The following is a 57,671-nucleotide window of genomic DNA, read 5'->3' as shown; positions in this document are numbered from 1 at the left end:
AGTGATTTTGTATCAATGTCCAGTATTTCCTTATTGGTAACAGATTCTTTAATGGTGATAGCTGTTCCTATAAAGCATAAAGTCAAGATAAGTAGGAGTAATCGAATTTTTATACCAGAATTCACGTTCGTCAATTTACATTATTGTAAATATAAAAAAAAGTCCTTGCTTTCTTAAGGCAAGGACTTTTATATTATTTTCTGAATAGCCTATTTTAATTGGCTAGAAAGAATTTTCAATCGGTTTCTTAAGCTTTGTTAACGCTATCGAAAACACGAAGGATTTTAATTGCTTATTAAGCGTGCGGTTCTTCTTGTCTGAAGATTTTAGCAGTCAAGTACTCACGGTTTAAGCGAGCAATGTTTGTTAATTTGATTCCTACAGGACATTCTGCTTCGCAAGCACCTGTATTGGTACAGTTACCGAAACCTTCAGCATCCATTTGATCTACCATTGCCTGTGCACGTTCGTAACGCTCAGTTTGGCCTTGAGGTAATAAGGCAAATTGAGATACTTTTGCAGACACAAATAACATTGCAGAAGCATTTTTACATGCTGCAACACAAGCACCACAACCGATACATGTAGCCGATTCAAATGCTTCGTCAGCGATACGTTTAGGAATCGGAATAACATTGGCATCAGGAACACCACCTGTATTAACATTTACATATCCACCAGCTTGTTGAATGCGGTCAAAAGCTGTACGGTCTGTTGCAAGGTCTTTCAATACAGGGAATGCAGCAGCTCTCCAAGGTTCAATCACGATAGTCTGTCCATCGTGGAAGCTACGCATGTGCAATTGACATGTTGTTGTACCTTCTTTAGGACCGTGAGGGCGACCGTTGATGACTAATGAACACATCCCGCAGATACCTTCACGACAGTCGTGATCGAAATATACAGGATCTTCTCCTTTACGAGTCAATTCTTCATTGACAATATCAAGCATCTCTAAGAAAGACATATCATCAGCGATATCGTTTGCCTGATAAGTTACAAATTGACCTTTATCTTTATCATTTTTTTGACGCCAAACTTTCAGCGTTAAATTCATATGTTGTGCCATGATAATTTTCCTTCTTATTTATAACTTCTTTGTGTTAACTGAACGTTCTCGAATACCAAGTCTTCCTTGTGTAATTCCTCAGGTACATTGTCTCCTTTGTATTCCCAAGCAGATACATAGGCGAATTCATCATCGTTACGTTTTGCTTCACCTTCTTCAGTTTGGCTTTCTAAACGGAAGTGACCACCACAAGACTCCGCGCGTTGCAATGCATCGACTACCATTAACTCACCTAATTCTAAGAAGTCAGCTACGCGACCAGCTTTTTCTAAAGAAAGATTTAATTCTTCATTCTCTCCAAGGACTCTAACGTTCGTCCAGAATTCTTTTTTCAACTCTTGGATCAAACCTTGTGCTTTTTGTAAGCCTTCAGCAGTACGAGCCATACCACAGTATTCCCACATGATGAGACCTAGTTTTTTGTGGATATCATCAACCGTTTCAGTACCGTTTAAAGACAACAATTTGTTGATTTTGTCTTCAACTTCCTTACGTGTAGATTCGAATGCCGGATGGTTGTGATCTACTGGTGCGAATGAACCTAGTTTAGCTAGGTAATCACCCACAGTGTAAGGAATTACGAAATAACCATCGGCAAGACCTTGCATCAATGCCGAAGCACCTAAGCGGTTTGCGCCGTGGTCAGAGAAGTTACACTCACCCAATGCATACAAACCTGGGATTGTAGTCATCAAGTTGTAATCAACCCATACGCCACCCATTGTATAGTGAACAGCTGGATAGATACGCATTGGTTGTTTGTAAGGGTTCTCGTCCGTGATTTGGTAGTACATGTCAAATAAGTTACCATATTTAGCACGTACAGCATCTTCGCCTAGACGACCGATAGCTTCTTTAAAATCCAAGAATACCGCAAAACCAGTTTTACCAACACCACGACCATCATCAACAGCTTCTTTTGCATTACGAGATGCCACGTCACGTGGTACCAAGTTACCGAATGAAGGGTATTTACGCTCCAAGAAATAATCTCTGTCGTCTTCTTTGATGTCATTGGCTTTGATCTCACCTTTACGCAATCTTTCAGCCATTTCTTGAGTTTTAGGAACCCATACACGGCCGTCATTACGTAGAGACTCTGACATCAATGTCAATTTAGATTGGTGATCACCTGTTACCGGGATACAAGTTGGGTGAATTTGCGTATAACAAGGGTTTGCAAAGTAAGCACCACGTTTGTGCGCTCTCCAAGCTGCTGTAACGTTACATCCCATTGCATTTGTCGACAAGAAGAATACGTTACCGTAACCACCAGTACACATCAATACTGCATGTGCAGCATGCGTTTCGATTTTACCTGAAACCAAGTCACGAGTGACGATACCTTTAGCATGACCATCGATCATAACTAAGTCTAACATCTCATGACGCGTATACGATTTTACTTTCCCTTTTTTGATTTGACGGTTTAACGCTGAATAAGCGCCCAACAACAATTGTTGTCCCGTTTGACCACGTGCATAGAACGTACGGCTAACTTGCGCACCACCGAAAGAACGGTTGTCTAATAGACCTCCGTATTCACGCGCAAAAGGAACACCTTGAGCAACACATTGGTCAATGATGTTGACAGATACCTCAGCCAAACGGTAAACGTTTGCCTCACGTGAGCGGTAGTCACCACCTTTGATTGTATCGTAGAATAAACGGAAAACAGAGTCACCGTCATTTTGGTAGCTCTTTGCTGCATTGATACCACCTTGTGCTGCAATAGAGTGCGCACGACGAGGTGAATCTTGATAACAGAATGTAATTACATTATATCCTAATTCAGCTAAAGACGCTGCTGCAGATGCACCAGCAAGACCTGTACCAACAACAATAACGGTAAATTTACGTTTGTTAGCAGGGTTAACCAACTTAAGATTAAATTTATGATTTGACCACTTTTGGGCTAATGGGCCCGCTGGTACTTTTGAATCTAACATATCTCTTAATTTTATATTAATGAATAGAGCTGCTGCTCTATCTTAAAAGATTCTGAATTATTTAAAGAAGAAAAACAATGGCATTATTGCAAAACCAATTGGAATTAATACCCCAAATACCCAAACACCGATTGCTCTGATGATTCCAATATATCTTCTGTGGTTAAAACCTAAAGTTTGGAACGCAGATTGGAAACCATGAATTAAGTGGAATGCCAAAGCTGCCATCGCAATAACATACAAAGCGACCAATGCAACATTTTTGAATGCAAAGTCAACTTGCTTATACAAATCTCTTGCCTTTAAGATTTGAACGTTGTTTTCTACCGTTTCTTGGTAGTCGTGGAATTCAGAAGCTTGAAGTTCTCTCGCTGTGGTTTGTCCAGTTGCCAAATCAGTACGGTATTCGATGTACGGTACTTCATCATTGTGAAATTTCCACCAAAAATTAGACATGTGCGTAGCTAAGAATACTAAAATGACAGTACCTAAGATACCCATGTTGCGTGAATTCCACTTGCTGTTTGCTTGACCATCATATTTGGCATAACCAATAGGACGAGCGGCCTTGTTTTTCATCGACAATGTAATAGCGTAGATGACGTGAACAATTACCGAAGCATACAATAAGTAAGAAACGACTTTGATTGGTGTAAAGTGAGTCATAAAATAGGCGTACTTGTTGAACGCTAGACCCGCATCATCTTTAAATAATTGCAAGTTACCAACCAAGTGAACAACTAGGAATAAACATAGGAAGATTCCTGTTAAGCTCATGATTAGCTTCTTCCCAATCGAAGAACTGAAAACTGGCTTTGATTTACTCATTATCCTTGTAATTTAATTTGAATTAGGCAAATCTACTATTTGCTATTAAATATGATACCATTTTGACAAGAAAAAGCAATAATTTAGAACGGTTCTAAAGTTTATTGAAATAAAAAGTCCGTTTTGAATAAAAACGGACTTTCTAACGGTATATGAACAGTGTTTAATGAACTATAGAATACTGAATAACCTATAGCCTAAACCGATACTCCACATGTTAATTTTTGGATTAGCCTGGCTCTCGTTGTTGACTTTATTTAAGCCCATTTCGTAACGTAGATCTACACGCAAGCTTGAAATATCAGCGCCTACACCAAAAGCCCACGCGGTACCATTTTTCTTATAGCTGTTTGGATTTAAATTAGCAATTGGACTGTCTTGTTTGTCATCGACTTTAAATGAAAATATTGGGCCAGTTTGAATCCTTGCTCCAATCGGACCCAAGCCAAAGCGTTTGCCCAATAATACTGGAACATCAACTGTTGTAAATTTAACATCTGTAGATTCCCCATTTTCAGCTTTCACTGTTGTGTTTTTACCTGTTAAGTACACCTCAGGTTGAATATGGAATCCCAAAACACCAACACGTCCATAAAGACCAGCTTGGTAGCCTGCTTTCGTGTCGGAATTGAAATATTTGCCATCGCTTTTAAGTTTGGAGAAGTTCAAACCTCCTTTTACACCCACCTCAAAACCCGGCAAAAGCTGCGCCTGTGCCGTTGCTACGCTACCACAAATCAAAAGTAATGCTGGTAAAATCTTTTTCATAATCTTTTATTTATGTATATATTGTATCTTTAAACAAACTTTTACAGTTCAGTAAAGATATACAAATTTTATACCTAAATCTGAGTTATGCTGAAAATTAACGAAGAACAGTGGCAAGTAGCCAAAGAAAAACTCCGTCGCAAGTACAACCACTTAAGTGATGAAGATTTAGCTTTTAAAGCTGGAGAGGAGGATAAACTGATTGATCGATTGTCTTCTCGTTTGGGCCGTAAACCTTCCTATGTTTTATTTACGATAGGTAAAGAGATCCAGGATATTAGTAGCAACCGATTATGAGTGATGCCATTAGTTGGACCGATTTTGAGAAAGTGGATTTACGGGTAGGAACTATTTTAGAAGTAAAGGACTTTCCGAAAGCTAAAAAGCCAGCCTATCAATTGAAACGTGATTTTGGAGATGAAATTGGTATTTTACAAAGTAGTGCCCAGATTACAGTACACTATAACAAAGAAGAGTTGATTGGAAAGCAAGTGGTCGCAGTTGTGAACTTTCCCAAAAAGCAGATCGCTAATTTCTTTTCGGAGTGTCTCGTGACCGGATTTGCCGACGAAAATGGCGATATTATTTTGACATCCGTCGACAAAAAATTACCAAATGGATCTAAACTTAGTTAAGTTTGTACCATGACATTTATAGATTTTGAAGGAACACAACTCATCGATAGTGACGAGTCGTTCATGCGTATGGCATTGAACGAAGCTAAGGTTGCATACGAAGAGGGGGAGGTACCTATTGGAGCAGTTATTGTTCATCGAGGACGTGTTATAGGGAAAGGTCATAATTTGACGCAGCGATTGAATGATGTGACAGCTCATGCTGAGATGCAGGCTTTTACAGCAGCTGCTAATTACCTTGGAGGCAAATACCTGGATGAATGTACATTATACGTTACCATAGAACCTTGTATTATGTGTGCCGGAGCGGCCTATTGGACACATATTGGTAAAATAGTCTATGGCGCCAAAGATGAAAAGCGTGGCTATTCTCATTTTCACGATAAAATATTACATCCCAAAACAGTCATTACACATGGTATTTTGCAGGAAGAATGTGCTGATTTGGTAAAATCATTTTTTCGTCAAAAACGGTAAGGAAATAATGGATTTATTGTAACACATAAAAACATAACCGTGTATATTGTGTTATATTTGTATGTATAAACGAAGTAATAAACATTTAAATTAAAATAGATATGGCATTTGAATTAGAAGCGTTACCATACGCAGCCGACGCATTGGAACCACATATTGACAAAACTACAATGGAAATCCACCATGACAGACACCATCAGGCATATGTGGATAACTTAAATAAAGCAATCGCAGGTACAGACGCTGAGAACTTATCGTTATTGGATATCATTAAAAATGTAAGTAAATATTCTGCAGCAGTACGTAACAACGGTGGTGGTCATTACAATCACTCTTTGTTTTGGAAAGTTTTAGGCCCAAATGCTGGTGGAGCTCCAACAGGTGAATTAGCCGAAGCAATCAATGCAACATTTGGTTCATTTGATGAGTTGAAAAAGCAACTTCAAGCAGCTGGTGCAACTCGTTTTGGTTCAGGATGGGCGTGGTTAATCGTTGGTGCTGATGGTAAATTAGCCGTAACTTCTACACCAAACCAAGACAATCCTTTGATGGATGTTGCTGAAGTAAAAGGAAATCCTATTTTAGGTATCGATGTTTGGGAGCACGCTTATTACTTGAAATTCCAAAATAAGCGTCCGGCGTATTTAGAAGAAATTTTTAATGTTATCAATTGGGATGCCGTAGCACAAAACTATGCTGCAGCAAAATAATTGAACATTTGATAGAACCATAGAAAAGCGACAATACTAATTTATTGTCGCTTTTCTATTTTATAAACAAAACCTCAGTTGTATTTGTTTATAAGACCATAGTAGAACACTACAGTATAATAGTTAACTCCACGATCATACCCGCTACTGATGAAAAATATTTTAATGCTATTAGCAGCACTTTTTATTTTAGGCTCCTGCCAGGGACAGCAGGCAAAAAAAACTGATTTCTCGAAGTTACCGGCAAAAAATACGGCAAGTTTGGATACAGCGACATTTGCGGCAGGTTGTTTTTGGTGTACTGAGGCACAATTCAAAGAGTTAAAGGGGGTTGTACATGTTGTTTCAGGATATACTGGCGGATGGGTAGCAAATCCAAGTTATACGCAGGTTTGTACAGGGAGCACAGGGCATGCGGAAGCAACCAATATTATTTTTGATCCAAAAGTGATCAGCTACGACAAACTATTGGAGGCCTTCTTTGTCGCACATGATCCAACAGAGCTCAATCGCCAGGGGAATGATATCGGCACCCAATATCGCTCGGCTATTTTTGTGCACGATAAAGAGCAGCTTGACAAGACGCAGTATTATCTTTCGGCGTTAGAAAAAGAGCATGTTTTCAATAAACCTATTGTAACCGAAGTAGTTCCGGCAACAGTCTTTTATCCTGCAGAAGACTATCATCAAGATTATTATAGATTAAATGGGAAAGAACCATACTGCCAATTGGTGATTAAACCGAAATTGGAAAAATTTAAACGTATCTTTTCCAAGGTGCTCAAAGAGGGACAGTAACTTTGGGTATTCATAAAATTTGAGGTAATTTTACTTCTATTAACGCTATTTAGTATCATGCTAACAAGTTGAAACCATGGTTTCTTATGCAAATAATGGAACGAACAAACTTGATAGCTTCATGATTCATTGATAGCATTTTTTGGATGAATAATTAATAATTGTAATATGTCTAAAGGATTTTTTACAGTTCCTGTTCCTACCAATGAACCGGTGTATACTTACGCTGTCGGAACGAAAGAACGTAAATTGTTGAAAGCAGCAATTGATGAGGCACGTTCGAAACAAATCGATATCCCAATGTATATTGGTGGTAAAGAAATCACTACTTCTAAAAAAGTAAACCTAGCTCCTCCACATGACCACCAACATATTTTAGGTCAATACAATCAAGGCGATAAATCTCACGTAACAGATGCAATCAATGCTGCTTTGGCGGCAAAAAAGGATTGGGAAAATCTTACTTGGGAGGATCGTGCTGCAATCTTTTTAAAAGCTGCTGAATTAATTTCGGGAAAATACCGTTATGAGTTGAATGCTGCTACAATGTTGGGGCAATCGAAGAACCCCTATCAGGCAGAAATTGATTCGGCATGTGAGATTGTGGATTTCTTGCGTTTCAATGTACAGTACATGAGTGAAATCTATAAGCAACAACCTCCTATATCAGGTAAAGGTGTTTGGAACCGTGTAGAACAACGTCCTCTTGAAGGTTTTGTATTTGCATTGACTCCATTTAATTTTACAGCTATTGCGGGTAATTTACCGTCGTGTGTTGCAATGATGGGTAATGTTGTTGTATGGAAACCATCCAATACCCAAATCTATTCAGCAAATGTATTGATGAAAATTTTCCGTGAAGCTGGTCTTCCGGATGGTGTAATCAACTTGGTGTATGTTTCAGGTCCTGATGCAGGTGATGTGATTTTCCAACACCCAGATTTCGCAGGTATCCATTTCACTGGCTCAACAGGAGTATTCCAAGACATTTGGAAAACGATCGGTAACAATATCCACCGTTATAAAACATATCCACGTATTGTTGGTGAGACTGGTGGTAAGGATTTTATCGTTGTACACCCTTCGGCTGATTTGAAGGTTGCGAATACAGCTTTAGTTCGTGGTGCTTTTGAATACCAAGGCCAGAAATGTTCTGCTGCCTCACGTGCATATATTCCTAAATCATTGTGGCCAGCATTGAAGGAATCTATGACGAATGACGTAAAATCTTTTACAATCGGCGGAACAGAGGATTTCACGAACTTTTTCAATGCTGTCATTGATGAGAAGTCGTTTGATAAATTAGCGAAGTATATCGACAGAGCTAAAGAATCTAATGAAGCAGAAATTGTAGTTGGTGGTACATACGATAAATCTAAAGGATATTTCATCCATCCAACAATCATTGAGGCTTCAAAACCAGATTACGAAACCATGGTTGAGGAATTGTTCGGACCTGTGCTGACGGTATATGTTTACGAGGATGCTAAGTTTGAAGAAACGTTAGCTATTGTTGATACAACATCTATTTATGCCTTGACAGGATCAATCATTGCGCAAGATCGTTATGCCATTAATTTAGCAACAGATAAATTGAGACATGCTGCGGGTAACTTCTATGTGAATGATAAGTGTACAGGTGCTGTCGTAGGTCAACAACCGTTTGGTGGTGCTAGAGGTTCGGGTACAAACGACAAAGCAGGATCAATGATCAATTTGCTTCGTTGGGTATCTCCTCGTACAATTAAAGAGACGTTTAATCCAGATACAGATTATAGATATCCTTTCTTGGAAAAGGGAGAATAAAGAAGCTAGCATAACAGCTTTGTTAAAATAGAAAAAGGCGCTTATAAAGCGCCTTTTCTATTTTTTAAATAATCCCAATTCTGTTCCGTCGTCTCTAGTCATCCGAATATTCAATGACTTGTTGTTCCCGGCCACATCGATGATGGTTCTTTTCCCCGCTTTTGGACCACCACCTATAAAGACAGGGTAATTGTGGTCTTTATCTGCTGGATAGTATCCATATTGATGGGTGTGGCCCGAGATCATGGCATCAATTTTATATTTCTGAAACAGGGGATGGAAACATGCTCTGTTATCCAGGGTGCCATGCCAGTCGTCCGAATGAAAAATTGGAATATGGCTAATGACAACAGTATGTTGAGCACGCTTTCTTTCTTTGGATTGGAGGACCTGTTCCAGCCATTGAGCCTGTTCTTTTCTGTAGTTATCGTAATCGACTGTTCCGGCGTATACCTCATGATTGTCAGGCTTGTCTTCGCCACTGTCTAGCATGATCCAAAAAATAGGCCCTCTTTTAAAGGCTTGGTAATACTTGTTGTCCGGATAACCAAAATATCGTTTGAAATTACGAGCGAAAGATCCCCTTGTCTCATGGTTTCCTCGATTCATGATGAATGGTTTGCTTGTCGCAAAAAATTCAATTGGCTTTAGCAATTTCTCTGTGATATCTTGCTGATTGGTGACATAATGAAATGAGTCTCCATTCATCACAAAGAAATCGTAAGGCGCGATATCCTGATTTGGGATAAGGTCATGATAACTGCTCTTTTCCTCATGTACATCGTTATATACAAGACAGCGAATCTGCTCTTGATCGCTCTTGGCTAATTTAGCCTCAAAAATAGGTGTTTCTATTTCTTGGCCATATACAATTTTATAAGGATCGAATTTTTGGACTTCCTTCGCCTTGATGCGATAGCGAAATGAGCGCGGCGCGTCCTCAATTGTAAAATGAAAAAAGTCAGTATTGGCGTTGATCATCCCATCTTCGGATTGGTAGATTTTTTTATGGACATTTCCTGCGTTATCGAGAATCTCGAGCCAAGCAAAAGCCTCTTTGCTCAAAATTGTAAAAATACTGACGCCTGTTTCCGTTTGATTCTGTAGATAGGCAGGTACGAGAAAACTGAACTCGCCTTCTGCCTCATTTGCTTCTTTTTCTTGCGCGACGCTTATATTCGGTAATGTAATCCCAGCCAGCGCCAGGACTTCTAAAAATCTTCTTCTGTTAAAATTCATATTTAAAGGTCACAAGTGGTTATTTAATATTTATCTCGACATATAATGGACGATGATCACTAGCGTATTTCTCGTCCAAAATTCGATGGTTAGAAAACCTTGCGGCAACTGTTTTATTGATCATGATATAATCAATTTCAGTAGTGGGTTTATCTTGAGGAAACGTAAATCCATTGGCAATACTGCTTTTTGTGAATATTTTGCTAAGTTCAATAATCGCTGGATCATTGGGCTCGGAGTTCAAATCACCGACAAGGATGGTGGGTAACTTTTCGTTTTTGAAGCGATTGGTGATGAATTTTGCCTGTTCGATTTTGTTTTTGTCTTTCAGGTCAAGGTGTGTATTCGCAAATAAGAGTTTCTTTTTGTGAATAGTGACTTCGATTACAGATAAACTACGTGTTTCGCTTTCCACAGGTGAGGGTAGAAGGTGTTTTTCTACACGTTCAATCGGATTTTTTGACAATATGGCGGTGCCATATTCACCTTTATCCAAGTCTATTCCTTTGGAAAATATATAGTGCATGCCTGTTAATTCGGCTAATTTCTTGGCTTGATTTTCAAAATATGATCTACCGAGATTAACATCGATTTCCTGAAGACCTACAATGTCAGCTTTGGAATTTTTAATAATCTTGGCAACCGTGTCAAGATTGATAATAGATTCTTTTTCAGTGGGTGGGTTTCCATGATGGATATTGAACGAGAGTACGCGTATTGTTTGTGCATGTAGATGGAATACTGAGCTTAGCAGTATTAGAAGGAATAGAATTAGTTTACGATTCATTGTTTATATTAAGTTTAGCATTTGGATGTCAGGCGTTTTTAATTCGCCTTTCTAAAATTAATAAAATCTATGAGTACAAATTGAAAACTTTGGACATGTAACAAAATAATCATCTAAGCACTTGAACTTTCGCAAAAAAATAGCCATCCTAAACAGGATGGCTACCTACATTATACTAATTTTTACAGGAACTAGTCTTCGTTTTCCTCGGTGTTAAGCATTGGATCTTCTCCTGTCACTTCAGCGCGGATTTTAGCTTCAAGTTCGTCCATTAAATCTGGATTGTCGAATAATAAGGCTTTAACAGCGTCTCGACCTTGTCCTAATTTGGTCTCACCATAGCTAAACCAGGAGCCTGCTTTTTTAATAATACCATATTCAACACCTAGATCAATGATTTCACCTACTTTAGAGATACCTTCACCAAAGATGATATCAAATTCCGCTATGCGGAACGGAGGGGCTACTTTATTTTTTACAATCTTCACTTTTACGCGGTTACCCGATACTTCATCAGAATCTTTGATTTGTGATGTACGACGGATATCTAAACGTACAGAAGCGTAAAATTTTAAGGCATTACCACCAGTTGTTGTTTCTGGGTTACCAAACATGACACCAATTTTTTCACGCAATTGGTTGATGAAAATACAACAACAGTTTGTTTTTGAAATTGTACCTGTTAACTTACGTAAAGCCTGAGACATCAAACGAGCTTGAAGCCCCATTTTAGAATCGCCCATTTCGCCTTCGATCTCGCCTTTTGGTACCAAAGCCGCAACGGAGTCAATGACAATAACGTCGATTGCACCAGAACGGATTAGGTTATCAGCAATTTCTAAACCTTGCTCACCATTATCCGGTTGAGAAATCAATAAATTTTCTACATCTACGCCTAATTTTTGAGCGTAATATTTATCAAAAGCATGTTCAGCATCAATGATTGCTGCAATACCGCCTTTTTTTTGTGCCTCTGCAACAATGTGAGTTGCTAAGGTAGTTTTACCCGAAGATTCAGGTCCGTATATTTCAATGATACGGCCTTTTGGTACACCGCCAATGCCTAAGGCGATATCCAAGCCTAGAGATCCTGTAGAAATAGCTTCGATCGGCTCAACAGCAGTATCCCCTAACTTCATAATTGAACCTTTTCCAAAGTTCTTCTCCAATTTATCTAACGTCAGCTGTAAAGCCTTTAGTTTATCTGTGTTGCTCATATTTTTAGTATATATTTCTCAAAATTAAAAATTAAAAATCATAAACCAAATATTTTCACTAAAAAAATTAGCTTTTTGTTTCTGATATAGCTGAAACACTTTTTATATGGTGATTTTTTTCAAAGTATTTGCACATATAAGTAATAGGGCATTTCTCACACATTGGTTTTCGGGCCAGACATATGTAACGTCCGTGTAAGATAAGCCAATGATGAGCAATGGCAATTGTATCTTTGGGTAGATTTTTTACCAACTGTTTTTCTACAGCCAATGGCGTTGTCGCACGATAGGTTAGCCCAAGACGATTTGCAACACGAAAAACATGGGTATCTACGGCCATCGCCGGATTATGATAAACAACAGATGAAATGACATTAGCAGTTTTTCGACCTACACCAGGAAGTTTCACAAGATCCTCAATTTTTTCGGGTACAATGTTGTTGAACTTTTCAATCAGTAGTTGAGCCATTCCAACAAGGTGTTTGGCCTTGTTATTTGGATAGCTTACGGATCGTATATAGCTAAACACCTCGTCTACACTAGAAGCTGCCAAACTGTGTGCATCAGGGTAGCGTTCAAACAATTTGGGCGTGACTTGGTTGATCCTTTTATCTGTACATTGTGCAGATAAAATAACAGCGACCAGTAATTCAAACGGATTACTATAGTTGAGTTCTGTCTGTGCGTCAGGACTATTTTTGGAGAAATAATCTACGAAAGCCTTGTATCGTTCTTGTTTTAACATCGGTTCAAAACTAGCCAAAATTTCCATCAAAAAAGAAATTTTGAAACCTACTACATGGTGAATACTCTGATTTTAATGTGCAAAACGGAAGGGAAGTCTCAACTGTTTTGGATCATAGATAAATCAAGACGATATTAAGGTTAAAAAATAAGGCCTAATCTCCCAGATTAGGCCTTTCTTTTTTCCAGTTGTTTCGAATATGCCAGGATATTCTCTACACTTCTTTTGCTTGGATGAAGCAACATTTTTGGTAATTGAAGTTTCAATTCATTTTCTATGTCCTCGTCTGTCATTACCTTCTCGTTTTGGGTTAGCAAATTTTGAACTTCGTTTTCTGATTGGGTAAAGTTTTCTACCATAAGCATCTGTTGTTTTGTCTCTGTAAGTTAAATAATTAAACGGACAAAAGATAGTTTTGGTATAAAAAACGAGAAAATATTTATTTTTTCTTTTTGTTGGTATATTCTTCTGCTTTTATAATGGCGTTATAAGCATTGACGATTCCTCCGGTGACCGAGATGTCCGCTAATCGAACCGTTTTGGTGGCATCTTCACCAACCTTTATCTGTACCAGTTGGTTCGGCTTTTCCACCGATTCCATAATAATCTGTTTGGTTTCCACCGCGCTCAAATTGGGATAATAAGATCGAATCATTGCCGCCAGACCAGCGACAACGGGCGCAGCCATACTCGTGCCCTGTTCTTCTTTATACTTGGAATCTGGTACCGTTGAGTTGATGTGGACGCCAGGAGCAAAAACGTCGACCGTTTTTTTGCCATAATTGGAAAAATCGGCTAATAGTTCATTGTCCAAATGAAGACCGGTTGCGCCTACGGTGATCCATGCATTGGCAACTCCGGTGGTATCACCTTTTCCATCCGTATAATACTTCATTGGAAAATTAGGTTCTATATCGTTATCTTCACTGTCATTTCCTGCGGCATGAACCATCAATACATCTTTGGATTCAGCATATCTGATGGCATCGTCTACGGCCTGCTTATTATGGGCATAACTTTTCCCAAAGCTCATGTTCAGTACTTTGGCTCCGTTGTCTGCAGCGTAGCGAATAGCATTTGCGACGTCTTTGTCACGCTCATCACCATCAGGGACGAGTCTAACCGTGAGTATTTTAACGTTATCCGCTACTCCATTGATACCGATATTATTATTGCGTTTTGCACCGATAATTCCTGCGACATGGCTGCCATGTAATGCATCTGGTCCCTTTACGTCCGCGTTGCCATAATGGCGCTCTGAAGCATCTTCATAATTATCGCCAACAATAGGTCGAGAATCGTATGCTTTGTTTAAATGATAATCAACTTGATTGTTGAAATATTTTGCACCTTCGGTGATATCATCAAAAAATTTGGCAAAGCCGCCGTTGTGGATTTCATCCTTTGCATAGCCCAGTGCGATGCGTTGCGTATTTGTGGTCGCTTTGAAATTGTCTATGTCCTCCTGTGTGATATCCTCGGGCTTTTTACCTATTTCACGTACCACAGCGTCTATGTTGCGTTTGAGCGCATCGTACGAAAATTGACCCATTTTAGCTTCTTCTAGCTTGTTTTTATATTTGGCAAGCATTTTTTGATAACTAGCGAAAGCTTTTCGACCAGCTTCATTGAGTTCTGTTGCCGCTGTGATGTTTGCAAACTTTTCGTCCAGTATCCTAAGCTGTCTTGTCAGTTCAAGGTTGTCAAACTGAACATCTTCTCCATTGGCGTTTCCAATAAAGTTCCAGCCATATTTATCATTGATATAGCCATTGCCATCATTATCTATACCATTTGCAAGACTATCCTTCACATTGATCCACACGACATCTTTGAGGTCCTCGTGATAAACATCCACACCTCCATCCAATACGCCAACGATGACTGGAGTGGATTTTCTCCCTTTCAATAAAGTTTTATACGTTTTTTCGGTACTGATTCCCATCACCCCATCCGTTTTATAGTCCAAATTAAACCAATTTGCTGGAATGGTATCCGATTGTCCGAAAGAGATAAGTGGCAATGAGCCTAAAGCAATTAGATATAGTGATTTTTTTAAATTCATATGTAAATAATTCTTAATGAAGTGTCTGCTTTCAATGATTGCCATGAACGCATTCCACCTGGTTATTCTCTCCTGTGTGTTTTAATTTTTTTTCAAGAGCGTGCCTGCTCATTTATTCCTAACTATAGCAGAATAGCAAAGATAATGCTAATGCTTCTTCTGAACTGTTAATTTTTATTAAAAGTATTTATAATCCATATCTCTTATTAAACTGTTGACGAAATATCTTAAATTCAAATCTTTCTAGGAGGCTCCTGTTTTATGGGATGGTCCGGACAGCAGAATGAGAAAGCGTTTATATTAAATAGCGAATAAGAAAGCGAATGCAACAAAATAAAAAAATAGTTTGGCCTAATGTAATGGCCCCAATGGCAGCAGTTTACCCTCATGTAAGAAACATACATGATGATGCTGTGCGAGATGATTATTATTGGATGATTGATTACTTTAAAAAAGGAGAAAAAGCTCAAGAAGTTATTGACTATCTGGAAAAGGAAAACGATTACACCAGTTTGATGCTTCAGGATACAGTAGACCTACAGGAGGATCTTTTTCACGAATTGAAGTCCCGTATTAAGGAAAAAGACGAGTCGGTACCTTATTTCAAAAATGGCTACTACTATTATAGCCGTACGGAAGAGGGGAAACAGTATTTTAAATTCTGTCGGAAAAAGGGTACGCTTGAGGGCGAAGAAGAAGTGCTATTGGATGTAGATCAGCTTGCCCAAGGGCATGCATATTATACGGCAAAGGGATTTTCGGTTAGTCCGGATAATCGTTTGCTTGCCTTTAGTGTGGATACCGTATCCCGGAGGGAATATACCATATTTATCAAAAATATTGAGACCGGAGAAATTTATCACGACCAGATAAAGAATACAGAGGGGGCAGCGATATGGGGAAATGATAACCTGACGTTGTTTTATACGGCTAAAAATCCTATAACTTTACTTAGCGAGAGGATTATGCGACATACATTGGGCAGCGATACAAAAGCGGATGTGGCCGTGTATGAAGAGAAAGATAATACAAATTATATTGCTGTCGGGAAATCCAAAAATGGAAAATATATCATCATCAATTCTGAAGGGACATTGTCTTCAGAAATTTGGATATTGAATGCTGATTTACCGCAGTCGGAATTTCGCGTTTTTCAGCCAAGGATACACAATGTTCTCTATTCGGTCATTGCATTGGACGATCGCTTTTTAATTCTGACCAATGATGAGGCCATCAATTTTCAAATCATGCAATGTCCCTTAGATCGTACAGAGCGCGGTAACTGGCAGACATTCATCGATCATCGACCGGATGTATTGGTCAGCGATATTAAAGAGTTTAAGGGTTTTCTAGCTATTGCTGAACGAAAAAACGGATTGACTCAATTGGCAATTTATAATTTAAATAGTCAGCAACAGCACTATTTGGATTTTGGAGAAGTTACCTACACGGTATATCCGGCTATTAATGTTGAATACAACAGCGATAAGTTGCGATATGGCTATACTTCTTTAGTAACACCAAGCTCAGTCTATGAATATGACATGGCTAAGCAGGAGAAAGTATTGTTAAAGCAACAGGAGATTTTGGGTGGATATGACCAAGCTGCATATATCAGCGAGCGTGTTTTTGCAACGGCAAGAGATGGTATTCAGGTGCCGATCTCTATTGTTTATAAAAAAGGAACCAAACTTGATGGTTCAGCTCCATTGTTGCAATATGCCTATGGATCTTACGGGGCATCGATGGACCCCACTTTTTCGAGCAATCGACTGAGTTTGTTGGATCGTGGATTTATCTACGCTTTGGCACATATCAGAGGTGGAGAGGAAATGGGGCGGCAGTGGTATGAAGATGGGAAAATGATGCATAAGATGAATACCTTTTATGATTTTGTGGATTGTGGTAAATACCTGATTGATCGACATTATTGTACACCCGAACATCTTTATGCACAGGGGGGAAGTGCAGGAGGTTTGCTGATGGGCGTAGTCGCTAATATTGCGCCCGAGCTATATCATGGCATAATAGCTCAGGTACCGTTTGTGGATGTAGTGAATACCATGTTGGACGATACTATACCGTTGACTACAAATGAATATGATGAATGGGGCAATCCCAATGAAAAGGAAGCTTATAGTTATATGAAGGCCTATTCTCCATATGAAAACATTGAAGCAAAAGAATACCCCAATTTATTGGTCACAACTGGGCTTCACGACAGTCAGGTGCAGTATTTTGAACCAGCAAAATGGGTGGCTAAACTTAGGGCAACTAAAACCGGAGGTACGGTTTTACTTTTAAAGACAGATATGGATTATGGCCACGGTGGGGCATCTGGTCGATTTGACTACTTAAAGGAAATTGCATTGGAATATGCTTTTCTCTTTAAATTAGAAGGTCTTATTTGAAATTATACAAACGAACAATAAAAAAGCGGCATTCGCCGCTTTTTTATTGTTGAGCATGATTAATGCTATCCTGTTGTTTTTGTAAACGCTCTTCCCGCTCGATCTCTCTCGAGTCGATCTGATGCTGTTGATAATTGTCCATGGCCACTTTACTGGCTTTCTGCGATACGTAAATCGCTAATAGGGCAACAATAGTAATGATTGCTATTCCCCAGGCATATTTATGTTTGTCCTGTTTGACGAGCCAATACATAAAGATAATGTAAGGGACAGCAAAAATAAGATAGAAAATTAAACTCGGTGACATACTATTCTCCATTAAATGATCCCTACAAAAGTATTGTTTTTGACTAAAAATAACGAACCGATAGGAAAAACAACAATTTTAATTGATAAAGCCTTAAACCTTTATACGTTTTGTTGTCAAATTAATATCGCTAATGTGCGCGGTCTATTGCCGGCTTATTGCGGATTAATTGCTTGAAAATGAAGCTTACAACGCGGTTTTGATGGTAGATTGTAAATTTTTGATTTTTGCAAAAAATCAATTAGAATATTGTGGAAAAGAAAAAAATATTTTTATACATTTGCATCGTCAGAAACAATTGACAGCGCATTAAAAAATGAAACAGAACAAAAAGAACGATTATTCTTATACTCAAGCTTTTGAGAAGTTTATGAGGAAGGTCTTCTGTGCTTTCATTTTTGTAGAAATACCTGTTTTACGCCTCCGACGACCTATACTACCTCGGGCTTGATTTGAGGTAGTGAATCTTTCCAAGCAAGACCATGATTGTCCGATGGTTTTGAATCCATTATTTTAATTTATTTAGTAACAAAACACGACAGTAGTTGTTGTTTTATTATTAGGGTCGTAAGTCAATGACTATATCAGATTTTTTAATTATCCCGGCTAAACCTGAGCATGCACATTATGCAGAGGTTATTTGCGACGAAATGTTCGAGTCTGCAAAGGCTCGTGGTACTGGTATTGCGCGTCGTAAACCAGAATACGTTGCCAACAAGATGAATGAAGGTAAAGCAGTGATTGCTTTACATAGAGATGGCCGATGGGCAGGTTTTTGTTATATAGAAACTTGGGGGCATGGTGATTATGTTGCGAACTCAGGTTTGATTGTCAATCCCGAATTCAGAAAAGTCGGTTTGGCAAAAGCGATCAAAAAAAGAGTCTTCGAACTTTCCCGTGAGAAATACCCTAAAGCGAAGATCTTTGGTTTGACAACCGGGTTTGCCGTGATGAAAATCAACTCAGAACTAGGCTATGAACCGGTTCCATATTCCGAATTGACCTCCGATGATGAATTTTGGAAGGGTTGTCAAAGTTGCGTGAATTATGAAATTCTGATGAGCAAAGACCGTAAAAACTGTATGTGTACAGCCATGCTTTGGGACCCCGAAGAGAAAGAACGTGAATTGCGAGAGAAGATCCAGCGCAAGCATGAAGCGAAAGAACGCTTGGAAAGAATTACACAAAAACAGTCTCTGCTAAAGCGTATACAGGCGAAGTTTTGGAAATCGGCCAATAAATTTATTGCCGTCAATTTTCCGAAGCATAACAAAGTAGCAAAAGGATATTAAGCTAAAGCTGATCGATTATATTGAAAATAGATGTAACAGGTAACTGAAGACGTTCATAATAACAAGATCAGTTCAAGGTTCTCTCAACATAATAATAAAAAACCGAGTGAAACGAGCTTAAGTCAGCCGTTGAAAACAAACACTCATAAAATAACATTCTAATGAAAAAAGTAGTTTTAGCATTTAGTGGCGGATTAGATACTTCATTCTGTTGTATTTATCTTACACAAGATTTAGGTTTAGAAGTTCATTCCGTAGTTGTAAATACAGGTGGTTTTTCGGATGAAGAATTAAAAAATATTGAAGAACGTGCTTATGCTTTAGGTGTGAAATCACATACAGCTATAGACGAAACGGCAGACTATTACCGCGAAACTATTAAATTTTTGATTTTTGGCAATGTGTTAAAAAATGCGACTTATCCATTGTCAGTATCTGCTGAGCGTGTATGCCAAGCAACCGCAATTGCAAACTACGCAAAGAAAATTGGTGCTGAATGTGTTGCTCATGGATCTACCGGTGCAGGAAACGACCAAGTACGTTTCGATATGATTTTCCAGACCCTGATTCCAGGAGTGGAAATTATCACCCCAATCCGTGATCTGCAATTGTCGCGTGAAGCCGAAATTGAGTATTTGAATAAGCATGGTGTAGAGTATTCTGCTGAAAAAGCAAAATACTCCATCAATAAAGGACTTTGGGGTACTTCTGTTGGTGGAGCAGAAACATTGACATCCAACCAATATTTGCCTGAATCGGCATGGCCTACTCCAGTGACTTCTTCAGAGCCACAACAAATTACAATCGATTTTGAAAAAGGAGAACCTGTGGCCTTAAATGGTGAGAAAATGGCTTCTGTTAAAGTGATTCAAGAATTACAGGCAATCGCTCAACCATACGGTATTGGCCGTGATATCCACGTGGGTGATACCATCATTGGTATCAAAGGTCGTGTGGGTTTTGAAGCTGCTGCTTCTGTCATTTTAATTAAGGCACACCATGCCTTAGAAAAACATACCTTGACCAAATGGCAATTGTCTTGGAAAGACCAAATCGCTGCTTTCTATGGAAATTATATGCACGAAGGCCAAATGCACGATCCCGTTATGCGTGATATTGAAGCATTCTTGCAATCTTCACAAGAAACAGTGACTGGCCGAGTGATTGTTGAACTTCACCCATACCGTTTTGTCGTCATTGGTGTCGAGTCTGAACACGATTTGATGTCCAATAAATTCGGTAGCTATGGTGAGATGAATAAGGGCTATACAGGTGACGATGTGAAAGGTTTCTCCAAAATTTTTGGAAATCAAACCATCATTTGGCACAAAGTGAATAAAAAATAAACCGTGTTTTGTGCCCTGTATTTTTTCTTAACGTAAAATTGATAAGAAAAAATACAGGGCATAATGGGGGACAACACATCCCTAAATTCTAAATTCAAAAAAATGATAAGAGTAGGAATAATTGGTTCGGCAGGATATACTGGTGGTGAATTATTACGTGTATTGATTTATCATCCTGAGGTGGAAATCGTATTTGCTAATAGTGCTTCCAATGCAGGAAATAAGTTATATGAAGTTCACAATGATTTATTTGGCGATACTGAATTGACCTTCTCTTCCGACTATCACTCCGCGATTGATGTCTTGTTTTTATGTGTGGGCCATGGAGATGCACGCAAATTTTTAGATGCAAATCCGATCGATGCATCCGTGAAGATTATTGATCTTTCACAAGATTATCGTCTTCGTGCGAATACAGCTTTCCAAGGGCACCAATTTGTGTATGGGCTTCCAGAACTAAACAAAGAAGCAATCAAAACAGCGCAGTATATTGCAAACCCAGGATGCTTTGCTACAAACATACAATTGGCTTTATTGCCATTAGCGAGTAAAGGCTTATTACCGGATCAAATCCATGTTAATGCAACGACTGGATCAACAGGAGCGGGGCAAAAACCGGGTGCAACCACGCATTTTTCCTGGCGTAACAATAATCTTTCTGCTTACAAATCTTTTGAACACCAGCATTTACAGGAAATTTCAGAATCTTTGGATCAGCTGCAAGCGGGATTTTTACCGGTGTCAGCAGGATCGTTGTTGGAACGTGCTGCAGCAAAAATTAATTTTGTTCCACAACGTGGAGATTTTGCCCGGGGAATTTTCTCGGCTATTTATGTAGACACCGATTTGTCTGAAGAGCAGGCCTACGCATTGTATGAGAGCTATTATGCCGCTCACCCTTTTACGCATATCAGCAAAAAAAATATCGACCTTAAGCAGGTTGTCAATACAAATAAAAGTATTATCCACCTCGAAAAGCACGGAAATAAGCTCCTTATTTTAAATGCGACTGATAATTTGCTTAAAGGAGCATCCGGTCAAGCTGTACAAAATATGAACTTAATGTTCGGTTTAGACGAGCGTACAGGATTAAACTTGAAAAGCGTTGGTTTTTAACCCTTTTTAGGATATTAAACAGCAATATTAACAAGTTGTGAATAACTTGGGAGTTCGTCCTGAAAGCGAAATAAGGTTTTCAACATTTTATTAATATCGTGTGGAAAAGTGAAGGGTAGCCCCTTCACTTTTTTTATGAATCGGTCTTTCGAAACGTACATTATCCAGTTATGAACAATGATATGTCGTTTTTCAAAAAAACGGACTCTTATGTCGACAGCCTATTGAATCAGAGTGAATTGATAGGTTGGACTTTGATGATGGATATTATTTTTAGAAACTCAAAACTACCAAAAGGCCAGTTGCTGATAAAAATTCGATGTCCAAATTGTTTGAATATGGTAGATAAAGACCATCAAATGGATAAAGGATGCGTTCTTCAATTTCAAAATTACCATCTAACGTAAATGCAAATACGTTTTTGTGGTCTGGGCCAGTTTGTAATTCAAAATCATGTTTTCCAGCAAATGCACCGAAGTAGAACTGAAAATCAGTAGCTAAATCGGTGCCTACAGGATACATCTTGTTTTTCTCAAATGAAGATGTAAATGGAAGATCCACGATATGAGGTAGTGTAGGAGTGTGTATTGTCGAATTAAGTCCAAATTCTTGAAAGGTCACTGGGCCTTCAGTTTCGGACGATGCCCTTATATGAATTGCCGTACTATTTCCAGGATTGCATATTAAGATTGTCCCAACGGGTACCGTGTAGGTTTGGCCATTCATTGTTACAAGTAGATCCCCAATCAAAGGAATCAAAAGCGAGACCGTACCTTTATTGGTCGGGAGATCCAAAGTGCCTTGAGGCGCAACTTCCCAGTTATTGACCTGTTGAAGTCGACCAATAGCTTCCCGGTGAGGAGCAGCAAAGGAGCCATAATTGAGGGTGCTCCTGACTAAATGTGTTCCGGTAGATGTTTCCCCTCGCTGTTCCGCGATATAGATTCTAATATCCTGCATGATCAGGCTGTTAAGCATTAACATGAATCGTCATTTTCATTTGGAAACCTTCAGATAAGGATCCTGTGACCGTAGACATTTCTTTGGTAACACCATCGCTGAATACGTTGTCATTGGCATTATAGGTATATCCTGAAACACCTTTTTTGTAACCATAAGATGAACCTGTATTATTGACTTCAAGACACAGGCTATCTTGAAAAGCGATTTGTGTCACTAATAGCGATTTACCGGTAGCATCATATACATGGACGTGAATATGTGTTGCTCGGCCTTGATACCAGCCCGGAAAGATGGTTTGGAAAGAAACAAGTCCATTGGCATTGGTAACTTGTCTACCACGATACCAATTGACAGACTGATAGTTGCTGGATTGCATTTGTGTTCCACCATATTGCGAGTAATTACCTTCCACATCACAATGCCATATATCCACTAAGGCACCTTCTAGTGCCGCACAGTTATTATTTGTATTGACAATAGTAATTAAACCGAGCATATTAGCCCCAATACCATCACCTTTGCGTATATCTGAGCGGACATAACTTGAAGGTGTTTTTGTCGGAAAGGGCCCTTCGGTTTCAGATGGTGTCACACTACAGCTTGAATCGACATTGACGTCAGTGCCCTCGTCCGTGGTTGATGCGGTATCGTCTTTCTTGCAGGCTGCCCAGACCATTGGACCTGTAAATGCCAGCAATGATAAGGTTTTTATAAAATTTTTGCGTTCCATATCTCTTCTTTTTTATGAATGGAAGCAAGGTAGTGGACGGAGATGTAAAATAATGTTAAGTGTCGATAAAGAGGCTTATTGCATCGACGAATCACGTAAACATTTGATCACTTCATTATAGTACCCATCGCCGACTTTCAATGTGAAGTTGGGTAATTGTATTTTACGTTGTGAAAACGTAATGATGTGTTTGACCGCGATAACAAAACTGCGATGAATGCGGATAAACTGATTTGGCGGTAAACGATCCAACATGGCTTTCATCGTCGACAAAGTCAATATTGTTTTTCCTTGTATGAGATGAATTTTGATATAATCTTGCATGCTTTCCAAACACTCAATTTCATCAAGGTAGATTTTGATGCGTTGATATTCCACATTAACGATTAAGAAAGGGCGATGGCTCTGTGAAGCTGAACGTGTCATTGCCTTATCGATAGCCCGTTCAAAACGAGTGAAGTCAAATGGTTTGAGAAGATAGTCTACTGAATCAAGTTCAAATCCATCTATCGCATATTCTTTATGTGCCGTAGTGAAAATCAATAAGGGTCTTGGATTTAAGTTTTTTGCAAAATCAATACCGTTGATTTCGAGCATATCAATATCCAAAAAAATCAAATCAACACTGTTATTGGCGAGATACAACTTCGCTTCATGGGGGTTATTGAAGGTTCCAGCAAGCTGTATAGCGGGATGCTTTGCTGTGAACGTAGAAATAACACGAAGAGCCAATGGTTCATCGTCAAGAGCTATGCAAGTTAACATCGATTAAATTAAGATAGACTGCTTTATGTATACATAATCGTATAGCCTAATATAAAAACAATTTATGGAGAAATATAGAGGATAAGCTGAACAAAAAAAGAATGATCCTCCTGTTGGATCGTCAGGCGGTGCCTGTCGGCATAAAAATGTTCCAATAGACGTTGAACATTTTTAAGGCCTGTTCCTGTGCGGTGTTGTTCGGTTGACTGTGTAGCAATGCTATTCTTTACATTTAATGTGCAGGATGTTGGCGTTAGAATGACCTCAAAACTTAATTGGCAGGGCTCTATGGTGCTTAATCCATATTTGAACGCATTTTCAACAAAAGGAAGCAGCACAAATGCGTGTATCGTTTTAGGGTGTTCGAGCCCCGTATAGTGTTCACTGATCGAACAATTCGGGCCAATGCGTAGCTTTTGGAGATTGATAAAATCTTGTATAGCCTGGATTTCGATCTTGATGTCAATCGTATCACTGTGCCGTTCATCCATGTAATAACGCATTAATTGCGAAAGACGATGAATACTACTTGCGACGGCATCATCATTGGTCAGTGCCAATGCGTAAATATTATTTAAGGTATTAAACAAGAAGTGGGGGTGGACTTGCGCTTTTAAAAAGGAAAGTTCGGCCTTCATACGGTCTTGTTCGACCAATTGCATTTTTTGCTGCGTTTCCATCCAATAGGTTACGATTCTATAGAGCGCGGCAAGGCTAATAGTTAACAGGAAAATATACACAGAAGCGATATCGATAGGTTGTGGCCGTTGTCCCGGGGATTGCCCTGGACCTCGGTATGGGAAATGCCTAGCAGATGGTGGCGGTGGAAAATCAGGATGATGCCTAGGTGAAAATTCTCTGTCCCCAGGGGTCGGTAATTGTTGACGTCCAATACGCATCAGCCGGTCAAAGGGCTGAAGATAGCAAGCTAGTAACAAACCTGTCAAAATAATGGAGATTCCGTAACTGATAAATTTTCGATGCTTTATGCTGTATGGAATCAGTACATAGGCATTGACATAAAATAGGATTAAAAAACAGCCTGTGAAAATCCAAAATGCCGGTGCAAAAAGTATTTCCTTAATTTCCAATTGACCGTTGTTAAAAAATAGTACTGGAAAGGATAAGAAAATAAGCCAGGCGAGTCCATGGATCAATATGGAGATTTGTTTTTGTCCTAAGATACGTTTTGATGTGCTATAAGCAGATTTGTCCATGGAGCTTGCTATTTTAGCTTTTATAAAAGGGGACTCTGATCCTAAAAATACACAAAAAGATTAGATCGTATTTTTAAAATGTTAAAATATACATCTCATTTTATAATAGTTCATTTAAATGGAAAGGAATGGTGGTCAATTATTGCCGTTTTTTTACACAATCGATTGATATACATTTCCTTTCTTTTTCTGTAAATCTAAGCCTTATCTTCATCAAATAATCCAGTTTCACAAACCGATACCATCTTTATTCAATAGTAAAGTGCAGCATAAAGGTAGCTGATAAATTGAATTTCGGAACTAATAAAGTAGTCGGTTTCGCGAAGTATTAGAATGTAATAGCATCTCGAGTTTATGACGAATATGAATAACCGCAGGTAGTATAACTAGCTTAAGGTTGATATATAAATTGATAAAAAAAATAAAGTATGAAAAGAAAACACTTTATCCAGTATCTCTTTCTGGGAGCTTTATCCTGTCTTTCGATAAGCGGTATCGCACAGACAGCAGGGAAGACGTATGCCGTTCCTCTAGCCGGGAACGCTTTCATCACCGCAGGGCAAGCCGGTGATGCGGAAATTTCCGGTCGTAATGGCCTCGTAAAATGGTCAAGCAATCAGGAAGTGGCATCGGTTTATTTTCGGGCTCAGAAAGCAGGGAAATTGACATTAAAGCTGAAAGCGAAAAATGATGCTGGGAAATCTAAAATAGAAATTGACGCACTAGGGAAAAAAGCCGTTGTAGATGTTGAAGGAAATGAACTTGCCGAAACAGCTCCGCTGTCCATTGAAATAAAGGCTCCCGGTTATGTTCGGGTCGACTTAAAAGGAGTCAGTAAATCGGGCAGTAATTTTGCTAATGTGACAGAACTACTTGTTAGCGGTGAAGCCGCGTCAGAAGGACTTATCTATTCTGATAACCCCGACTATTACTACTGGTCCCGAAGAGGACCTTCCTGTCATCTTAATTATACCGTTCCTACGGAGGGCAACGTGAGTTACTATTATAATGAAGTTACCGTCCCTCAAGGCGAAGATAAAGTTGGTTCCTATTTTATGGCGAATGGTTTTGGCGAAGGCTACTTTGGTATACAGGTTAATTCAGAAACCGAGCGACGTATCTTATTTTCCGTATGGAGTCCATTCCATACAGATGATCCGAAAAGTATTCCAGATGAGCAAAAAATCCATCTACTAAAAAAAGGAAAGGATGTGCATTCGGGCGAGTTTGGAAATGAAGGGTCAGGCGGGCAGAGTTACCGCAAGTACTTTTGGAAAGCAGGTATAACCTATAAGTTTCTCTTGAAAGGTGTGCCCGATGGAAGAGGAAATACCGACTATACCGCCTGGTTTTTTGTACCTGAAGAGAATGCATGGAATGTGATCGCAAGCTTCAAACGTCCGCAGACAAATACCTACCTGAAACGATTCCATAGTTTCTTGGAGAACTTTAGTCCGAATCAAGGCTACCTGGGTAGAAAGGTTGAGTTTGGCAATCAATGGGTCTATGATGGGCAATGGAAAGCTGTACAAGCGGCTTCTTTCAGTGTGGATAATACCTATCGTGCAAATCAGCGCATTGATGCAATCGGCGGCATCAACAAAAACGGATACTTTCTTAGAAATGGTGGTTTCTTTAGTGACGTTGTTAAGCAAGGAAGTAAGTTTGAATTCCGGAATAAAAATAATGCACCAGAAATTGATTTTGACAAACTACCTTAATCAAAAAGGAATAAAGACGATGCCTTATTGTTGCTCAAAGTTTATCCTAAACAAAAAAGAGTCGCATTTCAATGCGACTCTTTTTTGTTTTGTACAGCTCTGGATTTATTTTTCAGACAGTTTGATATCACGTTCTACCGAAACATTATCTCCGGTAACAGCATTACCATCCTTATCTACTAGAGTCAATTTTACTTTATTGTTGCCCATTGGCAGGCCTTTTATCTCATATGGGCCCCATTTGTCCAATGTAAATGTCTGGCCATTGATATCTGCAATTACCTTGTTGCCATCTGGAGCAAGTTTGGTATTGATTACGTAAAAATCTAACAGGAGATTTTTTGTTTCATCTCCTTTATACTCACCTTTAGGTCGAGAATAGAAAAGTGATGATTCCTTTGGTGTTGCATCCGTCGTCAATTTACCCGTTGCATCAATCTTAAATTTTACCAATTTAGAAGCTTCAGTGGTTTTTATGGATTCATGATAGGATCTTGATAAAAATGAGAGCAGGTAATGTTCCGAATTTAACGGTACTGTTACAGAGTTCTCGGGCTTGTAGAGAGCCGTGTAAGGTTTATTGTCTAAAATAAAATGAATATGTTGCCCATCATGCGAATTTGCCATATGGGCAGCATGGGCATCATCGGTCATCTCCGTTAATTTGAAATTCTTAATCGCATATTTTACAGTTACTTTTGCGGAGTCTGTTCCTACCTTTTCTGCAGTGATCGAGGCGATCTGCAGATCAGCTCCAGGAAATTCTTTCGAGTCTGCAATAGGACTAACGGTGATTGAGTCCATTTTCTGTGCAGTATTTGTGTCCATACTGCTGCTTGAGTCAGCTCCACCTGTACTTTTCGTAGATGAGTTGTTACACCCGATAGCGCCTACCATGAGCGCTACTGCAGCAGTAATACCGATAATTCTGTAATACTTCATAATTTTTTTGTTTAATTTTTTAATCATTCAGCATCTTAAGTAACAGTCTATGTTCCTATTTTGTTTGTAATAAGGTTAAAAATAGGCCGTTTGGGCTACTCATTGAAGTTTAATACACAGTGAATTAAATATTTTTAAAAAAATAGTCATATTAGATGTAATAAATCGATAAGCTGAAATGTCTTGATAATATAAAAGGCACAGGTGATACGGAGATGGGGCAAAAGCCGATTAGAAGATTAAAATAGCGTAAGTCTCAATATTGACGATAACATGAACCAAGAGCAATTTAAAAATACCGTTTTCATCCATAAGGATAAGCTATTTCGCTTTGCGAAACGGATCTTGGTTGATGATGATGAGGCTTTTGATGCGGTACAAAATGTGATGATGCGGTTGTGGCAATTAAAAGATCAGCTGCTTCAATATAAAAATATGGAAGCCTTCTGCATGCAGAGTGTTAAAAATGAAGCGCTCAATCGTCTAAAAAAAGATAAGGTCAGGGCAGACTTTGTTGAGCAGCATCAGGTTGTTACCATGACGGAACATACTGTTGGGAATACGAAAGAAATTATCCTTGAAATGATCAATTCCCTTCCCGAAAAACAACGGCTTGTTATGCATCTGCGCGATGTTGAGGATTATGACATCGATGAAATCGGTGAAGTATTGGAGATGGGCGAGTCTGCGGTAAGAGTTAATCTGATGCGTGCTAGACAGAAGGTAAAAGAACAATTGACAAAATTATTCGATTATGAAACCATGAGGATTTATTCTGATAAGAAATAAACCCGATTGTTTCATCGTCTTTGAAAATAAGATGAACAGTGATGAAAGATAAGAAATTAAAAGAATTGGAAGAGAAGTACTTTAATGGCCAGTCGTCATTAGAGGAAGAAAGAGCATTGAAAAGCTCGGATGATGCTTTTTTTCAATCATTGAATCAGGAAAAGAATAGGACAATGGATTGGTCCTTTGAGGACTTCCAAAGTGAGATCAATGATGATAAGAAACGTATTATCTGGTGGAATAATAGCTGGATAAAATATGCAGCAGCAGCCATGTTGTTAATGGCTATTGGAATTGCACTATTCCTAAATCAGGAACCAACAACGCGAGTACCTGTACTTGCCGAAAAGGAAATGAAAGAGCTAAAATCCGCGGACAAGAAGCTGATCGAACAACAAAATGAAGAAACGGTAGTTTCCAATGCTAATGATGGGACCCCTTCGGTGGAAAGCGGTAAGACGTTACAGATCGCAGAAACGCTCAAACATTCTAAAGTTAAAAAACGAGCGAAGGCATGGACTGAAAAGAAGAAAATAGTTGCTGAAAGTCTGCAATCAGTCGAAAGTGAACCCTATCAGGCAGATTATGTGGTTTTGAATGGGAAACCTGTCGCGAACGAACAGGAAGCTGTTGAACTGACCCTAAAATCTTTAGGCTTACTGGCAAATAATCTGGAAAATGGTGTAGATAAAGCAATGAATATAAAACAAATGTCAATAACGATTAACTAAAATAAAATGAAAGGTTTTTTAATAGCTTGCCTTCTACTTGTAGCAAGTATGGCAAATGCACAAATTTCAAAATTGGATAAACTTTTTGAACAATATCAAGGAAAGAAAGGTGTGACAACACTCAAAATCGGGGCGCCGATGTTCAAGCTATTGGGTAATTTGAAAATAGACGATGAGGATATGCAGACAATTACACCACTACTTAAGAATGTTAAATCGTTGCGGATGCTGATTGTTGAAGATGGGGAGGATAAAGCCTTAACAGGTATTATTCAAGGGGCAGTTTCAAATTTAAAGTATGAAGAACTCATGTCGCTCAATAATGAAGGTCAGGATATCCGGTTCATGGTCGAAAATATGTCTGCAAATGCCGACATCTTAAACAATCTGTTACTAACGATCAACGGAGATGGGCAAAATCTATTTATGATCCTTGACGGGGCTATACCGTTGAAAGACGTGACTAGCTTGGTCAACGAAGGGAACAATAAAGTGAGTAAGAATAAAGGTGATAACAACAAAAAGTAGAAGATTATGAAAAGATTACTAACCTTGTTGTGCCTAGTTGGCGTTCTTTTCTCCATGCAGTCATGCATGATAAAAAAAGCCTCCAATATGGATTTCGTCAGCCGGTCTAATGTATCGGACGACGCTGAGATTGTTGCCATTAATTTACCGATGTGGTTAACAAAACCCTTTATGAAAAAAGCCTTAAAGGACGATAATGATGAAGAGTCTCGTGCAATGGCTGAAATTGTAAAGAAATTAAAGAAGTTCAGAATGCTGACACTTTCAAATAATGACAAAACGAAGAATGCACGGATTTTGGACGATTACCATAAGTTTTTGAAGAAGAACAAATTTGAGGAATTACTGGTTATTAACACGGATGGACAGGAGATTTCGCTGAATGCGCGTATTGATAAGAATAATGTTATTCAGCGGGTTTCTCTACTCGTTCATGATAACGAAGATGAAAGTGTTTTTATGGATATCAAAGGTAAGTTTTCATTGGATGAACTTATTGCCGGACTAAATAAGATGAAATCTAAAGATAAGAAGCTGGCAAACAAACTCTAATAAGCACGTTGATTCGAGCCTATACTTCCACTAACCTATAAAAAAAGCCCTCTAGTAATATACTGGAGGGCTTTTTTATAGTAGTTTGATTTTATGCACTAAAGACAATGTCTAAAGCATCGAAAATATGTTTTTTTGCCTGGTCAAGATCCGCTGCTGTATGTGCATCAGAAACAAAGCCTACTTCATAGCCTGAAGGACCAAAATATACGCCACGATTTAACAATTCGCGGTGCATAATTTTATAAGATTCCATCGATTTAGGATCGATTTCACTCGCTTTTTTAATTTCGTGCTGTTCTGTGAAGGCAAACCAAAAAATAGAAGCCACATGGAAAAGTTGAACTTTATATCCTTTCTCCGCAATATAAGTACGCATATCATTGACGAAAGCTTCTGTTTTGGCATTTAAATTTGTGTAGAAATCCTTTTGTGCCAAGATACCTAATGCGGCAATGCCGGCAGCCATAGCAACTGGATTTCCGGATAAAGTTCCGGCTTGGTAAACTGCACCATCAGGAGATATACAGGCCATCAATTCTTTTGAGGCTCCATAGGCACCAACAGGCATTCCGCCACCAATAATTTTGCCGTAGGTAATAATATCTGGTTGTACGTCATAGTAAGCCGAAGCACCTTCAAAACCAATACGGAATCCCGTGATCACTTCATCCATAATCAACATTGCACCATGTTCTTTGGTGATATTACGTAAGAAGTGAACATATTCCTTAGATTGCAACAATAAGCCATTGTTTGCAGGTATACCCTCAATAATAACTGCGGCAATCTGATCTTTAAATTCTGCAAAAGCAGCTTCTAAAGCTTGCTTATCGTTTAATTCGATAACAATGGTTTCGTCTGCAAATGCTTTAGGTACACCAGCCGATGATGTCTCACCAAAAGTGACCAAACCAGAACCCGCTTTAACCAAAAGAGAATCGGAGTGGCCATGATAACAGCCATCAAATTTGATGATCTTATCACGTTTCGTGTAGCCTCTAGCCAAACGGATTGCAGACATTACGGCCTCAGTTCCGGAACTGACAAAGCGAATTTTCTCAATAAACCTATTGTTTTCGATAATCAACTCAGCCAGTTGGTTCTCCAACGCAGTGGGAGCGCCAAAACTTAAGCCTTTCCCGAGTTGTGCCGCTACAGCTTCACGAACTTGATCATTATTGTGCCCTAAAATTAAGGGGCCCCATGAACAACAAAAATCGATGAATTCATTTCCGTCAGCATCCCACAGGTGTGCTTTATCGCCACGCTCAATAAATAATGGGGTACCATATACGGATTTGAAAGCCCTAACAGGAGAGTTTACGCCTCCAGGGAAATATTGTTTTGCTTTTTCAAATAGCTCAGCAGATTTTGCTCTTGAAATATCAGGTGCTTGCATAGTCTATGTATTTGAATGCGAAGTTATCTTTTTTTAAGAAGATAAGTCTCATAGAAACGTAAGGAATCCATAATAGCCTGATATTAGCTATTTAAATTGAGTAACAGCTTCTTTTTTTAGCAATTTTATTTCCTGTTTATTGACAAACAGGATAATCTCATTTGCTGACTTAATTTCAATCTCAAAAGCCGTCTTGTTATCACTATATTTTCCAAAAAGATTTGGACTAAAAAAGTAGCCACTAAATTTTCTGCGATTTAATATAGCAATGCTATCTACTTTCTGATGAATTGAGGTCTGGGGACCCTGAGGGTTTGAATTTGAAAAGGTAAATAAGGCGTCACCATTCTTATTAAATGTGATTGATTTCAGCTTAGCGTTGTCCGCAATCCAATTGCCTTCCAAAAAGAAGTAAAAGGTAGTTTAATGTATGGAGGGAGCCAATAAAAGGAAACTGCTGATTATGATACTTTTTAACATAATAAGGCGCATTATAATTTTCTGTTTGACCGCAATGTCGTAAAAAGGTTTAAATAATATTTTAAAAAAACAGAAGCTCGAAAATGAATTCCCGAGCTTTTGTTAGTTAAATTCCGATTATCGAAGATAATCTGGAAGTTGTTAAATAAAACCTTTCTCCAATACTTCTTTGGAGTGGTAGGATAAGATTGCTGTAGCGCCAGCACGTCTGAAGCTCAATAACGTTTCTAGGATGACACGTTCGTCTAACCAGCCGTTTTGAATTGCCGCCTTTAACATCGCATATTCTCCACTGACATTATATACTGCAATTGGTAGATCGAAGTTGTCTGCAAGAAGTTTAACGATATCTAAGTAGGGAAGTCCTGGTTTCACCATCAGAAAATCCGCTCCTTCCTGTGCGTCGAGCTGTGCTTCAATAAGCGCCTCTTTTGCATTGGCAGGATTCATCTGGTAGGTCTTTTTATCGCCATGCTTGGGTGCTGAGCCTAAGGCATCTCTAAAAGGACCATAATAGGCCGAAGCATATTTTGCCGTATACGACATCAAAGAAACGTTAGTAAAACCATTATGGTCCAATAGCTCACGGATGTAACCGATGCGGCCATCCATCATATCTGATGGTGCAATGATATCTGCACCTGATTGTGCATGTGCCAAGGCCATTTTGCCCAATACCTCTAATGTCTCATCGTTTAGGATCTCACCGTTTTCGACAATTCCATCGTGCCCGTCACTGCTGTAAGGGTCCATGGCAACATCCGTTACGATACAAGCCTCCGGAAAATTTTTCTTTACCGCAGCAATTGCACGTAAGTATAAACTTCCATCACGGTAGCTTTCTGTAGCATATTTGTCTTTTAATGACTCTTCAATGTTAGGGAAAAGATCAAATGAACGTAAGCCCAACTTCAGGCAACTTTCCACTTCCTTCAATAGATTGTCTATTGAATAGCGATAGATGCCTGGCATCGATTTAACCTCAGTTTTTTGATTTTGCCCATCGACGATAAAAAGTGGGAAAATCAAATTTGACGCGTCTAAACGTGTCTCTTGAATCATGTCGCGAATCACGGCAGATTTACGATTTCTTCTCGGACGTTGTAACATTATATTAAGATTATATATGATCTATGTTGTTTATTTCAAAGTCAGTGGAATCGTTTACCGACGTTGAAATACAAACTACTTTATACGATTCTAATACTCCAATCCAAAAACGGCTTCAGAAAGACCTATTTCATCTGGAGAATAAGGAAGTGCATAAGGGACATTCATCTCATCAAACTTTGCACCGGTAGAGCGGCCAATACAGATTACTTTTTGGCCTGGTTCCAGTAGGTTGTCTGCAAAATATGCTTCCACATTGCTCGGACTGGTAAAGACCAATACCTCCGCATTGGATGGATCTACATTTTCTTCTAAGACCGTTTCATATACCGGTATATTGATAATTTTTGTCTCCGGGCTTAATGCTTTTTGGATCGTCTCCAAAGATTCCTTCGCACGTGGTATAAGCACGGTACCACCATTGGCCAATTCAGCAAATTTCTTCGCAATTTCCTCCATATTGATGCCCTCACTGTCGCCAGAGAAATCAGCAACGCGGTCATATTTGCGCAAAATCTCTTCCGAGCCACGGCCAATGACACCAATCTTGGTCTTTTTGCTCAAACGTGGCTCTAAATTGAAAAAGTGCTCAATACCATTCTTGCTTGAAAATATAATCCAATCCACGTGTTTTAGGATAAAAGGATCCAATTTGTTGATGATGGGGAATATTTTGATCAAAGAGCGGCCCTCAATAGTAATATTGTGCTTGGCCATTGCTCTTGCGAAATAGGAATTTTCGTCTACCTCCCGGGAAATAAATACAGATTGTGGCAATTTTCTATCCTTTGCATATTTGCTGAAAATACGCTCCGCTAACCGCGTCGCATCGGTATCTCTAAGGTAAACACGGTCAGGAAAATCTTCGCTTGTGTCAGCAATAGAGGCCCAAGCTTCGTATTCATCACCGCTTTTACGGCAATAACAGCCTAATGGCGCATGACATCCCGCGTCAAATTTATTTAATACCAAACGTTCTACGGAGATTGTTTTTGCTACTTCTTCATTGTTTAAGGGCTGTAAAGCGTCAAAAAGTTCCTTGTCAACTTCACGGATCTGAATAGCAAGTACTCCTTGCGCCGGTGCCGGGATAATTTCAACAGGAGGAATCTCTTCCACATGAAAATCTGTAATATCCATTTCAATACGGCTAATACCTGCCTTTGCAAGTACGATAGCATCGTATTGCTCATCACGTAGCTTCTGGATTCTTGTCTGTAAATTACCACGGAGATCGTCAAATTCTAGATCCGGACGTAGCGCCGAGATCTGCGCTTTTCTACGGTTGGATGATGTCCCAACAGTCGCATTGTGTTTTAATGAAAGACGTTTTTTGATATCCACACAATCTTTGTGGATAATCAATAATTCAGCGGGATCTTCACGCTCAGAAACCGCTGCAATGATCAATCCCGGAGGGTTGACCGTAGGTAAATCTTTGTGTGAGTGTACAGCTAAATCAATGGTCCCGCTTAAAAGCTCCTCTTCAAGCTCTTTGGTGAAAAATCCTTTGCCTTCTAATTTATCCAAACGAAGGTGTTGAATGATATCCCCTTGTGTTTTAATGACTTTTAATTCTGCTTCAATTCCGATTTCTGCCAATCGATCTTTTACAAAATTTGCCTGCCACATGGCAAGAACACTTCCCCGGGTACCAATAATTAGTTTTCTATTCACGTTAATTTTACTTTACCTATTAAAACAATCACAAAATGTTCCCCCAGTAGCGACGTATTCAACTAGCACAGCATGTGTTTTAATTCAATTGAGCCCCGGAAATAAACAATTTCGGAAAAATGTGTTTAATACCATTAATCAGAGCAAAAATAAATAAATAGAAGGAATATGTTGACACGTTACTGTCATTATATGTCAGGAAATAATTGACAAACCGAAATTTAAAGAAACAGTCAAAGGATAGCTCCGGGTGACGGGCACAGATTCATTCCGCTAATAGGCATTGGTACAAAACCTAGGGAAGCAACAAAAAGTAATAGAATATAACGCTGTTCGAAGAGGAAGCTTAGTATTAGTTTTTTTCCGTTTCTGGAGTTTTAACCAAAATTTCTTTCGCCATAACCATTGGAACCTTGATGTATTTCTTTTCCATGTAGTTGATGACTTTTTCCAATACTTCTCTCGCTTCAGGGGTTAGGGCTTGAACCTCTTGAGCAAAAACCTCATTTAGCGCAAATGATTTAATTTCTTTAATCTTTTCAGGAACCTCACGCATAGCAACCTCTACACGTCGCTGTTTGATTAAAGGTAAAAATTCTTGGATATTGTCCTGTATAATCTTTTCGGCACTCTCCAATTCGTTATAACGCTCTTGGATGTTTTTCTCCGCAATAGCTTGTAAGCTGCTTACTTCGATATAATGAATCGGATTGTTTTGGAGAACTTCAGCATCAATATCATTCGGAACGGCTAAGTCAATGATTATTTTCTTATCCGTTTCTCCGTTTAATAAGGATTGATAAAGTGTGTTGTCAATAATGGAGGTCGGAGCACCTGTGCAAGTAATTAAAATATCAAAGCCTTCTTTGTACTGATCAATATCAGCTAGGGGATAAGCTTCAGCATTTAATTCTTCGGCTAAGGCCTTTGCGTTCTCTATTGTGCGGTTGAAAATAACGAACTTAGCTTTTTGGTTCTTTTGGAAATATTTCGCTAAGTTCTGATTGGTTTCTCCAGAACCGATAATGACGATTCTAGGGTTTTCAACCAGTTTTAGTTCGCGCAATTTGCGATAGGCAAGCGAGACAACGGAAATTGGGTTTCTGGAAATTTTAGTATAGGTGTATACTTCTTTAGCCGTTTTTACGAGACGATCCATCATCAGACGTAGAAAATCTCCAGTAAAACCAGCTTCTCTACAACGATCATAGGCCCGACGTACCTGTGCCAAAATTTCTTTTTCACCAACAACAAGACTTTCAAGTGAACATGACATCCGAAGCAGGTGGTTTAAAGCATCCATACCCTCGTATTTGTTGACCTGTCCTAAATAACATTGTAGTCTCTCCTGAGGAACACAGAAGTTCAATTTTCCCATAAAATCAGCAATGAATTCATGGGTCAATTCGTGAGCACCATAAAATACAAACTCTACTCGGTTACAAGTACCAATATAAAAGATCTCTGGAATGTCTAGGCTATGCTTTAGATTGATGAGGCGACTTTCTAAATCCTCATTGCAGATCACTAGATTACCTAGATCTTTTAGTTCGACATGTTTATGAGTAAACGCTAATACTTTAAGATTTTTCAAAGCTCTAATCCCTCGCTTATATTTAACGGTACAAATGTAGCTTAAAAGCTTTGTGCTTGTGTCAAAAATCTGTCAAAGGGATTAATTTAGAAAGATTTTAAATAGCTGATTTTGATGGTTATATGTCTGTAATTCAGGTGTTTGTTTTGCGTATCAATATCGAATGATTTTCGTCACGATCTGTCGTGACGAAAATTTTAAGCGATAAAATACGATAAACTACTCTTTAATACCTGTATTTGTAGTTGCAGAGTCGATGGTGACATCTTGCAATTCTTCCACATAAGGCTCCTCTTCAGAAGTGGTAGCTTCCTGAATTTCACTATCACTGTATTGGTAATAGCTGTCGAAGGTCTTGCTGCTTTTATTGTAAATTAATGCGTACTTGGAATTTTTATTCTTGACAATAATTCCATCAGCAGGAGCAGGTACTAACTTCATCTCATCCATAAAAATTTTTTGTCCCTTTTTGAAGCTGTTGATGAGTGGCAGTTCGCTTGAATATTCCTTCCAGAATAAAATATCGCCTTTTGCTGAAATGATCCAGATGGCACTGCTCTGGTAGTCGTTCTTTTCTACCAAAAAAGCCATTTCTTTATTCCAACTGTCTGAATCGTTGCGATCGGTAAAGTTACCATAACAGAAAACAGATTTAGCACGATCTTTTATGCGTGTAAACTTGTATATAGGTTTATCATCTACAGGTTCAAGGTAGTTATTACCCATGAATATCTTTGTAATACCCCTTCTATAGCGTAACGGGATATTATCGTATTCGGGAATCGTGAAGATTGCATTGTTCCAGTGTTGATAGTCTTCCAGTGAACTCCAACCATCAGCATCTTCCAGATCTTTGGGATCTGCATTGTCAAACCCTACAACAGCTGTCGCGGTACTATCCACCTGCAGGCCGTCGATAGCTTGTCGATGGCTATAGTTGTAATATCCGCCACCCGCTAGGACAACCAATAGCACGACGCCAATAATGATATAGATCTTTTTCTTTTTATTAGGCTGTGCAGGTTGTTCTGCTGCGATTTCTTCAACTTCTCTTTTCATGTTTATTATTCGGCTTAAATGCTAAAAATTATATTCATCTCTTTTAAACAAGTGAAAACCAGATTTAAATGATTGATGATCTTTGGATTAGTCTTGTTTTTTATTTGTTCTAAGCGTTAATTGCGCTTAAAAATAGAATAATTTTTCAAAAAGTGAAATACAAGTTATATATGTGTCAATATTCAACTTATATTCGTAGCAGTTTTAAAGGAATTTGAACCATGATTATTATCAAAAAATACTTTGCCATTGTTGGACTAGTCATTTCTTTTTTGTCCAGCATGACACCATTCTTAAAAGTGCCTATTAAGGGAAATTGGAACTTATATCAGGTAGATGCCTACTTGTTCTTTATTACATTACTTATACTCGGGGTGACTGCCCTCTTGTTTTTTGTCCGTGCGGTTCGAGCTTATCAGTGGATGACCCGAGTGGCCGCCTGTTGGTATCTGTTGAGTATAACAGCGGTCTGGTTTAAGATCAATAATTATTTCGGCTGGGGATTTGCCGATAAATTGCTTTCTAAATCCCTGCACATGCGCTGGGGCTGGATTGTCTATTTGGTTGGCATCGTACTATTATTGTTGAGCACCAAGAAGGTTTCTGCGACAGCTGAATAAAATAAAGCCGTTTGGTATATAAAAAATAAGCTAGATGAAATTCATCTAGCTTATTTTTTATTTGGACGATGTGGTATGAAATGATTTTTCAACTTGTCCAGTCCTAAATCCTCTTCAATCTTATCCAGTTCGTAGGACCATATTTTTTCATCCAAAATTTCGTTCAGGACTTTTGGATTAGTTAGATCTACAGGACGTACACGCTGTTCTCTGTTGATTGGTGATGTCAGTTCCTGCAAACTAGCACTATGCCGTATGATCTGAAAACGGAAGGTAGGCCATTTCCCAACATTTGCAAAGTTGCCTGTATAAAACTGCATCGAATCGTGTGGCGGTATTTTATTGCTGAAAATACCTTTTACTTTATTCGCTGTAGCTTCAGCTACGGACACTAGGAGCTCAAAACTCGTTTCATTGATGATATGTAATTTGGCAAGTCCATCTTTGTGGTCTCCCGAAATTGCCAAAAGTATTCCTTTTTCGATAAATCGATGTGGTGTCAGTGGTGTCGCATGCTGGTCAAGTTCATCATCTGCTCGACGCATATTACCGAAGACAAGAGTGATTTTATCCATTGGCACCGGAATCTCAAAACCAGTGTCATCTGTAACGCCTACAATATCGTTGGGCTGCATGGATGTGATATGCCCCTCAATGGGCTCATCGACAAACCGTACTAAGTCGCCTATTCTAAATTTCATGTTTACTTTACTTTTGTGTCGATAATATATAATAGCTTCTCAAGATCCGAGTGATCATTGTATAAATGAAATCCAACACGGATCCCCGATCCTCGGGGAAAGCATTTTATGCCCTCATCCAGGAGAGTCTGATAATTTTCGGGGTTGATCTGAATATTGAAAATATTGCTCTGTGGACGTCTATTGATGATGCTGTCCAATAACAGTTTCCGGTCGGCAAGTTCAGCGCGGGCATCTGCAATTAACTTTTGGGTATAGGCCACTGTTTCGGAAAATCCCCATTCCTCCAATTGAAGAAGGGACTGCTGTAGCGTTCCGTGCGACAGGGTGTCCAGATGCCCTGGTTCAAAACAAAGTTGTACCACAGATTTATTCATCCATTGGTTGTTGAGGAAGCTGTAATTTTTTTGGATATCCGCATAAAGTATCGCTTTGAGTCTGTCACTTAAGAGAACAAAACCATTGCCGAAGCCAGCCATAAGCCATTTGTATCCACTGGATAATACGGCGTCAAAGCCCGAAAGCGTAAAATCAAAAAGATCTGTTCCCAAGAACTGGGTGCCGTCGCCTACAATCAACAAGTCGGGATGCTGATGCTTCAATTCCTGTATGAAAGATAGGTCTATTTTTAATCCCGAAATATATTGAACAATGGAAAGAATAAGGACATCTGGTTTAAATGTTGCTATTGTGTCCAATAAATTCGTTTCCAGCTGTTCGTCCATCCTGACAAATTGATGTTCAAAACCGCTTATAATTGTAGGAAAATTAACCGAAGGATAATCATTGTCCAATAGCAGCACTTTCGATTGTTTCGGTAAACCTGCCAATAGCGCATTGAAGGCAAAGGAAAAACAACTTGATAAGAACACATTTTGGGAAGGGCAATTAAAGAATTTACCGAGCGTATCCCGACAGGCATCTAAAGTTGCACCTTGCTGTTCGCGTAAGGTACTGTTCGCGTCAAAGAAATCTTGGTCTCTTTTGGAGCGCCAAGCCTTTGTTTCACGTGAAAGTAAGCCGGATCCTGGTGTCGTGAGGTAAGTTACGGCTGAAGCGATGTCAAAATGTTTACGATAGGGACTACTCATGTCTTTGGTCTTTTGTTAGTATTGCTAAATAATCTGTCAAGGAAAGGTATTCACCGCCCATGCTTTCCAAATGATCCGTGTGAAATTGGCAATCAATTAAACGTAGTTCAATTTCTTGGGCGAGATAAATCAGGGCCGCTTTCGAAGCGTTGGGGACTTTTGAAAACATGCTTTCTCCACAAAAGACACCATTGATTAACACGCCATAAAGCCCGCCAACGAGTATACCACCTTGCCATACTTCCACCGAATGTGCATAACCTAGCTCCGCAAGTTTACTATATGCTTGGATCATGCCCTGGGTTATCCAGGTTCCAGCCTGATCTTTTCTATTGATAGTCGCGCAAAGCTGAATGACTTCTTTAAAGCTGCGGTCTATCGATAAGGAAAATGTTTTTTTCCGGAGTACACTCGCCATGCTTTTGCTGATCTTGACCTTGGAGGGATCGATCACAAATCTGGGGTCTGGGGCATACCAAAGTATAGGGCTGTCATCACTGAACCAGGGGAAAATTCCGTTACTATAGGCCAGTAGCAAACGATCTGGCGAAAGATCTCCACCTACGGCGAGTAAACCATCTTCTTCTGCATAACTTGGGTGTGGAAACTCCAGTCTGTTCGTATCCAGTTCAAATACCATGGTTGTTTAACAGGCTGCGATAGATAGCATTATTCTGGCTGACGCGGTTCTTTGCCGATCTCGTCAAATAGTTTGTCCATGTGTTCAACATATTCGTTGGTATCATCGAGGAAGAACTCCAATTGAGGAACAATCTTTACCTGGTTCTTAATTTTTGCTCCCAGTTTGTAGCGTATTTCAGATGTTTTGGAACGAATGGACTTCATATTTTCCTGTGCCGTTTTTGTGTTCAAAAAGCTTATGTAAACACGGGCAATTGCCAAATCAGGTGTAACACGAACCCGTGTAACCGTGATAAACGCTCCAGGAGCCCATGAATTACCTTCGCGTTGAAATAATGCTGCTAAATCCTGTTGAATCACCCCAGCAAAACGTTGCTGTCTCTTGCTTTCTGTTCCCATCGTATACGTTTTATGTTGAATATTCTCAATTATGTTAAACAAAAATAGCCAAAATTTCAATTAAAAGAGAAACTTGACTCGACATAAGAAAAAAGGCACATCTTGGTTTGACGTGCCTTTAAATTTCGATTCACAATTGGTTAGGTAATTTCTTTCAAGTTTTAAGACTTTGGGGTCTATCATATTTGGTTTGAAATTTCGGTGTATTTAAAGCGGTAAGTATTTACTAACCTTACCATCTTCTATTTTTTCATCTCCCTTACACTACAAACATAGGAATACTTAAAAAACTGACAAAATAACTTTTAAAAATAAAGTGAGTGGTTACTTATAATGTGTGTTTATCGCGATTTAACAAACTTTTAACATTTTATTTTTTTTGTAACAGTCTTTTTTTTCCACCTGATTTTTTGTTTTTCATCCAATTTTCTGAGCAAAATGTATGCAATCTTTGCATTGATATAACCATTTGCAATTGGTATTTTTGTAAAAATTGTATGTGATAGAATTATCAGAAGCTTCAATCAACACTAAACCGACCAAAGGCTTTTGAAAATAACAGGATCAAAAAGAAATTATACGAATGAAAATCTGGCAAAAAAATATAGATGTCGATTCTTTTGTAGAATCGTTTACAGTGGGCAATGACCGCGTAATGGACCTGCAACTTGCTGCTGCGGATGTTTTGGGTTCATTGGCCCATACACGCATGTTGAATAGCATAAACCTGATGACCGATGAGGATCTAGCGCTTGTACAAAAAGAACTGAAAAATATCTATAAAGAAATTTTAGCCGGTGACTTTCGTATTGAAGACTCGGTAGAAGATGTGCATTCGCAGGTTGAAATGTTGCTTACACAGCGTATTGGAGAGGCTGGTAAAAAAATTCACTCCGGCAGATCCCGTAACGACCAGGTTTTGGTCGATCTAAAATTATACTTCCGCTCAGAGATTCAGCATATCATCCAGAATACGGAGGCTCTTTTTAATGAATTGATCCAACTCAGCGAGCGGTATAAGCATATTCTGATCCCTGGATACACGCACTTGCAGATTGCCATGCCTTCATCGTTTGGATTATGGTTTGGTGCTTACGCCGAAAGTCTTGTGGATGATCTGGAGATGATGCGTGCAGCATGGAAGGTTTGTAATAAGAATCCTTTAGGATCTGCTGCAGGGTATGGATCATCCTTTCCATTGAATAGAACGATGACGACGCAATTGTTAGGATTTGAAGACCTCAATTACAATGTGGTTTATGCTCAGATGGGTAGAGGTAAAACCGAACGTATCTTGGCCCAGGGCATGAGTTCCATCGCGGCGACGTTGGCCAAGTTTGCAATGGATGTATGTCTATATATCAACCAAAATTTTGGCTTTATCTCTTTTCCGGCACATTTGACTACGGGATCGAGCATCATGCCACACAAGAAAAATCCCGATGTCTTTGAGTTGATCCGTTCACGTTGTAATAAGATACAGGCCTTGCCAAATGAAATTGCGCTGATGACGACCAACCTGCCATCTGGTTACCATAGAGATCTTCAGTTGTTAAAGGAAAATTTATTCCCGGCGTTTAAATCGCTCAATGAATGTCTTGAAATCGCAACTTTCATGTTGGAAAACATTTCTGTTAAAGACAATATCCTGGACGATCCAAAATACGATTATTTGTTCTCTGTTGAAGTCGTGAACAATGAAGTTCTGAAAGGAGTTCCTTTCCGCGAGGCTTACAGGACTATCGGGATTGATATTGATGAAGGGCGCTTCAAGCCATCAAAAGAGGTAAATCATACCCATGAAGGAAGTATTGGAAATCTCTGCAATGATCAGATTCAACGGATGTTCGGTGAGGTCAAAGCAACTTTTGGTTTTGAAAAAGTCGAATCAGCATTGGATGACCTTTTAAAATAAAAAATATGCTGTAGCCCTACAGAGGAAATAGCACATCAACATAAAACGGCCGGTAAGCATGTGCTTATCGGCCGTTTTATATTCTTATTTTTTTATGGAGAACTTAAAATGTGTCTCGGAGTCGAATGATTCGCCTGCTTTTAACAAAGTTGAAGGAAATTCCGCTTGATTGGGTGTATCCGGAAAATGCTGAGTTTCCAGACAGAATCCGGCATAAGGAAGATACTTGTAACCTCTTTTGCCAAAATCATTTCCGGTCATCCAGTTTGCTGTATAGAGTTGTACGCCCGGCTCCGTTGTAAAGACATCCAGCTGAATGCCCGTGTTTTTAGAATAGACTGTTGCACAAGGCTGCGAAATAGGCTGGTTGTTGACATAACAATGATCATATCCTTTGGCAGCGATCAATTGTTCGTTATTTGCGGTAATATCTTGCACAATAGGTTTTGGTATGCGGAAGTCGAAGGCGGTGCCCTCCACAGGTACTATTGCATTGGGTATCTGGTTGTCGTCTACAAATAAGACCTCATCTGAATTGATTTGAAGGATCTGCTGCAATACGTCGCCACTGCCTTCCCCATCCAGATTGAAGTACGTATGATTGGTCAGGTTGACGTGCGTATCGGCATCCGATTGCGCATGATATTTGATAATAATCTCGTTATTTCTGGTTAGGGTATAAGAAACCATAACTTTTAGATTCCCTGGAAATCCTTCTTCACCATCTTGGGAAACATAATAAAATTCGACGTGCGATTGATAAGTGACCCTTCTGTCCCAAACCTTATCATGAAAGCCCGAAATACCACCATGAAGACAATTATTGCCATTGTTTTGCGGAAGCGTATAGTGTTTTCCGTTTATTTCAAATTTGCCTTCAGCAATGCGATTGGCGAAACGCCCCGCTGTGCAGCCATGGTATTTCTCATCAGAATCCAGGTAGGCCTGAATGGAATCGAAGCCCAGTGCAACATCCACCAAATTTCCCTTGTTATCAGGTACCAAAATGCTGACAATACGCGCACCGTAGTCCGTTAAGAGTACTTGCATGCCCCCTTCGTTTTTTAATAAGAGCAAATGCGTGTTTTTGCCGTCAATTGTACCTTCAAAATGTTTTGGAATAAGTGTTTGATATTTCGTCATGATGAATCCCTATTGGTATTTAGGTTAAAGATACAGAATATAACCAGTATAAAAATGACTTTGACAACAGCTGTTTGTAAAATTTGTCATTTTGAAATGCAATCCAGGATACTGTTGCAAAAATGACTCCTGGACAGGTAAATAATAGCAGTAAAATATAGGGATATGTGCACAGTCATTCGGGGAATTTCTGAGCCGGTCTCCTATGATTATAATTGTATTTAAAGGCAAATTTATCTAAGTTTGCGCTATGTCTGAAAAAATGAATTGGAAAGATTTGCTCTCTGCAAAGCGCTGGGGTTACGAAGATCGGAGCGTAGATAGTTACCTGGTGGCCCGGTCGGAATTTCAACGGGATTATGATCGTTTGATCTTTTCATCCCCATTTCGGAGATTACAGAATAAAACGCAGGTTTTTCCACTTCCTGGCGCTGTATTCGTGCACAATAGGTTGACACATAGTTTAGAAGTTGCCAGTGTAGGACGCTCTTTGGGACGTATGTTTTATGCACAGTTGAAAGAGGAAAATCCAAACCTGGATAATGATTACCCTTTTTTGCAAGAAGTAGGAAATATTATCTCTGCGGCATGTTTGTCACATGACCTGGGCAACCCGGCCTTTGGTCACTCTGGTGAATCCGCTATTTCCACATATTTCACAGATGGCGATGGACGTAAATACCAAGAGCAGGTAACAGCCGAAGAATGGGCCGATCTGACCCACTTTGAAGGAAATGCCAATGCGCTACGGATTCTGACACATGCCTTTCAAGGAAAGGATCCCAAAGGTTTTGCATTGACCTATACTTCCCTGGCTTCCATTGTAAAATACCCCTGTCTGGCAATTGATGGCCACCTCAAGAAAAGCCATCATCGCAAGAAATATGGCTTTTTTACGGAAGAACAAAAAGCATTTGAGAAGGTTGCTAATGAATTGGGATTATTAAAAGATCCTTCCAATTCAAAGGGCTACCTAAGACATCCTTTGGTTTATCTCGTGGAGGCTGCGGATGATATTTGTTACAATATTATTGACTTGGAAGATGCACATCATCTTAAGATATTGTCCTATCAAGAAGTGGAAGAATTACTATTGCCGCTCTGTGGCAAAGAAAATCTTCGCGACAGGCTCGATGGATTGCTGGATACCCCAAGCCGTGTAGCATTGTTGCGTGCTAAAGCGATCAATACCTTGATTAAAGGATGTGTTGATGTCTTTGTACGTGAGCAGGACAAATTTCTGTCAGGAACTTTCGGATCAGCGTTAATGGATGCTTTAGATGAGGACATTGTTACACAAATGAAAAAAATCTCGAAGATTTCCATTGCAAAAATCTATAATGCGCCCACGGTTGTGCAAATTGAGATTGCTGGTTACCGGGTGATGGATGCCCTATTAAAAGAATTTGTTCCGGCATACCTAAAGAAGAACAAGAACAATTACGATAAAAAGCTGGTCGCATTAATTCCTGAACAATTTTATACGGACAAACAAGATTCGTATTCCAAAATCCGTTGTGTATTGGATTTTGTTTCAGGTATGACTGACGTTTATGCCATAGAGCTGTACCGTAAAATCAAGGGAATAACAATACCATCCATAGAATAGAGACGTTTCAGGTAAAAGGTTAAAACATCAATATTAAATTGAGACAAGCTGTAATATCCGCGTGTATTATCCTAAAGTCTCGGATCGAAAATCTAACATCTCATATCTAAAATGAAGGTTGTAATTGCTGAAAAGCCCTCCGTGGCGCGTGATCTGGCTCGAGTGATGGGGGCGAAGGAAGTCAAAGACGGTTATATCGCCGGCAATGGCTATGCTTTTACGTATGCTTTTGGCCATTTGGTTCAACTCTGTACGCCACAGGCTTACGGATACAATTCGTGGACAATTTCAAATTTGCCGATCATTCCATCCACATTTAAGCTAGAATCGAAGAAAGTGAAGCGTGATGGCAAGCAGATGGATGATACCGGAGCAGTTAAGCAACTCAACACCATAAAATCCCTGTTGGAACAGGCCGAAGAAATCATTGTGGCTACCGATGCGGGACGGGAGGGTGAATTGATCTTTCGTAATATATACTATTTTTTAGGTTCTAAAGTACCTTTTAAACGCCTTTGGATATCGAGCCAAACGGATAAAGCCATTAAAGAAGGTTTTGCCAATTTGAAAGCAGGTACGGAATACGATAGCCTGTACATGTCTGCCCGTTCACGTTCGGAATCGGACTGGCTAATCGGTATCAATGCGACGCAGGCCATCACCTTGGCGGCCGGGAATAAAGGATTACTTTCTTTGGGACGCGTTCAGACGCCAACCTTGGCCATGATCTGTTCGCGCTATCTGGAAAATAAAGACTTTAAACCCCAGGCATTCTATAAAATTCAGGCCGGTTTTGAAAAAGATAATATCAGTTTTAAGGCAACCTCCAATAAGATCGATAAAAAGGATGTCGCCGAGCAAACCATTGCGCGATTGACCGTTGGTTCCAATGCCCGCGTGGCAAAGGTGGAAGCCAAAGAAACAAAAGAGCAACCGCCCTTGCTATTTGATTTGACATCGCTGCAACAGGATGCAAATAAGAAGTATGGTTATTCGGCCGATCAGACACTGAGTATTGCGCAAACACTTTACGAAAAGAAGGTCATCACTTATCCGCGTACGGGTTCCCGTTACATCGGTGAGGATGTTTTTGAAGAAATTGGCGCACTTTTTCAACATTTGTCGGATACCGCAGATGAATCCATCTCGTCGATCGCAAAAAATCTGATCGGTGCAAAATTGAACAAACGTTCTGTCGATGACAAAAAGGTAACCGATCACCACGCCCTATTGGTGACGGATGAAAAGCCGGGTCCCATGCTCAAAGAGCAACAGAATGTTTACAATATGATCGCCAAGCGCATGGTGGAAAGTTTCTCGGAAGTATGTATAAAAGATATTACCACCGTGACAATTGATGCGCAGGGGGTTGAACTTATCGCCAAAGGTACTGTAATCAAGCAATACGGCTGGCGTCTTTCCGCGGAGCAGATCGAAGCGCCCGATGAAGATAAAAACAATGACGATCAGGATAATGAAAATGCGCAGTTACCGAAGCTGTTAGCTGAGGAATTATTGCAGATTCTGACCCTCGAACTTGCCGAACGTTTTACCAAAGCAAGACCCATACATACCGAAGCCTCCTTATTGAAGGCCATGGAAACTTCGGGAAAGGAAATTGAAGACGATGAAATGCGGCAGGCTATGAAGGACTGTGGACTTGGTACACCTGCTACACGAGCCGCAACTATCGAAACACTTTTCCAGCGGGATTATATTAAGCGCGACAAGAAAAAACTGATCCCAACGGAAAAAGGACTTGCGGTATACAATCTTGTAAAAGATCGTTCCATTGCCAAGGTAACCTTGACCGGTAAATGGGAGCAGAAGCTGGAGGAAATGCGAGCCAATAAAGTGTCCTATGATGTTTTTATGAAACATATTAAGGATTATACGGCCAAAATTACAAAAGAACTGTTGACGCTGCGGATTTCTCTCGCGCAAGAGGAAGTTAAACCTCAACAAAAAGGAAAGATAAAATGTCCGAAATGTGAGCAGGGATTGATTTTGCTCTACGATAAAGTAGCCCAATGCGACCATTATGCCCGGGGATGTGATTTTAAGATCTGGCGGACATTGAATGGTATCTTTCTCGACGAAAAAGAGATGAAGAACCTGTTGGAGAAAGGAAAAACCTCCGAGTTTAAAGGGGTAAAAAATAATGAGGGTGCTATTGTCACTGCGCCGCTTGTATTTGAAAATTTTAAGGTTAACGTGGGNNCCCACGTTAACCTTAAAATTTTATTCCCGCTGCAGAATATCCTGTAAAGCACTTGAAATCGATGGAAACCTGAACGTAAATCCACTATTCTCCAGCTTTTCAGGTAATACCCAACGGCTTTTTAAAAGCAGCTCTGTCTCCGTGCCAATAAAAGCAGCACCTATTTCCAGCAGCCATTTGGGAGATGGTAGACCAATTTTACAGTTCATTACTTGTCGAAAAGTCACCATAAAAGTTTTATTCGTAACGGGGTGGGGGGCCGCACAATTGACGACACCATCCATATCCGCATGATCTTTTAAGAACAAAATAATTTGAAAAAGATCTTCAATATGGATCCAGCTAAAATATTGCTGGCCATTTCCTTGTATGCCCCCTAGTCCAGCCCGGACAAGATTTTTAAAAGGCAGGATAACACCTCCATCCGCACCCAAAACAATCGCCATCCGAAGTGCCACCTGTCTTGTCTTTTCCAATTTGAAGTCGAAAAAAGTCTTTTCCCATAATTTGGCAACATCAACAGAAAAACCTGTTCCGATCTCCCCCGAACTTTCGGTCATCGGACGATCTTCGGCGTGCCTATAAATGGTTGCTGTACTGGAGTTGAGCCACAATTTTGGTGGATTGGTACAGCCTGCGATCAGCTCACCAAGAATCGTTGTGGTCTTTGTTCTTGAAGAAAATATTTCGGCCTTATTTTTTTCGTTATATCGACAGTTGACAGACTTTCCGGCTAGATTGATTAGCATATCCGCATTTTCCAGTGCATCGGAAATGCCGGATCGATCGGTCCAAAGGATATTGCCCTGCCGACGGCCAATGACGATAACCTGGTAACCCAATGTTTGAAATCGCTCGGAAAGATATTGTCCAACAAAACCTGTTCCTCCAGCGATGACTATTTTACGCATGGCAAGTGTGTTTACAGTCCAGTTCATGATGCTACATCATTAATTTGATCAATTTAATTAATAAATCTCCACCGCTAGTATTGAAAATCTTGTTGGCAATAGTTTCGAGTTGATCCGTCAGATTTTGGATGTCCTTGACCGTTTTATGGAATTCCTTACCTTCTGCCGTCTGATCCTTCTCTGTATTTCGGCTGATATCCTTTAGAATATCCATAACGGGGTCAAGTTCTTTTTGCTTACGCATTACCGCAATTTTCATGGCCCATTTTAAGACTTCTTTCTCGGCAACAAAATATTCTTTTCTGTCGCCAGCAATATGCTTTTTGTAGACGATGCCATAATCGATCAATTGTCGGATACTCATATTGGCATTGCCGCGCGAGATCACCAACTTGTCCATAATCTCGTCTGTAGACATGGGATTGCTTGCCGAGAGGAGTAAGGCATGAACTTGCGCAACGGACTTGTTGATTCCCCATTCAGAACCTAATGCCCCCCAGGTGTCTATAAATTGCTGTTTTGCTTCTTGTAATTCCATCGTGCTTTTATTTTGCCAATACCTCAATTTGTTTTTATCGGACTATTGAACCGATCGGCTTTCTCGTTCTTTTTATGAATTGCTTATATTAAAGTTATTCAAAGTTTTTGAACTTTCAAAAATTTCTGAAAATAAAATAAGTTTAAATAGACAAGTCACCATATCGTAATAAGAATTTGCTTTTCTTGCGGACTTTTCGATTTGTTTTAACTTTGCCTGCATTATGGCGGCAACTTTGTATAATCCATTCAAACAATTTCAGTTTGATTCAGATATTTGTTTTTTAACAGGAAATAAACTCCAATCGGAAGAAGAATCCATTCAGGTGTTTCCTGCATGGATGATGAAATCTTTTCAATTGGAAGATAAACCTTTTAAAATGCTGGATGAGAATCTGGTGACTTATAAATCGTTGAAGCTCCCCTGTTCCATAACTGCAGCTGAAGCGATCGAACAAATGGAACGTGTGGTAGAACAGTCGTTTGAACAAGGTTATGAAGCCGTCAAACAGTTGGATCCCTTATTATTGTTTCAATGGATGACAAAAATCATCTATGGGGTGGTCTTTAATGAAATTCTTGCGGGAATTCGGCAGCAAAAAGCTTCTGGCGAAGATATGAACTTTTCTCAGGCCCTTGCACAGCGTTTTACAAATCTCCATGCGATGTTGCAGTCGCTGGTTGTACCGATGGAGTTTGAAAATACCTTCCCATTTTCATTGGTTGTTGTACCGGTTAAGAATGCACCCGATACATTTATGTATCGTGATGAAATCAATACCTTGATCTTTTCTATCCGCATGAAGGACTTTGCTGTAATCGCCTGTCTTCAAGATAATGCCACAAACAATATTTATCACGAAGATATCCTCAAGGTTATTGCGGGCAAAACATTGCATCCCATTCAGTTTGAAGAATTGTGTGCACGCTATTTTTATTCAGCCTACTTATTTAATCGTTTACCAGATTATACCTATTTAAATACCCCGCAAAAAGTCTATGTTGAACCGATGCCATTAGCAGATATGTCGATGAAACCTATCTTTGATCATTGGCAAAACAAGACCTATGGCCAAGTTTTGGAAAATTTTTGGAAACCTTGGGGTTTGACCTTGTTCGAGATTATTAAAAATCCAGAGCATCCGATTAGTTTTCTTGTTGACGAAGCAGGAGAGTTTGTTACTGATATTGCTAGGCCGCTCAATTAGTCCAAAAGAATTAAAGTAATAAATTATCTTAATAAGCGTTAAATGGTACGGTTATGGATAGGATAGGGTATGTATTTAACAGGATTCAAGACTCTTTTTTCAGTTTTACTTTTTATGGTATGGTGTACTTCCGCAAGTGCACAAGTGATTGCTAAGCGGGATATCCCTGCAGACAGTATCGCACAGCATGTTGATGATTTTCCCTATTTCAAGGGCGGGGTGGTGGCCTGGTCCAAATTTATACAAAATAATCTGGATCTGTCCGGAACAGTCCGGGCAATGGACAGTGTGGCCTATGCAAAATACGGATCTCGGCAAACGGCAATTCTGAAATTTATTGTTTGCGAGGATGGGGCGATCTGCAATATTGAAATCGAGAATCCCGATAAGATAAGCCCCGAGTTTGCAAAGGCTGTGTTGTCTGCTATGCGCCGGTCGCCACAATGGATGCCTGGTCAGGTCAAGGGAAAACCGGTTAAAACAAGATTCAGGCAACCTGTCGTTGCTGTGATCGAATAAATTGATAAGAAAAGAATAGCTTAAATTTTCACCATTTATAAGATAATATGTCATTTTGGGATAAAGTCAAAAAGATTATGAGTAGCGGAGCGGAGGAATCTTCGCCTGATAAAAAAGATACAGAAATTACTGCCGGAGGTTCTACGGTCTACCGTTATGAAGATCAATCTGATGATAAGGATCCAAAAAACTTATTTCCGGAGGTACAATGTGTTTATCTGGATGAGATTGAGGAGCATTTGACCAAATATATTGCCGAACCCGATATGGTGTTCCATGAGATAATCTCTGAGCTTGTTCATATCGATGTTCATTGGATTAAACCAAGTGCAAATTATCCATACCATATCTTGGTTACTTCGGGCATGAGTGACCTGGCTATGCATGTTCCAGATGAAGTGGAAAACAAAGAGTCTTATGAGCGCGCAGAGCTAATGGTTGTGCTGCCCGCTGATTGGAAGATCGGAGAAGAGGAATTTCAGGATGACAATAATTATTGGCCGGTCTACTTTTTGAAAAGATTAGCGCGGTTTCCACATGAGTACAAAACCTGGCTGGGCTATGGGCATACCATTCCCAATGGCATGGAAGCCGAAGATATTGCAAATACAGGTTTCGGTTGTATGTTGCTGCTTCCGCCTATGTTAAGTTTTGATGAGGAATTTTTGGAGTTAAAGACCAAAGATGGTAATCTGATCAATTTTTATGCAATGATTCCCGTGTATAAAGAAGAGATGGATTACAAACTGGAAGAGGGCACAGATGCACTCTTAGACTTGTTTGATGAATATGGAATTTCCGAGCTGGTCGATATCGACCGTCCCAATGTCTGTAAAGATAGATAGTTTATAAAAAATATGCAATGCGATGGGCTATTTTAGAGCTTTTAGCATTGCATATCTTTTTAGGAAATACTTTTTTCTATAATTGCTATCGTTTTATCGATATCCGCATAGCTCACATTGAGGTGCGGTCTAAAACGGATACTTTTCTCTCCACAGCCTAACATAATCAGTTTATTGGCGTAGGCTTTCTTGATAAATTCATTCCGTGCAGCTTCCGATTCGAAATCCACTGCAACGAATAAACCCTCACCCCGTAAATTGGACAGCTGCGGTTTTTTCGCTAGCAGTTCCTGGAGCTTATCTTGTAGATAGCGCCCTTTTTCTGCCGCATTTTGAATCAGGTTTTCTTGCTCTATGACTTCAAGAATTAATTTAAAGCGGAGCATATCCATAAAATCGCCACCAAATGTCGAATTGATACGACTGGATTCTTGAAAGACATGATGTTCCACCTGATCAAATTTTTCCTTGCTCGCCAGTATACCGCAGACTTGTGCTTTTTTGCCGAAGGCAATGATATCGGGAATGACGTTATAATGTTGGTAAGCCCACATTTTTCCCGTAATACCCAATCCCGTCTGTACCTCGTCAAAAATTAAGAGGATCTGATTTTCATCACATATTTGACGAAGCTGTACGAAAAATTCCTTTCGAAAATGGTTGTCGCCACCTTCACCCTGTATCGGTTCAATAATAATGCAGGCAATATCGTTGGGGTTAGCCGTGATCGCCTGACGTATTTCTGAGACAGCTTTTTCCTCCAAAGCAATCGTCTGGCCGATATGTTCGTTTGTTAAAGGATAGCTCAATTTAGGATTGGTAATGCGTGGCCAGTTGAACTTTGGAAAATAAAGGTATTTTCTGGGGTCTTGTGTATTCGTTAATGACAAGGTATAGCCCGATCTACCATGAAAAGCCTGTCTAAAGTGAATGACCTGGCTGGCTTCCTTTTGTATTCCCTGTGAAAAATTAAGCCTTGTCTTCCAGTCGAAGGCAGCTTTTAATGCATTTTCCACGGCGAGTGTTCCCCCCGAGATGAAAAAGGCATAGGGGAGTTCTTTCGGTATGGCTACGCGATCAAAAGTGTCGACAAAATCAGCAAACTCTTTGGGGTAAATATCTGACATGGCTGGCTTATTGACGGCCATTTTACCCAGGAAGTCACGTTGTTTGACCAAATGTGGATGATTGTAACCCACGGCCATGGAGGCAAACATACTGAACATATCGAGGTATTCATCCCCATTTTCATCCACGACATAAGAACCATGGGATTTCTCCATATCCATAACCAAAGGGAATCCATCGGCTAATATATGTTTGCTTAATCTTTCATGTACGCTGCTCATAGTTTTGTGTGTAAATGGTTTATAAATCAAATTTGATACCTTGTGCCAAGGGAAGGTCAGTTGTATAATTGATGGTATTTGTCTGGCGGCGCATATAAGCTTTCCAGGCATCTGATCCAGACTCCCGGCCTCCGCCAGTCTCCTTTTCGCCCCCAAAAGCACCTCCGATTTCGGCGCCCGATGTGCCGATATTGACGTTGGCAATACCACAATCAGAGCCAGCAGGACTGAGAAATAGCTCGGCTTCCCGTAGGTTGTTGGTCATAACGGCAGAAGACAATCCCTGGGCGACGCTGTTTTGAAGTGCTATGGCCGCACTGATATCCCCTTTGTATTTGATTAAGTAAAGAATAGGGGCAAAGGTCTCATGCTGTACGATTTCATAATGATTTTCAACTTCGGCAATGACAGGCTGCACATAACAGCCACTTTCATACCCTTTGCCTTCAAGGACCTTTCCCTTGATCAGCATTTTTCCCCCTTGTGTTTTAATTTTGTCCAGTGCGTTTAAGTATGATTTTACGGCGGCTTTGTCGATCAATGGTCCCACATGATTTTTCGTGTCCAAAGGGTCACCAATTTTTAATTGACCATAAGCTTTTGTCAGTTGTTTTTTGACGTTGTCATAAATGTCCTCATGGATAATAAGTCTTCGGGTACTTGTACAGCGTTGTCCGGCTGTACCTACGGCACCAAATACAGCACCGATAATGGTCATTTTTAAGTCGGCGTCTGGAGTAACGATGATCGCATTGTTTCCACCGAGCTCCAAAAGTGTTTTACCAAGGCGTTGTGCTACGGTAACGGCGACTTCTTTTCCCATTCGGGTAGATCCTGTTGCAGAAATCAAGGCGATGCGGTTGTCTGCCGAAAGCCACTCGCCAACTTCCCTGTCGCCCATAATGAGGTTGGATATTCCCTCGGGCAGCCCGTTGTTGTGTAAGATTTCTGCAAGTAATTTTTGGCAGGCTATGGCACATAACGGTGTTTTTTCGCTGGGTTTCCAGACGACAGTGTTGCCGCAGACCAAGGCGAGGGCGGTGTTCCATGCCCATACCGCCACTGGAAAGTTAAATGCTGTAATAATACCGACGACACCCAAAGGATGATATTGATCGTACATGCGGTGCCCAGGACGTTCCGAATGGATGGTATTACCATACAATTGACGGGATAGGCCCAAGGCGAAGTCACAGATATCGATCATCTCTTGGACTTCACCCATGCCTTCTTGGTAAGATTTTCCCATTTCATAGGAAACTAATTTTCCGAGAGTAGGTTTAAGCTCACGTAGCTTGTCTCCCAACTGGCGAACGATGTCTCCTCTTTTTGGAGCAGGCAGTAGGCGCCAGTGTAAAAATGCATCTCCGGCCTGCTTAATGACTGCTTCATAGTCTTTACGATTGCTACTTTTTATGTTTGCGATGAGTTTTCCATCGACAGGTGAAAAGGATTCGAATTCTTTACCTTCGGAAAACCATTGCTGTCCAGTTGATGATCCTAAATTCTGGGAAGATATTCCAAGTGTTTTAAGCGCTGATTTTATCATAATGGTTTATTTTATTCGTGGAATAGTTTAAATATATGAAATAAATTTTTTTTTGACAATTTTTTTCTGAATATTGTTCAGTGAAAAATAATCGTTATCTTAGATAAGCTAATGTAGACTATATCATGATCAAACAGATTAATACCGATTATTACCAGGTGGACGATTTATTGTCCGAAGAACATAAACTGATACGGCAGTCTGTCCGTGATTTTGTGAAAACAGAGATAAAGCCTTTCATTGAAGATGCGGCGCAGGAGCACCGTGCTATTGCGGGTTTGATGCCTAAATTGGGGGCAATTGGAGCCTTGGGACCTTATATTCCTGTCGAATATGGTGGGGCAGGGTTGGATCAGATTTCCTATGGCTTAATTATGCAGGAATTGGAAGCAGGCGACTCGGCAATTCGTTCGGCAGCATCGGTGCAATCCTCTTTAGTGATGTTTCCGATTTATACCTTTGGTAGTGAGGAGCAACGTCGTAAATATTTACCGCGGTTGGCATCGGGGGAGTTGGTCGGTTCTTTTGGGCTTACTGAGCCTAATCATGGTTCTGATCCGGGTGGAATGGAAACGAAATTGACGGCAAAAGGAGCTGGTTTTTTATTAAATGGAGCAAAGATGTGGATTACAAATTCGCCTATCTGTGATATTGCCGTCGTTTGGGCGCGAGATGAGGCCGGGAAAGTACGGGGAGTTATTGTTGAGCGCGGAATGGCTGGTTTTGAAACTCCGGAGACCATGCATAAGTGGTCGTTGCGCGCTTCCAAAACAGGTGAATTGGTTTTTCATGATGTTTATATCCCTGCCGAAAATATACTTCCTGCTGTAAATTCAATGCGTGGCCCACTTTCCTGTTTGAATTCGGCCCGCTATGGAATTTCATGGGGCGTGATCGGAGCAGCAATAGACTGTTATGAAACTGCGGTTCAATATGCGTTGGAGCGACATCAGTTTGAAAAGCCAATTGCCGGTTTTCAATTGCAGCAAAAGAAGCTGGCGGAATTTCTGACAGAAATTACCAAGGCGCAGTTGCTGTCGTGGCGTTTAGGAGTACTCAAGAATGAGGGGCGTGCTACTCCTCAGCAAATCTCCATGGCAAAGCGGAACAATGTGAATATGGCGCTGCAGATAGCGCGTGAATCTAGGCAGATTCTTGGCGGAATGGGGATTGTCGGTGACTTCCCAATAATGCGACATATGATGAACCTAGAGTCTGTAGTTACCTATGAAGGGACGCATGATATTCATTTATTGATCACAGGACAAGATATTACGGGGCTGAACGCTTTTTCTTAATCTTTTTCTTCGTACGAACACGCTTTATACAGTAATAAACGATGCTATGATTTATTGAATTTTTAGTCAATAAGAGGTGGCATCGTTTGTGTATATTTTGCTGCATTAGTGTGGATTCGTGGATGCTTCTACATCATGTTAATGCCTATGTAATTTTATTACTTATATAATTTTGTTAGCGCTAATACTTATATAATTATGTGGTGTTAATACTTATTATGTAATAAGGATTCAATAGACCTCATTTGTCCCTGTAGGTATATTCTATCGTTCTCTTTTGGTCATTCCATGTGAGCGCTATGATCAGTCGCCGTTCAAGCCGATAACAGGCTAACTTCTTCATAAGCATTGTATTTAATTCCGATGCTTGAAATCAGTATGGCAAATCAGTACCGCGAAATGGTTTTTTCCTTCGTTATAGCGTGTTTTTCCGAGTTGTTTTCGTGTTGCAGCGTCGCTGCGGAGTTTTTCGGCTGCGGTTCGGATTGGCGTTGGTCTTTTTTAGGGGCATCCGGGGGATATGGTCGCGTTCGGAGCGTCATTTGCCCGTGTTGGCAGCGGGGTGAGTGCGGGCTTAGACTCGGACTCAACACGGACTCAACACGGTTGCAGGGCAAATCTGCCCCGAGCATGGTACGAAGCAGGTGGAGATGGGAGCCGAAGGTTCCCGCAAGCCCTGCGCAGCAGCCGGAGCCCTGTCCACGAGGCGGAACCCTAGTTTGCCCTAAATGAGCCATGCTTCCCCAATAAATAAAGAAAAGTTGAGGGCTTCTTATTCCTTAGGTTAGCTTTTGTTTATATTTAGCTTAGCAATAAGTTAGGTTTTGTTTAGCTCTAACCTATACTATACCTAAACAAAACCTAACTAAAACATAAACTAAACCTAAGTAAACAGGTAGGAAAGTATAGCTGCAAAAGAAGGTATTCCGGAGCGCTGAGTTCTGCGATCTTTTACGCTTGTTCCCGTCCATCTGCTGCGCCTGTGCGCACCGTCTTCAATTGGGCATTGAGGCGAGCGGGCTACCATAGTGATCCCGAGCTTAAGCAGATCGAGCAATACACTGTCCATCCATGTTTCCGCTGCATAGCCTGTATCAAGTCCCGGTTCCGCGGATGTCCGTGGTGCGATCCAATTTTCAGGATCATCCATGTTTCCCCCGCAATGTCCAGGTTAGATCCCGGTTCCCGTCCCCATTCTGTCCCGGAGCCGACGTTCCCAGCCTTCCGATCACCTGTTTTACAAAAAGAATCTCGCACCGTTACAGGTAGTTAAGGGGAAAATGAAATAA

55 protein-coding genes (1 of these 55 running past the window's edge) are annotated in these 57,671 nt (G+C 39.9%); 23 read left to right on the top strand and 32 right to left on the bottom strand.

The window, feature by feature from the left end:
* From B2O97_RS09670 to B2O97_RS09650, 5 genes are all read right to left on the bottom strand, one after another.
* A protein-coding gene (locus tag B2O97_RS09670) for a HAMP domain-containing sensor histidine kinase (protein ID WP_286767317.1) crosses the window boundary here: on the bottom strand, nt 1-125 show its beginning. 3,622 nt of this gene lie to the left of the window's left edge; 125 of the gene's 3,747 nt are visible here — the first part of the coding sequence; the start codon lies at nt 123-125; its stop codon lies off the left edge, out of view.
* A 170-nt stretch (nt 126-295) separates the two neighbouring features.
* Entirely contained in the window at nt 296-1,069 is a 774-nt protein-coding gene (locus B2O97_RS09665; protein ID WP_172462311.1) for a succinate dehydrogenase/fumarate reductase iron-sulfur subunit, read from the bottom strand.
* Between the two features lie 14 nt (nt 1,070-1,083).
* A complete protein-coding gene (locus B2O97_RS09660; protein WP_070561950.1) occupies nt 1,084-3,018 on the bottom strand; it encodes a fumarate reductase/succinate dehydrogenase flavoprotein subunit in 1,935 nt (644 codons plus the stop codon).
* A gap of 57 nt (nt 3,019-3,075) precedes the next feature.
* Complete coding sequence (locus tag B2O97_RS09655) at nt 3,076-3,846, bottom strand: succinate dehydrogenase cytochrome b subunit (RefSeq protein WP_046674909.1); 771 nt, start codon at nt 3,844-3,846, stop codon at nt 3,076-3,078.
* Between the two features lie 171 nt (nt 3,847-4,017).
* Nucleotides 4,018-4,614, bottom strand: coding sequence for a porin family protein (locus tag B2O97_RS09650; RefSeq protein ID WP_286767316.1), 597 nt, complete (start codon nt 4,612-4,614; stop codon nt 4,018-4,020).
* A gap of 87 nt (nt 4,615-4,701) precedes the next feature.
* On the opposite strand from B2O97_RS09650, the gene B2O97_RS09645 reads away from it, so the two are divergent.
* The 6 genes from B2O97_RS09645 to pruA all read left to right on the top strand — a co-directional run bounded on the left by B2O97_RS09645 (nt 4,702) and on the right by pruA (nt 9,040).
* Complete coding sequence (locus B2O97_RS09645; RefSeq protein WP_112373906.1) at nt 4,702-4,911, top strand: hypothetical protein; 210 nt, start codon at nt 4,702-4,704, stop codon at nt 4,909-4,911.
* Nucleotides 4,908-5,249, top strand: coding sequence for a tRNA-binding protein (locus B2O97_RS09640; RefSeq protein WP_286767315.1), 342 nt, complete (start codon nt 4,908-4,910; stop codon nt 5,247-5,249). The genes B2O97_RS09645 and B2O97_RS09640 overlap by 4 nt, the downstream gene beginning before the upstream one ends.
* A gap of 9 nt (nt 5,250-5,258) precedes the next feature.
* Nucleotides 5,259-5,726, top strand: a complete 468-nt coding sequence (locus B2O97_RS09635; RefSeq protein WP_286754821.1) for a nucleoside deaminase — start codon at nt 5,259-5,261, stop codon at nt 5,724-5,726.
* A 101-nt stretch (nt 5,727-5,827) separates the two neighbouring features.
* Nucleotides 5,828-6,436: a superoxide dismutase gene (locus B2O97_RS09630; RefSeq protein WP_070561962.1), complete on the top strand. Its 609-nt coding sequence runs from the start codon at nt 5,828-5,830 to the stop codon at nt 6,434-6,436.
* Between the two features lie 150 nt (nt 6,437-6,586).
* Nucleotides 6,587-7,234, top strand: a complete 648-nt coding sequence (msrA, locus tag B2O97_RS09625) for a peptide-methionine (S)-S-oxide reductase MsrA (RefSeq protein WP_070561964.1) — start codon at nt 6,587-6,589, stop codon at nt 7,232-7,234.
* A gap of 168 nt (nt 7,235-7,402) precedes the next feature.
* Entirely contained in the window at nt 7,403-9,040 is a 1,638-nt protein-coding gene (pruA, locus tag B2O97_RS09620; protein WP_070561966.1) for an L-glutamate gamma-semialdehyde dehydrogenase, read from the top strand.
* A gap of 57 nt (nt 9,041-9,097) precedes the next feature.
* Here pruA and B2O97_RS09615 read toward each other — a convergent pair whose 3' ends face one another.
* From B2O97_RS09615 to B2O97_RS09590, 6 genes are all read right to left on the bottom strand, one after another.
* On the bottom strand, nt 9,098-10,279 hold the full coding sequence (locus B2O97_RS09615; protein ID WP_070561968.1) for a metallophosphoesterase family protein: 1,182 nt from the start codon (nt 10,277-10,279) through the stop codon (nt 9,098-9,100).
* Between the two features lie 19 nt (nt 10,280-10,298).
* Nucleotides 10,299-11,066 (bottom strand): endonuclease/exonuclease/phosphatase family protein, encoded by a 768-nt coding sequence (locus B2O97_RS09610; RefSeq protein WP_286710089.1) that lies wholly within the window; start codon nt 11,064-11,066, stop codon nt 10,299-10,301.
* A gap of 191 nt (nt 11,067-11,257) precedes the next feature.
* Complete coding sequence (recA, locus tag B2O97_RS09605; RefSeq protein WP_070561972.1) at nt 11,258-12,283, bottom strand: recombinase RecA; 1,026 nt, start codon at nt 12,281-12,283, stop codon at nt 11,258-11,260.
* Between the two features lie 67 nt (nt 12,284-12,350).
* A complete protein-coding gene (nth, locus tag B2O97_RS09600; RefSeq protein WP_070562044.1) occupies nt 12,351-13,028 on the bottom strand; it encodes an endonuclease III in 678 nt (225 codons plus the stop codon).
* A gap of 167 nt (nt 13,029-13,195) precedes the next feature.
* Complete coding sequence (locus B2O97_RS09595; RefSeq protein WP_139144906.1) at nt 13,196-13,387, bottom strand: hypothetical protein; 192 nt, start codon at nt 13,385-13,387, stop codon at nt 13,196-13,198.
* 80 nt (nt 13,388-13,467) lie between these two features.
* On the bottom strand, nt 13,468-15,093 hold the full coding sequence (locus tag B2O97_RS09590; RefSeq protein ID WP_286754825.1) for a S8 family serine peptidase: 1,626 nt from the start codon (nt 15,091-15,093) through the stop codon (nt 13,468-13,470).
* A gap of 368 nt (nt 15,094-15,461) precedes the next feature.
* Between B2O97_RS09590 and B2O97_RS09585 the strand changes: the two genes are divergently transcribed.
* Nucleotides 15,462-17,504, top strand: a complete 2,043-nt coding sequence (locus B2O97_RS09585) for a S9 family peptidase (RefSeq protein ID WP_254667650.1) — start codon at nt 15,462-15,464, stop codon at nt 17,502-17,504.
* A 43-nt stretch (nt 17,505-17,547) separates the two neighbouring features.
* Here the strand turns inward: B2O97_RS09585 and B2O97_RS09580 are convergent, their stop codons facing one another.
* Nucleotides 17,548-17,811 carry a hypothetical protein gene (locus tag B2O97_RS09580; protein WP_046674987.1) on the bottom strand — a complete coding sequence of 88 codons (264 nt, stop codon included), beginning with the start codon at nt 17,809-17,811 and terminating at the stop codon, nt 17,548-17,550.
* Between the two features lie 575 nt (nt 17,812-18,386).
* Here B2O97_RS09580 and B2O97_RS09575 point away from each other — a divergent pair.
* From B2O97_RS09575 to argC, 3 genes are all read left to right on the top strand, one after another.
* Nucleotides 18,387-19,103: a GNAT family N-acetyltransferase gene (locus B2O97_RS09575; RefSeq protein ID WP_070561978.1), complete on the top strand. Its 717-nt coding sequence runs from the start codon at nt 18,387-18,389 to the stop codon at nt 19,101-19,103.
* A gap of 161 nt (nt 19,104-19,264) precedes the next feature.
* Complete coding sequence (gene argG / locus B2O97_RS09570; protein ID WP_070561980.1) at nt 19,265-20,449, top strand: argininosuccinate synthase; 1,185 nt, start codon at nt 19,265-19,267, stop codon at nt 20,447-20,449.
* Nucleotides 20,450-20,551: 102 nt separating this feature from the next.
* Nucleotides 20,552-21,565: an N-acetyl-gamma-glutamyl-phosphate reductase gene (gene argC, locus B2O97_RS09565; RefSeq protein WP_139144907.1), complete on the top strand. Its 1,014-nt coding sequence runs from the start codon at nt 20,552-20,554 to the stop codon at nt 21,563-21,565.
* Between the two features lie 273 nt (nt 21,566-21,838).
* Here the strand turns inward: argC and B2O97_RS09560 are convergent, their stop codons facing one another.
* The 4 genes from B2O97_RS09560 to B2O97_RS09545 all read right to left on the bottom strand — a co-directional run bounded on the left by B2O97_RS09560 (nt 21,839) and on the right by B2O97_RS09545 (nt 25,240).
* Nucleotides 21,839-22,525 carry a hypothetical protein gene (locus tag B2O97_RS09560; protein ID WP_139144908.1) on the bottom strand — a complete coding sequence of 229 codons (687 nt, stop codon included), beginning with the start codon at nt 22,523-22,525 and terminating at the stop codon, nt 21,839-21,841.
* Between the two features lie 10 nt (nt 22,526-22,535).
* Nucleotides 22,536-23,258 (bottom strand): intradiol ring-cleavage dioxygenase, encoded by a 723-nt coding sequence (locus tag B2O97_RS09555; protein ID WP_070561986.1) that lies wholly within the window; start codon nt 23,256-23,258, stop codon nt 22,536-22,538.
* 75 nt (nt 23,259-23,333) lie between these two features.
* Nucleotides 23,334-24,023: a LytR/AlgR family response regulator transcription factor gene (locus tag B2O97_RS09550; protein ID WP_070561988.1), complete on the bottom strand. Its 690-nt coding sequence runs from the start codon at nt 24,021-24,023 to the stop codon at nt 23,334-23,336.
* Nucleotides 24,024-24,085: 62 nt separating this feature from the next.
* Nucleotides 24,086-25,240, bottom strand: a complete 1,155-nt coding sequence (locus B2O97_RS09545; protein ID WP_070561990.1) for a sensor histidine kinase — start codon at nt 25,238-25,240, stop codon at nt 24,086-24,088.
* Nucleotides 25,241-25,668: 428 nt separating this feature from the next.
* Here B2O97_RS09545 and B2O97_RS09540 point away from each other — a divergent pair, with 428 nt between their 5' ends.
* Complete coding sequence (locus tag B2O97_RS09540; protein ID WP_070561991.1) at nt 25,669-26,961, top strand: DUF3472 domain-containing protein; 1,293 nt, start codon at nt 25,669-25,671, stop codon at nt 26,959-26,961.
* 105 nt (nt 26,962-27,066) lie between these two features.
* On the opposite strand, the gene B2O97_RS09535 is transcribed toward B2O97_RS09540, so the two are convergent.
* Nucleotides 27,067-27,903, bottom strand: a complete 837-nt coding sequence (locus tag B2O97_RS09535; protein WP_286710088.1) for a hypothetical protein — start codon at nt 27,901-27,903, stop codon at nt 27,067-27,069.
* Between the two features lie 273 nt (nt 27,904-28,176).
* Here B2O97_RS09535 and B2O97_RS09530 point away from each other — a divergent pair, with 273 nt between their 5' ends.
* Genes B2O97_RS09530 through B2O97_RS09515 form a run of 4 tightly spaced genes read left to right on the top strand, consistent with a single transcriptional unit; the run spans nt 28,177 to nt 30,503 of the window.
* A complete protein-coding gene (locus B2O97_RS09530) occupies nt 28,177-28,692 on the top strand; it encodes an RNA polymerase sigma factor (protein ID WP_286710087.1) in 516 nt (171 codons plus the stop codon).
* A 41-nt stretch (nt 28,693-28,733) separates the two neighbouring features.
* Nucleotides 28,734-29,423 carry a hypothetical protein gene (locus tag B2O97_RS09525; protein ID WP_286710086.1) on the top strand — a complete coding sequence of 230 codons (690 nt, stop codon included), beginning with the start codon at nt 28,734-28,736 and terminating at the stop codon, nt 29,421-29,423.
* 6 nt (nt 29,424-29,429) lie between these two features.
* A complete protein-coding gene (locus B2O97_RS09520; protein WP_046674926.1) occupies nt 29,430-29,951 on the top strand; it encodes a DUF4252 domain-containing protein in 522 nt (173 codons plus the stop codon).
* Nucleotides 29,952-29,957: 6 nt separating this feature from the next.
* Nucleotides 29,958-30,503: a DUF4252 domain-containing protein gene (locus B2O97_RS09515; RefSeq protein WP_083295802.1), complete on the top strand. Its 546-nt coding sequence runs from the start codon at nt 29,958-29,960 to the stop codon at nt 30,501-30,503.
* Nucleotides 30,504-30,594: 91 nt separating this feature from the next.
* On the opposite strand, the gene hemL is transcribed toward B2O97_RS09515, so the two are convergent.
* The 5 genes from hemL to B2O97_RS09490 form a co-directional block, all read right to left on the bottom strand.
* Nucleotides 30,595-31,905, bottom strand: coding sequence for a glutamate-1-semialdehyde 2,1-aminomutase (gene hemL, locus B2O97_RS09510; RefSeq protein WP_046674928.1), 1,311 nt, complete (start codon nt 31,903-31,905; stop codon nt 30,595-30,597).
* 621 nt (nt 31,906-32,526) lie between these two features.
* Nucleotides 32,527-33,495 (bottom strand): porphobilinogen synthase, encoded by a 969-nt coding sequence (gene hemB / locus B2O97_RS09505; RefSeq protein ID WP_070561999.1) that lies wholly within the window; start codon nt 33,493-33,495, stop codon nt 32,527-32,529.
* A gap of 90 nt (nt 33,496-33,585) precedes the next feature.
* Nucleotides 33,586-35,172, bottom strand: a complete 1,587-nt coding sequence (hemC, locus tag B2O97_RS09500) for a hydroxymethylbilane synthase (RefSeq protein WP_070562001.1) — start codon at nt 35,170-35,172, stop codon at nt 33,586-33,588.
* 352 nt (nt 35,173-35,524) lie between these two features.
* The gene (hemA, locus tag B2O97_RS09495; RefSeq protein ID WP_070562003.1) at nt 35,525-36,766 is read right to left on the bottom strand and encodes a glutamyl-tRNA reductase; all 1,242 of its coding nucleotides are present in this window, start codon (nt 36,764-36,766) and stop codon (nt 35,525-35,527) included.
* A gap of 219 nt (nt 36,767-36,985) precedes the next feature.
* Nucleotides 36,986-37,825, bottom strand: a complete 840-nt coding sequence (locus tag B2O97_RS09490) for a hypothetical protein (protein WP_286767314.1) — start codon at nt 37,823-37,825, stop codon at nt 36,986-36,988.
* Between the two features lie 221 nt (nt 37,826-38,046).
* Between B2O97_RS09490 and B2O97_RS09485 the strand changes: the two genes are divergently transcribed.
* Nucleotides 38,047-38,445: a hypothetical protein gene (locus B2O97_RS09485; protein WP_070562007.1), complete on the top strand. Its 399-nt coding sequence runs from the start codon at nt 38,047-38,049 to the stop codon at nt 38,443-38,445.
* A gap of 50 nt (nt 38,446-38,495) precedes the next feature.
* On the opposite strand, the gene B2O97_RS09480 is transcribed toward B2O97_RS09485, so the two are convergent.
* Genes B2O97_RS09480 through rbfA form a run of 4 tightly spaced genes read right to left on the bottom strand, consistent with a single transcriptional unit; the run spans nt 38,496 to nt 41,278 of the window.
* Nucleotides 38,496-39,146: a hypothetical protein gene (locus B2O97_RS09480; RefSeq protein ID WP_070562009.1), complete on the bottom strand. Its 651-nt coding sequence runs from the start codon at nt 39,144-39,146 to the stop codon at nt 38,496-38,498.
* 2 nt (nt 39,147-39,148) lie between these two features.
* Nucleotides 39,149-40,237: an aminotransferase class V-fold PLP-dependent enzyme gene (locus B2O97_RS09475; protein ID WP_286767313.1), complete on the bottom strand. Its 1,089-nt coding sequence runs from the start codon at nt 40,235-40,237 to the stop codon at nt 39,149-39,151.
* Nucleotides 40,230-40,877 (bottom strand): leucyl/phenylalanyl-tRNA--protein transferase, encoded by a 648-nt coding sequence (aat, locus tag B2O97_RS09470; RefSeq protein WP_286727370.1) that lies wholly within the window; start codon nt 40,875-40,877, stop codon nt 40,230-40,232. The genes B2O97_RS09475 and aat overlap by 8 nt, the downstream gene beginning before the upstream one ends.
* A 29-nt stretch (nt 40,878-40,906) precedes the next feature.
* Nucleotides 40,907-41,278, bottom strand: coding sequence for a 30S ribosome-binding factor RbfA (rbfA, locus tag B2O97_RS09465; protein WP_070562015.1), 372 nt, complete (start codon nt 41,276-41,278; stop codon nt 40,907-40,909).
* 583 nt (nt 41,279-41,861) lie between these two features.
* On the opposite strand from rbfA, the gene argH reads away from it, so the two are divergent.
* Nucleotides 41,862-43,193 (top strand): argininosuccinate lyase, encoded by a 1,332-nt coding sequence (gene argH, locus B2O97_RS09460; RefSeq protein ID WP_070562017.1) that lies wholly within the window; start codon nt 41,862-41,864, stop codon nt 43,191-43,193.
* An 84-nt stretch (nt 43,194-43,277) separates the two neighbouring features.
* On the opposite strand, the gene B2O97_RS09455 is transcribed toward argH, so the two are convergent.
* Nucleotides 43,278-44,336, bottom strand: a complete 1,059-nt coding sequence (locus tag B2O97_RS09455) for an aldose epimerase family protein (protein WP_070562019.1) — start codon at nt 44,334-44,336, stop codon at nt 43,278-43,280.
* 250 nt (nt 44,337-44,586) lie between these two features.
* Between B2O97_RS09455 and B2O97_RS09450 the strand changes: the two genes are divergently transcribed.
* Nucleotides 44,587-45,945 (top strand): deoxyguanosinetriphosphate triphosphohydrolase, encoded by a 1,359-nt coding sequence (locus B2O97_RS09450; protein WP_286727371.1) that lies wholly within the window; start codon nt 44,587-44,589, stop codon nt 45,943-45,945.
* Between the two features lie 111 nt (nt 45,946-46,056).
* Nucleotides 46,057-48,213 carry a type IA DNA topoisomerase gene (locus B2O97_RS09445; RefSeq protein WP_286767312.1) on the top strand — a complete coding sequence of 719 codons (2,157 nt, stop codon included), beginning with the start codon at nt 46,057-46,059 and terminating at the stop codon, nt 48,211-48,213.
* On the opposite strand, the gene B2O97_RS09440 is transcribed toward B2O97_RS09445, so the two are convergent.
* Together B2O97_RS09440 and B2O97_RS09435 are read right to left on the bottom strand one after the other, a co-directional pair.
* Nucleotides 48,187-49,104, bottom strand: a complete 918-nt coding sequence (locus B2O97_RS09440; RefSeq protein ID WP_286727372.1) for a TIGR01777 family oxidoreductase — start codon at nt 49,102-49,104, stop codon at nt 48,187-48,189. The two genes, B2O97_RS09445 and B2O97_RS09440, sit on opposite strands and share 27 nt — an antisense overlap.
* A gap of 4 nt (nt 49,105-49,108) precedes the next feature.
* Nucleotides 49,109-49,615, bottom strand: coding sequence for a GbsR/MarR family transcriptional regulator (locus B2O97_RS09435; RefSeq protein ID WP_201303460.1), 507 nt, complete (start codon nt 49,613-49,615; stop codon nt 49,109-49,111).
* Between the two features lie 223 nt (nt 49,616-49,838).
* On the opposite strand from B2O97_RS09435, the gene B2O97_RS09430 reads away from it, so the two are divergent.
* The 3 genes from B2O97_RS09430 to B2O97_RS09420 all read left to right on the top strand — a co-directional run bounded on the left by B2O97_RS09430 (nt 49,839) and on the right by B2O97_RS09420 (nt 52,186).
* On the top strand, nt 49,839-50,822 hold the full coding sequence (locus tag B2O97_RS09430; RefSeq protein WP_286767311.1) for a hypothetical protein: 984 nt from the start codon (nt 49,839-49,841) through the stop codon (nt 50,820-50,822).
* A gap of 114 nt (nt 50,823-50,936) precedes the next feature.
* Entirely contained in the window at nt 50,937-51,341 is a 405-nt protein-coding gene (locus tag B2O97_RS09425; RefSeq protein WP_070562031.1) for an energy transducer TonB, read from the top strand.
* Between the two features lie 77 nt (nt 51,342-51,418).
* Nucleotides 51,419-52,186, top strand: coding sequence for a suppressor of fused domain protein (locus tag B2O97_RS09420; protein ID WP_070562050.1), 768 nt, complete (start codon nt 51,419-51,421; stop codon nt 52,184-52,186).
* 59 nt (nt 52,187-52,245) lie between these two features.
* On the opposite strand, the gene lat is transcribed toward B2O97_RS09420, so the two are convergent.
* Together lat and B2O97_RS09410 are read right to left on the bottom strand one after the other, a co-directional pair.
* The gene (gene lat, locus B2O97_RS09415; protein WP_070562033.1) at nt 52,246-53,535 is read right to left on the bottom strand and encodes an L-lysine 6-transaminase; all 1,290 of its coding nucleotides are present in this window, start codon (nt 53,533-53,535) and stop codon (nt 52,246-52,248) included.
* A gap of 19 nt (nt 53,536-53,554) precedes the next feature.
* Nucleotides 53,555-55,084: an aldehyde dehydrogenase family protein gene (locus B2O97_RS09410; RefSeq protein WP_070562035.1), complete on the bottom strand. Its 1,530-nt coding sequence runs from the start codon at nt 55,082-55,084 to the stop codon at nt 53,555-53,557.
* Between the two features lie 125 nt (nt 55,085-55,209).
* On the opposite strand from B2O97_RS09410, the gene B2O97_RS09405 reads away from it, so the two are divergent.
* A complete protein-coding gene (locus B2O97_RS09405) occupies nt 55,210-56,382 on the top strand; it encodes an acyl-CoA dehydrogenase family protein (protein WP_286754845.1) in 1,173 nt (390 codons plus the stop codon).
* Nucleotides 56,383-57,402: 1,020 nt separating this feature from the next.
* On the opposite strand, the gene B2O97_RS09400 is transcribed toward B2O97_RS09405, so the two are convergent.
* Nucleotides 57,403-57,639, bottom strand: coding sequence for a hypothetical protein (locus B2O97_RS09400; protein WP_159332725.1), 237 nt, complete (start codon nt 57,637-57,639; stop codon nt 57,403-57,405).
* Between the last annotated feature and the right edge of the window lie 32 nt (nt 57,640-57,671).

Source organism: Sphingobacterium sp. UBA865 (genome assembly GCF_002295765.1).
GTDB lineage: Bacteria > Bacteroidota > Bacteroidia > Sphingobacteriales > Sphingobacteriaceae > Sphingobacterium > Sphingobacterium multivorum.
The sequence above is the reverse complement of the archived record's forward strand: the minus strand, read 5'-3'. Positions and strand labels throughout refer to the sequence as shown.

What these genes read in the sequence shown, in the direction of transcription:
- B2O97_RS09555 (WP_070561986.1), bottom strand. Translation starts at nt 23,258, where the DNA reads ATGGAACGCAAAAATTTTATAAAAACCTTATCATTGCTGGCATTTACA.
- B2O97_RS09410 (WP_070562035.1), bottom strand. Translation starts at nt 55,084, where the DNA reads ATGATAAAATCAGCGCTTAAAACACTTGGAATATCTTCCCAGAATTTA.
- B2O97_RS09655 (WP_046674909.1), bottom strand. Translation starts at nt 3,846, where the DNA reads ATGAGTAAATCAAAGCCAGTTTTCAGTTCTTCGATTGGGAAGAAGCTA.
- B2O97_RS09480 (WP_070562009.1), bottom strand. Translation starts at nt 39,146, where the DNA reads ATGAAATTTAGAATAGGCGACTTAGTACGGTTTGTCGATGAGCCCATT.
- B2O97_RS09635 (WP_286754821.1), top strand. Translation starts at nt 5,259, where the DNA reads ATGACATTTATAGATTTTGAAGGAACACAACTCATCGATAGTGACGAG.
- B2O97_RS09610 (WP_286710089.1), bottom strand. Translation starts at nt 11,066, where the DNA reads ATGAATCGTAAACTAATTCTATTCCTTCTAATACTGCTAAGCTCAGTA.
- B2O97_RS09640 (WP_286767315.1), top strand. Translation starts at nt 4,908, where the DNA reads ATGAGTGATGCCATTAGTTGGACCGATTTTGAGAAAGTGGATTTACGG.
- hemL (WP_046674928.1), bottom strand. Translation starts at nt 31,905, where the DNA reads ATGCAAGCACCTGATATTTCAAGAGCAAAATCTGCTGAGCTATTTGAA.
- B2O97_RS09425 (WP_070562031.1), top strand. Translation starts at nt 50,937, where the DNA reads ATGGTATGGTGTACTTCCGCAAGTGCACAAGTGATTGCTAAGCGGGAT.
- msrA (WP_070561964.1), top strand. Translation starts at nt 6,587, where the DNA reads ATGAAAAATATTTTAATGCTATTAGCAGCACTTTTTATTTTAGGCTCC.
- B2O97_RS09475 (WP_286767313.1), bottom strand. Translation starts at nt 40,237, where the DNA reads ATGAGTAGTCCCTATCGTAAACATTTTGACATCGCTTCAGCCGTAACT.
- B2O97_RS09420 (WP_070562050.1), top strand. Translation starts at nt 51,419, where the DNA reads ATGAGTAGCGGAGCGGAGGAATCTTCGCCTGATAAAAAAGATACAGAA.
- B2O97_RS09485 (WP_070562007.1), top strand. Translation starts at nt 38,047, where the DNA reads ATGATTATTATCAAAAAATACTTTGCCATTGTTGGACTAGTCATTTCT.
- B2O97_RS09535 (WP_286710088.1), bottom strand. Translation starts at nt 27,903, where the DNA reads ATGAAGTATTACAGAATTATCGGTATTACTGCTGCAGTAGCGCTCATG.
- rbfA (WP_070562015.1), bottom strand. Translation starts at nt 41,278, where the DNA reads ATGGGAACAGAAAGCAAGAGACAGCAACGTTTTGCTGGGGTGATTCAA.
- lat (WP_070562033.1), bottom strand. Translation starts at nt 53,535, where the DNA reads ATGAGCAGCGTACATGAAAGATTAAGCAAACATATATTAGCCGATGGA.
- B2O97_RS09590 (WP_286754825.1), bottom strand. Translation starts at nt 15,093, where the DNA reads ATGAATTTAAAAAAATCACTATATCTAATTGCTTTAGGCTCATTGCCA.
- B2O97_RS09650 (WP_286767316.1), bottom strand. Translation starts at nt 4,614, where the DNA reads ATGAAAAAGATTTTACCAGCATTACTTTTGATTTGTGGTAGCGTAGCA.
- B2O97_RS09540 (WP_070561991.1), top strand. Translation starts at nt 25,669, where the DNA reads ATGAAAAGAAAACACTTTATCCAGTATCTCTTTCTGGGAGCTTTATCC.
- hemB (WP_070561999.1), bottom strand. Translation starts at nt 33,495, where the DNA reads ATGTTACAACGTCCGAGAAGAAATCGTAAATCTGCCGTGATTCGCGAC.
- pruA (WP_070561966.1), top strand. Translation starts at nt 7,403, where the DNA reads ATGTCTAAAGGATTTTTTACAGTTCCTGTTCCTACCAATGAACCGGTG.
- B2O97_RS09525 (WP_286710086.1), top strand. Translation starts at nt 28,734, where the DNA reads ATGAAAGATAAGAAATTAAAAGAATTGGAAGAGAAGTACTTTAATGGC.
- B2O97_RS09530 (WP_286710087.1), top strand. Translation starts at nt 28,177, where the DNA reads ATGAACCAAGAGCAATTTAAAAATACCGTTTTCATCCATAAGGATAAG.
- B2O97_RS09615 (WP_070561968.1), bottom strand. Translation starts at nt 10,279, where the DNA reads ATGAATTTTAACAGAAGAAGATTTTTAGAAGTCCTGGCGCTGGCTGGG.
- B2O97_RS09545 (WP_070561990.1), bottom strand. Translation starts at nt 25,240, where the DNA reads ATGGACAAATCTGCTTATAGCACATCAAAACGTATCTTAGGACAAAAA.
- B2O97_RS09665 (WP_172462311.1), bottom strand. Translation starts at nt 1,069, where the DNA reads ATGGCACAACATATGAATTTAACGCTGAAAGTTTGGCGTCAAAAAAAT.
- argC (WP_139144907.1), top strand. Translation starts at nt 20,552, where the DNA reads ATGATAAGAGTAGGAATAATTGGTTCGGCAGGATATACTGGTGGTGAA.
- B2O97_RS09660 (WP_070561950.1), bottom strand. Translation starts at nt 3,018, where the DNA reads ATGTTAGATTCAAAAGTACCAGCGGGCCCATTAGCCCAAAAGTGGTCA.
- B2O97_RS09430 (WP_286767311.1), top strand. Translation starts at nt 49,839, where the DNA reads ATGGCGGCAACTTTGTATAATCCATTCAAACAATTTCAGTTTGATTCA.
- recA (WP_070561972.1), bottom strand. Translation starts at nt 12,283, where the DNA reads ATGAGCAACACAGATAAACTAAAGGCTTTACAGCTGACGTTAGATAAA.
- B2O97_RS09440 (WP_286727372.1), bottom strand. Translation starts at nt 49,104, where the DNA reads ATGAACTGGACTGTAAACACACTTGCCATGCGTAAAATAGTCATCGCT.
- B2O97_RS09575 (WP_070561978.1), top strand. Translation starts at nt 18,387, where the DNA reads ATGACTATATCAGATTTTTTAATTATCCCGGCTAAACCTGAGCATGCA.
- nth (WP_070562044.1), bottom strand. Translation starts at nt 13,028, where the DNA reads ATGTTAAAACAAGAACGATACAAGGCTTTCGTAGATTATTTCTCCAAA.
- B2O97_RS09405 (WP_286754845.1), top strand. Translation starts at nt 55,210, where the DNA reads ATGATCAAACAGATTAATACCGATTATTACCAGGTGGACGATTTATTG.
- B2O97_RS09560 (WP_139144908.1), bottom strand. Translation starts at nt 22,525, where the DNA reads ATGCAGGATATTAGAATCTATATCGCGGAACAGCGAGGGGAAACATCT.
- argH (WP_070562017.1), top strand. Translation starts at nt 41,862, where the DNA reads ATGAAAATCTGGCAAAAAAATATAGATGTCGATTCTTTTGTAGAATCG.
- B2O97_RS09580 (WP_046674987.1), bottom strand. Translation starts at nt 17,811, where the DNA reads ATGTCACCGAGTTTAATTTTCTATCTTATTTTTGCTGTCCCTTACATT.
- aat (WP_286727370.1), bottom strand. Translation starts at nt 40,877, where the DNA reads ATGGTATTTGAACTGGATACGAACAGACTGGAGTTTCCACACCCAAGT.
- B2O97_RS09550 (WP_070561988.1), bottom strand. Translation starts at nt 24,023, where the DNA reads ATGTTAACTTGCATAGCTCTTGACGATGAACCATTGGCTCTTCGTGTT.
- argG (WP_070561980.1), top strand. Translation starts at nt 19,265, where the DNA reads ATGAAAAAAGTAGTTTTAGCATTTAGTGGCGGATTAGATACTTCATTC.
- B2O97_RS09630 (WP_070561962.1), top strand. Translation starts at nt 5,828, where the DNA reads ATGGCATTTGAATTAGAAGCGTTACCATACGCAGCCGACGCATTGGAA.
- B2O97_RS09585 (WP_254667650.1), top strand. Translation starts at nt 15,462, where the DNA reads ATGGCAGCAGTTTACCCTCATGTAAGAAACATACATGATGATGCTGTG.
- B2O97_RS09595 (WP_139144906.1), bottom strand. Translation starts at nt 13,387, where the DNA reads ATGGTAGAAAACTTTACCCAATCAGAAAACGAAGTTCAAAATTTGCTA.
- B2O97_RS09435 (WP_201303460.1), bottom strand. Translation starts at nt 49,615, where the DNA reads ATGGAATTACAAGAAGCAAAACAGCAATTTATAGACACCTGGGGGGCA.
- B2O97_RS09645 (WP_112373906.1), top strand. Translation starts at nt 4,702, where the DNA reads ATGCTGAAAATTAACGAAGAACAGTGGCAAGTAGCCAAAGAAAAACTC.
- B2O97_RS09515 (WP_083295802.1), top strand. Translation starts at nt 29,958, where the DNA reads ATGAAAAGATTACTAACCTTGTTGTGCCTAGTTGGCGTTCTTTTCTCC.
- B2O97_RS09520 (WP_046674926.1), top strand. Translation starts at nt 29,430, where the DNA reads ATGAAAGGTTTTTTAATAGCTTGCCTTCTACTTGTAGCAAGTATGGCA.
- B2O97_RS09455 (WP_070562019.1), bottom strand. Translation starts at nt 44,336, where the DNA reads ATGACGAAATATCAAACACTTATTCCAAAACATTTTGAAGGTACAATT.
- B2O97_RS09450 (WP_286727371.1), top strand. Translation starts at nt 44,587, where the DNA reads ATGTCTGAAAAAATGAATTGGAAAGATTTGCTCTCTGCAAAGCGCTGG.
- B2O97_RS09490 (WP_286767314.1), bottom strand. Translation starts at nt 37,825, where the DNA reads ATGAAAAGAGAAGTTGAAGAAATCGCAGCAGAACAACCTGCACAGCCT.